Raw genomic sequence first — 57,671 nt, 5'->3', positions numbered from 1 at the left:
TTTGTCAGATAAAAATTTTCAGTATCAATGATAATTTCCGAACGATCAAAGTCTCCTAAGTTAATTGTATCGTTCCGTGTTTTAATCCAAACACCACGTCCGGTTCCTGTTAAAATAATGGTCGGTTTGACTTTTAATCCTTCGACCGTAGGATAAATTTCAATTGGCCGAACTTCTTTGCCTAAATCCCCCATCGTGTAAGCCCGATTTTGAAAGGTAATCATGGTTGATCCCCAATAAGCCCCGCCTTCAATTAAAATTGGAAAATCAACTGCACCTGAGCCTGTATTCCCCATTAAGTAATTTGCTTGAAATGTAATGGTCGGCGAACCCCACATCACACTAGTCGCATCACTCCGTGTGTATTTATACGGATCAGAAAGCAATAAAGTAAAGGTGCCTGTTACTTGGTTAACACCTTCGGGTACATCACTCACTGAAGACTTACTGCCAAACCACAGCATTTCCGGTTCATCGTTAAACCAAATAGAAACGTCTTTTTCCGTAAACAAAGCAACGTTTAAATGATTAAATGCATCTCGAAATGCTTCATTATTCACAGCTGAAAGCCGATATTTGACTGTTAATTCTCGTTCTGGAATCCGCGCATAAACGTGACGTTTACCATCACGAATCCCTAATTGATAGCTTTCAATTTCGCTTGGAACTAATTCTCGTCCTGAAACTGATAATGTTTGATAACCAGGGATGACTTTTTCTAAAAATTGGCCGTTAAAATTCAACGCTTCTGAAGGAAGAGGCGTTGAACGAGTTGCTTGATTGGTATCAACAAATTTATACATGTTATCCTCTCCTTCCTAAGCGGTTATTTTGTTTCACTTGTTGTCGTTGTAACTCTGTTGCTAAATAAGGCGCCGTAGTTGCTGCGACAACTTTTCCATCTAACGTTGACTCTACTGTCACAAATAATGGTCGATTGTATGCATCATTTTCTAAACGATGGTCAATCGTTGCTGTGAAGTTTCCTCGACCAGCTAAGTCCAAGGCAAAATCATTTAACAGCGGTAAGTCTAAAATAGAAGCCATTGCTCTACTAACGGCTGTTTCGCCTGCATAAATCCCCGTGGCAATCGTGCCGCCGAAATTCAATTTATGCAAATCAGATAAGGGACCTTCTTTTGCTGGTGAAAATGGTAAAAAGTTACGAATTTTACTGACGACCCCATCGATTGCTTCTTTGGCTTTTCCAATTGCGCCTGTAATTCCATCAGCAATCATACCGACAATATTCGCACCGGCATCGGTGAATTTTGAAAACCAACCTTGGATTGCTTGCCAAGCACCTTCAATTACAGAACCAATGGCAGTTTTTACCTGATCGGCTGCATTGGTAACCCCATTTTTGATATTTTCAACTAACTGTCCGCCCGAAGCTAACAGTTGACCAAAATAAGAACCAATCTTCGTGATCATTTGTGAGATTAATGTTCCTGCTGCGGACAGCAAGGCACCCAATAGACTGAGTACACCATTAATTAAGGCTTGAATCAGTTGAATCCCAGCACTTAACAACTGTGGCAACGCATTGATTAACGCACCCATTAAAGCGGTAATTAGCGTAATTGTTGCAGTAACCAGTTGCGGTAAAATTGAAATAATCCCTTGGATCAAAGCCATTAGCAATTTGACGCCTGCGCTGATGATTTGTGGTAACGCACCAATTAAGGCATTTACCAATGTCAAAATCAAGGTAATAGCTGCCGCAACTAAGGTTGGTAAAATCGAAATAATTCCTTGAATTAACGCCATTAACAATTTGACACCTGCGCTGATAATCTGTGGTAAGGCACCTACCAACGCAGTCACTAACGCTAGAATAATCGTCAGCGCTGATTGAATTAACTGAGGTAAAATCGTCATAATCCCAGTGATTAATGCCATCAAAATTTGTAAACCAGCAGTCAAAATCAACGGTAACATAGTAACAAATGCATTGACTAAGGCCGTGATAATTGAAACACCTGCTGTAACTAGCATTGGTAACGCTGTGACAAAAGCTGTCACTAATGTAGTGATGATATTAATCGCTGCAGTTGTAATTGTTGGCAAGGCGGTGACAATCGCATTAACTAAAGTCATTAATAAGCTCAAACCAACTTCTATCAACATTGGTAAGACTGTTGTAATCCCCTGAATCAACGTAGTAATAATTTGTGTTGCCGCTTCAATTAAGACTGGCAAATTGGCAACGATCGCACCAACAATTAACATAATTAAACTAGATAACGCGGTTACGATGCTTGGAATAGCTTCTGTTATTTTCCCGAGAATACTGGTTAAGACTGTTGTAAAAAGTTGTATAACTTTCGGTAGATTAGCTGCCAGCATTGTTGTAACCGATGTAATCGTGTTACCTAAATTATCAAAGACTTGGGTAATACCACCCGCACTCAAATCACCGGTTTTCATCCAGGCCGTCACGAATGAAACAATCAAGGAAATAATTAGACCAAACGGCCCAGAAATTCCTAATGCAGCCAGTGCAACCTTTGTCAGAACTTTTACCAAAAGACCAACCGCTAAACCAGCTTTGTCAAAGGTGCCACCAAATTGCCCTAATAAGTTACTACCTAATTGCAAACCGCTGGCAAAAACGCCTGCTAGCACACGACCAATTGTTGAAAAAATAGTCGCCATTTTCTCTAAGCCTACTGCAAAAAATTGTTTAAAAACTGCCATTACTTGCTGAAAGGCCGGCTGGATCTGTTGTAGCAATCCTACCAATTTGCCAAACGCCGCTGAAACAGCTCCTTGAATGGCACTAGCTAAGCTATTGATACTATTTCTAAATGTTTCATTGGTTTTATAGAAATAAACAAACGCTGCTACCGCTGCTAAAACGGCTGCTACAATTAAAATTAATGGTCCTCCACTTAAGGCACTAAAACTAGCACTTAGTTTTGATAAGCCACCACCTAACTTCCCAATGTTTCCTTTTATAAGAACCAAACCATCACTAAACTGTTGAAATTTTTGCTGAGCCATCGTTACCATAATCAACATGGGCCCAATGGCGGCTAAAATGCCCATAATGGCAACAATAAAAACTTGGACGGGTTTTGGTAATTTGATAAATAAATTCACCAAAGCTGTAATGCCTTTGACGACTGTGATAACCACTTGAACCAAAATTTCCATTCCTGGAGCCATCACGCTTTGAATCACTTGTGCCGCCGCTTCAAATGATTGATTCATCTGAGTCAATGCCCCTTGCAACTCGCCCTGCAATGAATCAGAAATCCCTCCTGCACTAGCCATAATCAGTCCTTGCATTCCTTGAAATTCGCCACTGACCCCAGCACCGACGCCCATAGCTGTTTTTAAAACATTCAGCATAGGTAAGGAAACGGCACTAGTCATGGCCGTCCCAAAGCTCAGCATATTATTTTGTGCATTAGTAAAGCCATCAGAGGTTTCTTTCCCCGCTTTTTTAGCTGCTTCACCGGTTTGTTCAGCAGAATCTGTTAACGCTGTGTTCATTTGATCTGCTGCCTTTGCTGTTTCGTCTCCTGTTTTTTTCACTGTTTCTCCAGATTGTTGCATGACGGTTTTAAATGTGTTCATGACCGTGGCTGACTGATTGACACCCGCACTAATTTTCCCTAAATATCCACTTAATAAGGCATACTCACCGCTCATACTTTTTAATGCTTGTTGGACGCCTGCAAGGCTTTTCTTTGCCTCCGATAACGGCGTTTTTTCTTTGTCATTCTCCATCTACTCTCCTCCCTTCTCGATAGCGGCGTAGACGCTCTGCCACAGTAGCAAGTTGCGTTTTTTTCCGCTCATTTAATTTCGTTCGTTGTGGCTGGTTAGCTGCCAGAACTTCAGCAACTCGTTTTTCATAATCATAAAAACTTTTAAAGCTTTCAAAAACGGGTTTTCCTTTTTTGTTTGTCGCTTGCGCTTTAACATTTAAGTAGGCAAGCTCGTGCCTTTTCCGCTCTTCATCTACTTCTGCTAAATTAAAAGCAATCATTCGTAATTCAAATTCAGACATGGTCATCCGATCCACTTCTTCAAATGAACGACAGCCTAAGTAGCGAAAAGCAGAAAGAGCGATGTCGTGATACACGTCATCGCTCGTTTTAATTAGTTGGTCGCTTGCGCTTCTGCTTTCTTCGCTTCTTTGCTGAACTGATCGATCATTGGTTTTGTAAGAGGTTGCTTTCCCATTTCTTTAAGCAAATCATCTGAAAGTTTTTTGACATCTTGGGTCATTAACCATGCTTCAATTTCCGACTTACCTATTTTTAATTGCCCACTTTGTAAAGCTTCCATGATGTCAACTAAGATTACTGGATTGTATTGGCGTAAATAAATCATTGCTGAACTGATGCCCATGCCGAATTTGGCAGCGCCATTTTCAATTTGGTAACGTTTATCTAATTCGCGAATCGCGCCAATCGTAAATTTCACTTCAATTGTTTTTCCGTTAATCTCTAAATTCATTTTTTATCCTCCTAAAATTCAACACTTTTTGATTATTCGCCAGGTTGTGGTGCTTTCTCTGGAACGGTATCTTGGAACGCATATTGTGCTTCTGCAATAATATCTGCTTCTACTGTTGCAAAACCATCTTGTGGTTTGCCATTAATAGAGGCTTCTGTTTCAATTTCTACTAATTCTTCTACATTGGCTGGTAAACTCCATGAATTTACATAACCTTGGGCATAAATTGCTGGATATTTACCTTCCGCATTTTTTTCACCTTTTAAATCAACGTCCCAAAATTCCATTAAGATGCCATCTTCAACTGCGTCTTTCATGTATAAATTTTCATCATCTCGAGAGGCTAAACCGCTTAACGATAACGTAACTTCTAAACCAGAAACAGCATTCGCAACGCCATCTTTTGTTTGCGTACCGCTCGATTCACGTGAGAATTCCCATTCATGTTCAATTTGAAATAAGGGTTTCATTGCTTTCTTTGTCGCTGCTTCATCCAAGCGACGAACTAATAAAATACGGTCTTTTCCTTGCATAACTTCTCCCATTGATAATTCCTCCTAGTAAAATTGCATGTGTAATGGTAGTACAGCATGCCAAATTGTTTTTTTCATTTGTTTGGTATCTTTTACCATTTGTGCTTTGACTTCTTGATGTTTGATACCCCAATTAAAATGAGCCGTTCGTTTTAAGTTACTGGTTGCCTGCCGTAAAATCGTTCCTTTAATTGTAGAAATTTGTTGTCGTTCAGATAACGCACCATAAACATGCATTATTAATTCAATTTCTCCCAAAATAGCTGATTTAGTTGGCTTAGGTAATTCTTTACTATCACCTAAATAAACAAATGGCTGATCTGGTAAATCTGTCGGCAGTTCCTCTAGCAACAAAAATCCTGACGTCTGGCAGATTGCAACAAGGGCTTCATATAACTCTTGTTCCGCTTCATTCATTTTTAGCGCCACCTTTCCATTCAAAAAATTCAGGATTGGTTAACAAATTGGCTCTCTTCTAGTCAAAATGAAGGATTTTGAAAGTAGCCGGCATTTTCTGCTCCTTCATAGCTGACACAAGAAAGCAGTCAAAATTATAGAATTCCGTGTCTTCATTTTTTGGTTGCCTCACGTTTATCTATCTCTTTCGACACTATTAATTTACCATGTTGACACCTGAAAAAATTCCACGCTTTTTCCATGTTTACATCCCTAGTTCATCCGCCACTGCTTCAAAGAAATGATTTCTTAATTTATAGGCTTGGCTTTTACTAATAAATAATTGCTGGGCAAGTCCAATTAATGTTAAAGAGGGCCGTTTTTTCATATATAGTTCTTCAATAATCACGCGCGTTTGTTCATCCGCTTCAGCTAAACAATTTTTGATAATGTCTCGATTTCTCTCTAAGTTCCACAAACGACGATCCATAGCTATCGTAATCGCCATTCGTTCGGTCACTACAGAGTGAAGTCCTTGTCCTCTAATACCAGCATTTAAATCTGCTTCTTGATAAGGGTGCCGTAATTCTTCTTCCCGTTGCCGGATATACTCATCTGTTTTATAAAAGTCTGCTAAAATATCTTTGATATAATTAAATGTTGACGTACGCATTGGTTAATCTCCTTTACTTTTATTCATTTAAAAGTGTTAATCGATAAATAAAATAACACTCTTTCGACATTTCTAAGCCGTGACGAATCGCTTCATCTGAATAACCGAGCCAAATTAAATAGAGATACTCGCTTTTTGTAAACGATGCGGCCTTGATGGATTGGATGGGTCTTGATTGATCCATCGACCAATTACCGATTGCTTGTCCTAATTCTTGAATTTCCTGCATAATAAGTTTATTTTTTTGACTTGCCCAATCGGGATATTGATTCATTAGTTGTAAGAGTCGTTTTCTTTTTTGTGCTTTTTCGCTTTGTTGCTTTGAAATATCTTTAAATACAACGCTTTTCATTTCAAATAAATCTTTTTTACGTTTTGTTAAATTACTCATGTTTACGGCCTTCTCTTTCACCAATTAGATAACCTAACATTAGTGTCATTGTCCAAAAGATAAACCCAATAATAATTGTTAACATATTTATTTCACACTCCTCATTCGTTTGTCTGTTGTGTCTTTATATTGGAAAACATAGCCACTGGCGTGCTTCATTAGACGAGAAATAATGCGTGTTCCATAGGCCTCCACCAGTTGTTTTCCAGAAAAATTAGTAGTAAAAATAGTTGCTTTATTCTGTCTAGCTTCTAAAATTCGGTTTAAGATGTCATTATTAAAATCCGTACTAACTTTATTTTTAATTCCTAATTCAGCACCTAAATCATCTAAGACCAAAACGTCTGCTTTTTTCATTCTAGTAATATACGCTTGAGCCTTTGCTTGGCTTTTGGTCGACTCATTCATGGACATTTTTAGTTTTTCTAATAACTCAGAGTAGCTGACAAATAAACAATACTTTTGATATGCAGAGCGTTCTAAGACTTCAACTAAAATACTGATAGCCAAATGACTTTTACCGACACCAGGTTTCCCTGAAAAAATAACGTGGATTGGCTTTCCTTCAACAATCGCTGAAACTGCTGCTAAGGCCCGTTCTTTTGCTTGTCTTGTTTCTAATTCAGTGGTTTGGTAATTGGTTAAACGACATTGCCGTAGCGCATCATCAGCAATTAAGGACCCTTGATGAAAAAATTTTTGTGTACGTGCCATAAAACTCTCTTGAGAACGTTGTTGAGTGGCTTCTTGTTCATGTTTTTTTAGCATTTTATACCCACACGACCAACAAGTTGGGGCACAACGTTCTGTGCCATCTTTATTTTTTTGTTGCCAAACATATTGTTCACTGCCACATTCCGGACAACGGTCTTCAACTTTTTCTAACAATTGACTCAATAGTATTTGAAAAGTTTGATCTGTCGCATGCATACTGATTTCCTTCTTTCTTTAAAAACCTAACTCTTGATATTCTTCTGTCATTTGCAGCGTATGCTCCAACACTTGTTTTTTATCATTTACCAGAACTTCATGTACGGATAAATAATTTTGCTGCTCCCAACTTTTCAAAATAGCATTTACATAGCCGTAATTCCGTTTATTTCGATCGACGGCAATTCCTAAAGCATGCAAGATTAATTGGCATGCTTCCTCTTGGCTAGCCCCTTTTTGCATAAAATCTTGCAACCAATACTTAAAATCTTGGCTTGTTTTTGAGGCCAGTGTACCAAAGCCGTTTTCCTCATAAAAATGATAAATCATCTTTAAACAATCGTTTTCTGAACTACTACCTTTACTCTGACCTAACTTAGACTGGACTATGCTTTCCTGTGGTAACCGTTGGTAGTCAGCTGGTTGACCACTGACAGACGATTCTGCTTTAAACGTATAAGCTTTGCTATTTTTTTCAACAATCTGATTTTTCTCTTCTTGATACAAGGTTGGTTTGTAACGATCACTGCGAATATAATTATGAATTTTCCAATGTTTGATAACGATCACACCACTTTCAAATACTAGAATAAATTTTTTAACCATTAGCAATTTTAGATCGTCTTCCCCACAACCAACCATTCGCTGCAATTTTTTGGGATTATTGATAAATCCATCATCATCGGCACGCATCGCTAAATGAAAATACAGGGCCTGACTTGATAAGGGCATATCTAAAAACGCATCACTATCAATAATCGTTTTTGCAAACATGCGTCGTTCTGCCAATCCGCTTCTCTCCTTTTGACTAAATTATTGTTACTCTGTTAGTAATTCCATGAGACCAATCATACCAATCACGATGGCCCCAATTTTTATTGAGATACTGCTTATTAATAAAATAATTGCTAAAAGTAACATATCCGACAACGTTTTTTTATAATTCCGACTCATTTCTTCACCCTTTCTACCAAAATACGGTTTTCCGAACAAAGTGTTCAAAAAAATAGTTCAGTTAACCGAACATTTGAATGGCTCTATCTTAGCACCAAATATTTTCACTGTCAACTCGTAAGTTCGGTTTTATGAACCGGTGATTTTAATTGCAATTGTTACTTGCCTTCTCTAAACAGGTATAGTATACTTTGAGGCAATAGGAGGTTCGGAAATATGAACATTTTTGCTATCCGTTTAAAAGAGGCTTTAACAGCCAAGAACATCAAACCTAGTGATTTAGCGAAAAAAACTGGCATCGGTAAATCTTCAATCAGCGATTGGCTAGCTGGTCGTTACGAAGCAAAACAAGACAAAGTTTATCGCATTGCAGATGCATTAGACATTAATGAGGCCTGGTTGATGGGGCAAGAAGTTCCCATGGAAAAAAATGCCTCAACTATCGACCGCATTTATAAAAAATTAGAGCCCCAACGACAAGCCATCGTTTATCAATTTGCCGAACAACAATTACACGAACAACAAACGCAAGCAGAAATTCTCTCATTCCCTCGCCGTGACGAAATGACACTGGCTGCCCACGCTGGGGATCCAGAAAAGATATTTTCAAAAGAAGAAATCGAGAAAATTCACGATTACTTGGATGAAATTGATGCCAAATATCAACAATCGATTTCTTCTGACAAAAAAGAGGATTAACTTCCCATCTACTCTTTTTATTAAGTAATGGCAGGTGAATGGTAAAGTGAATGATTATGAAAAACTCGTCAGTTCCATTCAAAAGGATGTGACGGTTTTAGAAATTGATTTATACAATCAAACAGGTTGTTATGGGTTGTATCGAAATGGCAAAATTTATATTGAAAAAACATTGAGTACCCGTCAAAAGAAGAACATTTTAGCCGAGGAATACGGGCATTATCAAACATCCGTTGGCACTATTTTAAATCAAAATTGTACAGAAAATCGGAAGCAAGAGTTGAAAGCTCGCAATGTGGCCTTAGAGCAATTAGTTACATTAGACGATTTAATTCGTTGCTCTGAAGCTGGCTTAAGTAACCATTATTCTTGTGCTGAATTTTTGGAAATCGATGTTGAAACATTAAAAAATGTGATTACGTACTATCGACAAAAGTATGGCGCCACTTATCTTTATAAAGGACGGATTTTTGAATTTAGGGATTATTCTGTGATGGTATTAAATACTGGGTTAACTTAAAAAGCATGGAACAAAATCAATAAGGATTTTGTTCCATGCTTAAAAGTATTCTGGAAAATTCAAGAGCGGTTTTTGTACCAATGGTTAATATGTCCGACGCCAAGCATAAGATTTGGGACAAGTATGAGGACGAATATAAATGACGGCCAAAATCCGATGAACTGAATAATATGTTCCCGCATACTATGTAGTACAAAGAAGAAAAGAAAAAAGTACAGGGAACTCTTGCCTGAACCCATTTCTTTTAAATAACGATCTCCATTTTTATAGAAAACAACAATTCTTTTCATCTTTGCACCTCCATGACTATTTTATCAAGAAATCATGAAAAGAAAAAGCACACCATTCGTCTGGTGTGCTTTTTCTTTTTAATTATTCACCTTGATTCAACTTGCGAATCAACTCATCAATGTGATTTCCGTATTGGACAGATTCGTCTCTTTCAAAAATCAACTCTGGTGTTTTATACAAGGTTAACCGTTGTCCTAATTCTTTACGAATCAGTCCTTTAGCTTTGTCTAAGCCTTGTTGAGCTTTTTGTTGTTCGGAAGCTAAATCAGATAACAAGCTGTAATAAATGGTTGCTTGTTGTAAATCACCGGTCACACGAACATCTGTAATAGTGATGCCTTGGACGCGTGGATCTCTGATGCGTTTGTTCAAGATATCATTCACTTCACGCATGATTTCTTGACCTACACGACGGTCACGATAATTTGCCATAGTGTCTTCCTCCAATTACTAAAATTATTGTTTGATTTCTTCCATAATGAAGCCTTCAATCGCATCATCTACACGTAAATCATTGAAGTTTTCAATCATAGCACCACATTCAAAACCAAGTTTGACTTCTTTCACGTCATCTTTAAAGCGTTTCAAGCTTGCTAATTTACCTTCATAAATAACAATACCATCACGAATGACACGAACGCCACTATCGCGGCGAATAAAGCCTTCTGTAACATAACAGCCAGCGATTGTGCCAACTTTAGATACTTTGTACAATTCACGAACCGTCATTTGACCCGTAATTTTTTCTTCAAATTCTGGATCTAATAACCCTTTCATCGCTGTTTCGATTTCTTCTAGGGCTTTATAGATAATACGGTGTAAACGAATATCAACTTCTTCTTGTTCTGCTTGTTGTTTCGCTTGTGGTGTTGGGCGAACGTTAAAGCCGATAATAATCGCATTACTTGCTGCGGCTAAAGTTACGTCGCTTTCATTGATGGCCCCAACTGCCGCGTGAACAATTTTCACACGAACGCCTTCTACATCAATTTTTTGTAAACTTGCTGAAACGGCTTCGGCAGATCCTTGTACGTCTGCTTTGACAATGATATTAACTTCTTTTAATTCGCCTTCTTTTAGGCTTTCAAATAAGTTATCCAATGTCACACGGCTACTTGCTGAACGTTGTTCAAGCAACGCACGTTTAGCCCGTTCTTCCCCTGCTTGACGTGCTGTTTTTTCATCTTCAAAGACCACAAAACGATCACCCGCTTGAGGAACATCATTTAATCCGGTAATTTCTACAGGAGTTGCGGGTCCTGCTTCTTTATCACGGCGGCCCATGTCATTGGTCATCACACGAACACGTCCGTAAGTATTACCAACAACGATTGGATCACCAACATGTAAAGTCCCTTGTTGAACGAGTAATGTCGCAACCGGACCTTTACCTTTATCTAAGCGCGCTTCAATCACTGTTCCAATTGCTTTTTGCGTTGGATCAGCTTTTAAGTCTTCTACTTCAGCAATCAATAAAATATTTTCCAATAGCTCATCAATGTTTTGATTGAATTTCGCTGAAATATTGACGAAAATCGTATCTCCGCCCCACTCTTCAGGAATTAATTCATGTTCACTTAATTCTTGTTTCACATGATCAGGGTTCGCACCAGGCTTATCAATTTTGTTAACTGCTACAATAATTGGCACTTTTGCCGCTTTGGCATGGTTAATCGCCTCGATTGTTTGTGGCATTACTCCATCGTCCGCTGCAACAACTAAGATGGTAATATCAGTGATGCTGGCACCACGCGCGCGCATACTAGTAAAGGCCGCATGTCCTGGTGTATCTAAGAACGTAATTGGTTTGCCATCAATATCTAACTGATAGGCACCAATATGCTGCGTGATTCCGCCCGCTTCACCTGAAGTCACACGAGAATGGCGCAATGTATCTAATAATGTTGTTTTCCCGTGGTCTACGTGTCCCATGATTGTGACAACAGGGGGACGTGTAGTTAAGTTTTCTTCAACAACTGCTTCCGGTTCGAAGAATTTATCAATGTCCGCAATATCAACTTGGACTTTTTCTTGCGGTTCCATGCCATAGTCCACAGCTAATAATTCAATTGTATCTTTATCTAAGGCTTGGTTTTGGTTAACCATGACACCCATCATAAATAATTTTTTGATGATTTCCGCTGGTTCGCGGTGGATTTTTTTCGCAATATCCGCCACGTTCATACCTTCTGTATATTCTAAAACATCTGGTAATTCACGGAATTTACGTGCTGGTACTGCTGGCTTCGCTGATTCTTGTTGATGTTTGCCTTTTTTCCCTTTTTTGTTGAAACGATTGCGGTTTTGGTTATTAAAGTTATTCCGGTTATTACGATTTTGACCGCCACCAAAATTGTTGTTACGGTTTTGGCCGCCACGATTTTGGTTGTTCCCGCCATTGTTATTTTGGCTTGTCCGATTTTGATTCGTTGTAGAACCGTTATTGTTTTGGGTATTGCGGTTTTGATTGTTTGTATTTGTTTGATTGCTACGGTTTTGTGTGTTGCTTTGGCCGTGACGATTTTGGTTGTTGTTGTTTCTTTGTTGTCCATTCGTTGATTGGTTTTTTGGACGATTTTGGTTATTTCTTTGTTCACCAGGTTTATTGTTCATTGGTTTCTTATTGGCTGGTTTATTTTGTGTTGTTTGTTGCTTTTGGTTGTTTGTTGCTTTTGATTGAGTATTTACGGTACTTCCTCCTCCGAATGCTTGACGAAGCTTTGTTTCTTGCTCGGAACTAATTGCGCCCATATGGTTTTTAACATCCATACCTAATTGATGCGCTTTATCGACAACGTCTTTGCTTGCTTTATTCATTTCTTTTGCTAGTTCATAAATTCTTTTTTTTCCCATGCAATCACCTTCCTAACCTTTTAGTAATTCCTTGATTTTGGTGGCAAATCCTGCATCAGTTACTCCGATAACCATTCGTGGTCGCCCAATCGCTTGGCTGAGCTCGAATTGACTGAACAGTTCGCTAACAGGAACATTATAATAAGAACTTTTGTCCTTGATTTTCTTTCTAGTATTCTCACTGGCATCTTGTGCAACAAACACAAATTTCGCTTTGTTTGCACGAATATCTTTAAGGGTTAATTCCTCACCTGTGACTAATTTACCGGCGCGCATTGCTAAACCTAAAAGGTTCAAAATTTTGGTTTTATTTTCCATCGCCAAACAACTCTTTGCGGGCTTTTTGATGTGTTACATAATCCAATAGTTCTTGATAAAATTCATCACTTAATTTTGTTTCTAAGACACGATCAAGAATTTTTTTATCCCAAGCTTTTTGGACTTCCGCAGGATCCAAATCAACGTAAGCGCCACGTCCAGGTAATTTACCAGTTGGATCTAAGGCCACTTCACCTTCTTTGGAGCGAGTAATTCTGACTAATTCTTTTTTCGGTTTCATTTCGCCTGAAACAACCGATTTACGCATTGGAATTTTTCTCTTTTTCATTTTTTCACCCTCCAAAAACGTTATTCTTGTTCAGGTAATTCTTCTGTAATTTCTGCTTCAACAACTGCTTCTTCAGTAGCCAAGTTTTCGTAATCATCTGCCGTCATATCTGAATGGATAATTGCTTCATCCATTTCTTCTGCCACTTCGGCAACTTCTTGATTGGCTTGTTGTTCATAAAATTCAGCCATATCAGATTCTGATTTGATATCAATTTTATGGCCCGTTAATTTAGCAGCTAAGCGCGCATTTTGACCACGTTTACCAATTGCTAATGACAATTGATAATCAGGTACAACGACTGTACATGCTTTGCTATTTTCTGGATCAAAAATAACATCTAATACTTGAGCTGGATTCAAGGCATTACTAATATAAATAGCTGGATCTTCGTTCCATTCCACAATATCCATATTTTCGCCTTTTAATTCATTCACAATCGCTTGGACACGTTGGCCTTTTGGACCGACACAGGTACCCACTGGATCAATATTAGGATCTGTTGAACGAACAGCTACTTTTGAACGATCGCCAGCTTCACGAGCGACACTTACGATTTCAACAATTCCATCATAAACTTCTGGAATTTCTTGTTCAAAAAGACGTTTTAATAAATCTGGGTGACTACGGCTTACAAAAACTTGTGGGCCTTTTGATGTGTTTTCAACACGTGATACGTAAACTTTAATCCGATCATGCGGTTGGTAAAATTCATTTGGCATTTGATCTTGTTTTGATAAGACTGCTTCGATTTTACCCAAGTTTACATAAATATAACGACGATCTTGACGTTCAACAATTCCTTGCATGATGTCATTTTCGTATTCGCTAAATTCATTATAAATAATTGTTCTTTCTGCTTCACGGACACGTTGTAAAATTACTTGCTTTGCTGTTTGGGCAGCAATGCGGCCAAAGTCTTTTGGCGTAACTTCAAAACGAATTTTGTCGCCGATTTCATATGCACCATTTAATGCAACGGCATCTTTTAATGAAACTTCCAATTGTGAATCAAATACTTCTTCTGTTACTTCTTTGACAGCATACACGTGAATATTGCCTTTTTTTGGTTCAAATTCAACTTCGACGTTGCTTGCTTGTCCATAATGTCTTTTATATGCAGAAACTAAAGCTGCTTGTAACGCTTCAATCACCGTATCTTTAGGAATCCCTTTTTCAGCTTCTAATACGTCTAATGCATTTAACATTTCTTTGCTCATTGTTTTTCTTTTCCTCCTATGGATTCGTTAAAGCTGAACGAGTGGTTCTTCTTCCAAGGGAAAAACTTCTCGTTAAAACTTGTCACAGGCCCGGCTAAAAGTAAAACTTTTAGTGGCCCCTTTTTTACATTCGAGTCTGTTGATTAAAATTGAATGGCTAAACGAGCTTTTGCGATATTTTTACGTTCAAAAGTCATTTCCTTCACTCTGGTTTTAATTTTTACACTTAATGTTAATTGTTCTGAATCAAGATGGACTAAGGTACCCTCAATCTGTTTTTCTCCATCAACTGCTTGATAAAGAGAAATATGAATGTACTTACCTACCGCTTGTTCATAATCGCTTTCTTTCTTTAACGGACGTTCTGCTCCCGGAGAAGAAACTTCCAGAAAGTACGCTTGCGGAATTGGATCTGGATCCATTGCATCTAGTTTTTCACTTAATTTTTCGCTGACAAAGGCACATTCCTCAATATCAATGCCACCTTCTTTATCGATAAATACTCGTAAAAACCAATTTTTTCCTTCCTTAACAAACTCTACTTCCACAAGTTCAAAATTTTGTTCTTCTAAGATTGGTGTGACTAACTTTGTTACAGTTTCCACAGCACTACTCAAAATTTTCGCCTCCTTCGAGATTGATGTAACGAACCGTGTCCTGATGACTTTTCCATCAAAAAGAGTGAGCAGAAATCCGCTCACTCCCAACTAGTATCATTACGCTAAAGATAGTATAGCACAGAACCACTCCAAACTCAAATGAACAAGCTGAATCTCTCGAAATTTGCACATTTTGTCTCGATTACTGAAACTATCTAAACGATTATTTTTTCGTTTTAAAATAGATAAATACTCCTTGAATCAAAAGAAGGCTACCTAAGAAAAGAAACGCGTTTTCTTTTGTTTCTCCTGTTTTTGGCAATTCCTTATTACGAATCGCCTGTTTTTCAATGGTTATTGAAGTAGTTTCTGTGGTTGAATTCGTGGTAGTATCTGTTGTCCCACTCGTTGGTGGCGTGGTACTTTCTATAGGTTTTTCTGGCGTATAGTGATTAGTAAATACTTGACCTCCATCATACTGAATAGTCGCCACGAGATTTCCTAAAAGCGCCTCGACGGTTACTTGAACTTGAAGGTTGTGCGTATCGTAGGAAACACCTGCCTGTTGCGTGTTTACTTCCCGAATGGTGTATTGATAGTTTCCGGGAGTTTCAAAGGTTAATGGTGAAAATTGAATTTTCCCTAAAATATCGTTACTAACCGTTTCTAGTACTGTACCTTTCTCATCTAACAATTCAAATTGAAATTCAGCATCCTTCAGTGGTTTTCCTAAAAGAACTTTTCCAGCTAAAAATGAAGCAGCGACTGGTTGATATGAAATCTTATGATTCACAACAGTTTTCAGTGCAACTAAGTTTTTACCAAAGTCTTCAGGTGTTATTGAAATCTTGTTTTGCGAAAGCTGGTAACCGGTAGGTGCTTTGGTTTCTTCTAAAGTATAGTTATCTTTTAACAAGCCTTTAACAATCGCTGTTCCGTTTTGATCTGTTGTGATTTTGGCCACTGTTTGATTGGTTGAGTTACGAATGAGTTTAAACTCTGCACCTGCTAAACGCTGGCCTGCTTCATCTTCTTTATGAATTTCAACAACATATTGTTCACCATTAGCTTCTCCACCACCCGTTTGTGAGACACGACTCACTTCGACTTCTTCCACCACCGTTTGATTTTCTGTTAATTTTGCATAATTTGTGAAGGTTTCACCTTTTTCGGGAAGATGATCGATTTTGGTTTTATAGGTGATACGATATTCGTTAGTCCCAATATTACCAAAATGCACCGAAAAATTGCGGTCACCAGGACCATACTGGACAGCCAACTGATCAGTTATATCTTCCTCTGGCGTGAACTGCCAAATAGCATTTCCATCCAGTGTCCATTGTCCTCGTTCAATTTTCATAGTGTCTTTCATATAACTTAAACTTTCTGTTTTTAGCACATCTTCTACTTCTAAATCAGTATACGTTTGCCCTGTTGGATTAATCCGTAGCACATTGTAAATTTCGGTTGGATCGTCTTCGATAAACCATGAATACTTGCTAAATTTTTCGTTAACATCATCGCCTTCACCTTGGTAATCAAGATCGCCAGCAAATATTTTTTCCCCTTCAACCGTGACGTAAATAGGAATCTTGGATTCATTTTCGACATTTTCGAAATCAATCAAACTTGTAAAATATAAAGACCCACTAATATTGGCATGGTTTTCTACGTAATCTGTATACGTTAACGTGACCGTTTTATTTGCTACATCGGTCTGTGCGATTGCAACCACAGCACCTGTATCATCTACTACATTAAAGGTCATATTTTTCTCGAGACGTAGCTCTTCGGGTAAAGTAATCACACTAGTATCCCCACTATTAACGGTATTATCCGGTAAGTTGAACTCAATTCGGAGGTAGATGTCTGTATATTGATTAATGGTCCCAAGTGGGTTTCCCTCTTTATCCGTTAGCTGAATCGCTGTCACAATGTTGCCCACTTGCTTACGCGGCACTACGTTTGGCGTAGCAGAAATTTGATTGGTTTCACTGGTACTAGTTGGTTCCGTTTGCGCATATCCTGTTTCAAGTTTCAGAAAAGGCGTTATCAGCATCGACAAAAGAATGAAAAACATTCCCCAATAGACAAAACTTCTTTTTTTCATTTTTATTCAATCCTTCCTATCTAAAATAATTGGTTAGGTTTATACTATCAAGGATTAACTAGGTACAAGTGTTTTTATTTTTCCCAACAATAAAAAACAAAAAACACCGAACCAAAATAATTTTGGCTCGGTGTTTTGCTCCTAATGTCTTTTCTTATAAAACCATAATTGAACTTTTTCAGAAATGGTTGATAAATGTTGGAAAGTTGAGTCTGCTGCAAAGAAAAGAATGGCTAAAAGTAACAAGGCTGTTGGCGATACCGAAGTTAACGAGAACAAGTTTTTCATGGAAATACTTGTAATAACCATTCCGATTAAACAACCAATCATTACGCGCTTGCGGTAACGATTCATTGGTGAACTAATTTTATAAAGAACCATAAAACCGACTGAAACTAGCAACAATGTTGCAGTCGTTGAAATGTCCGTTTTTTGAAGTGCAAGAATATCACCACAAATTAGTAAAGCACCGACTACTAACATATCCGTTAACCCACCAGGAATTGCTTTTGATAACACATTGAAAAGAAATTTCCCTTCAATGCGACGATGATTTGGTTCCAAAGCTAGAAATGTCGAAGGAATCCCAATTGTAAATAAACTAATCAATGTGACTTGTGTCGGTTGTAAAGGATATGTCACGGCAAAAATCATAGCAAAGACAGACATCAGCAAGGAGAAAATATTTTTTACAAGGAATAAACTTGAAGAGCGTTCAATGTTATTAACTACTTGGCGGCCTTCAAAGACAACCTCCGGCATCGTTGAAAAATCAGAATCTAACAACACAACTTGCGAGGCTTGTGCTGTAGCTTGATTTCCTGAAGCCATGGCAATACTACAATCTGCTTCTTTCATGGCTAAAATATCATTGACTCCATCCCCTGTCATCGCCACTGTATGATCTAATTTTTTCAACAATAGTACAAATTGTTTCTTTTGTTCTGGCGTGACACGACCAAAAACGGTGTATTTTTCTAACGCTTCTGTCTGGGCTTCCATTGTAGTTAATGTTCGCGCGTCCACATAATTTTCAGCACCAATAATGCCTGCCGCTTGTGCTACATTGGATACTGTTAAAGGATTATCACCAGAAATGACCTTAATAGCCACATTTTGTTCAGCGAAATATTCAAAAGTTGCTTTGGCTTCTTTACGAATCGGATTCCAAAGAAGAATGTAGCCTAGAGGTTGAACCTCTGCTGCCAACGTTTCCTGAAATTCTCCTAAATACTTTCCGAACACCAATAAGCGATAGCCTTGACTTGTATAATGTTCCACTTCAGATTGATACATTTCATAATTGTCTCTCAAAATCATCTCTGGCGCCCCAAGAATATACGTCGCTTCCGGGAAAGTCACGCTACTAAATTTTTCGACAGACGAAAACGAGGTGTAGCTAACGGCTTCCCTTTGATTATTAGTAACAAAAAATTCTTTCATCGCTTTCATCGTATCATTGTCAGCTGACATTGTTCGGCAAAAATCGCCAATTAATTTTTCGACATTGGTTAAGTCTGTACCATCATTTTCGATACTCACCACAGGAACCAACTCTTGGACTTCCATCGTGTTTTCAGTAATTGTTCCTGTTTTATCTACACATAACACATCAACACGTGCTAAGGATTCGATACTTTTCATGTTGTGCAATAAAACGCCGCGCTTCGCTAAGCGCATTGTGCTGGCAGCTAATGCAACGGTTGTTAAAAGGTACAACCCTTCCGGAATCATCCCAATCAAGGCAGCTTCCATGGAGACAATGCTGTCATGAAGCCCTTGATGGTTGATGAAATAACTTTGGAAAAATAGAACACAGCCGATCGGGATAATAATAATCCCTACCCATTTCACCAAACGGTTAATGGAACCGACCATCTCTGATTGTTCCCCTTTTTTAATTGATTTGGCTTCAAGCGTTAATTGATGAACATAGGCCTCAGCGCCAATTTTATCAATTCTTGCATAACAAGAACCTGACACAATAAAGCTACCTGACAAAAGTTGACTATCTGCTACTTTGGTAATCTCATCAGATTCCCCAGTTAACAAGGATTCATTCACACGGACTTCACCAGATAAGACAATTGCATCCCCAGAAATCTGTTCACCCGATTTAAAGAGCACCACATCATCCAAAACCAGTTCATCTGGCGAAATTTCTTGTTCTTGGCCATCCCTCACAACGGTTACTTTTGTAGCGTTTAGAATATTTAAGCTATCTAATACTTTCTTCGACTTAATTTCTTGGTAAATTCCAATGACCGTATTAATGATTACTACTGGCAAAAAGGTCATATTTTTATAAGATTGTACCAGCATTAATAACACACCTAGTACCACAAAAATTAAGTTGAAATACGTAAATACGTTATTAATAACAATCTGTTTCGTTGTGATAAACTCTGTGTCGACGGCGGCATTGACTAAGCCTTTTCGCTGTCTTTCTTCAACTTGTGCGGCCGTCAAGCCTTGTTTATCTTCTGGATAATAGCGTTCCGCGTTAGCAGTCACTGCTATTGGTTCATTTTCTTGCATTTCTTTTTTTCTTCTCAAACACATCACCCCTTGTTCTAGTCGACTCTTTCATCGTCTCCTTCTCTCCCACAGTATAGCACTGAATAAAAATTTAGATAACAACTAGCGTCCAACTATAGAAAAAAATTATACATTTCCTAAACATTGTCATTTTCAGGAACAAGCTAACGCAAAACCTTTTCATTTACTTGTTTTTCCTTTACTATAGTAAAGAAGAAATATCAAGAAATGAGGAACAATTGATGGCACAGAATCACGTAATTAAAGTTAGTAAAAAAACATTAGCAGAGATGACCACTGTTTATCAACCCAATCGTTTAAATAAAATGGTCCCTTATACTGTCTTCGTGGCCAAGGTTGGCACCACTACCATCACTGCTTATCAATCAGGTAAAGTCATGTTTCAGGGACCTCAAGCTGAAAAAGAGGCCGCTCGTTGGGAAGGAACGAGTACCACACCACAGAAAAAAGTGTCCCCCCAGACTACAACGCTGCCTGCTGATTTTGGCAACTGGTCTGTGATAGGTTCCGATGAAGTCGGTAATGGCAGCTATTTTGGTCCAGTAACTGTCTGTGCTGCCTATGTTGACAAAAGCATGATTAGCAAACTAAAAGCATTGGGTGTTCGTGATTCCAAAGAATTAACCGACCCACAAATTATTCAATTGTCACATGTCATTAAAGAACTGATTCCTTACAAGTTATTAATCGTTGAACCAAAAAAATACAATGAGATCCAACCAAACTACAATGCTGTACACATGAAAGTCGCTTTGCATAACCAAGCGATTTATCTGTTGCTGCAAGAGTTGGCTCCCACAAAGCCAGAAGGGATTTTGATTGACCAATTCACCCCTGAAAATAACTATCGGAAATATGTTCGTAATGAAAAAAATCAAGTCACTGAAAAATTGTTCTTCGTCACTAAAGGAGAGCAGTATCATGTTGCTGTTGCTGCCGCCTCTATTATTAGCCGCGCTGCTTTTTTAGAAGAGTTAGACAAAGAATCTGCAGAATTGGGTTTCTCTGTGCCCTCTGGTGCCGGCAGCAAATCAGACCAAGTAGCCGCCCGTATTTTGAAAAAAGGCGGCCTAGACTTATTAGCGAATTACGCGAAGCTGCATTTTGCAAACACCCAAAAAGCCCAAAAGTTACTATAAAATAAACACCAAGCAAAAGTCCCAATGCCGATTAGCGGCGCTGGGACTTTTGCTTGGTGTAAAAAATTATTTTTCAATTTCGATAAACAGGACTTTTAAGTAATTACCTTCTGGAAAATTAGGATTCACTTGAAAGTCTGCCGGTAATTGATACGTGTCCGTAATCTTGTAACGAACATTTTTCTCTTGCAAGGCAGTAATCACCATTTTTTTATATTTGGCTAAGGATAAATTTGCCGCATTGGTTGAGGCAATAAGCGTTCCCTTATCCGTTAAAATATCAATAGAATCTTTCACTAGCTCCCCATAATTTTTAGCAACGGAAAAAACTTTCTTTTTGTTGCGAGCAAAACTCGGCGGATCCAAAATGATCATGTCATAACTCAAGCCTTTACGTGAAGCATATTTAAAGTAGTCAAAAACATCCATGACAATAATCTTTTGCGGGGCAAGATTTAAATGATTGACTTCAAATTGCTCAGTCGTTTTCGGTAAGCTTCGTTTAGCTAAATCCACACTAGTGGTGGCCACGGCCCCCCCCATAGCGGCAGCTACTGAAAAAGCACCTGTATAACTAAACATATTTAAGACTGTTTTACCTACTGCAAAACCATCTACTAATCGACCACGAACTTCTTTTTGATCTAAAAAGATGCCTGTCATTAATCCTTCGTTTAAATAGGTAGCAAATTGAACGCCATTTTCAGTGACAAGTAATGGCTCGGGTGCTTGTTCGCCATACAAAAACTGTGATTCGGGTAAATTTTTTGTGGAAAAGCGAATCTTTTCGTAGGCACCAATAATGTCAGGGTAAACTGTGCGAAACGCCGTCAAAAGTTCGGCTTTTTTCTGATAAAGGGTTTCATTATACCATGAAAAAACGGCGTAATCTGCATAGCGATCGATGATCACTCCCCCAATGCCATCCCCTTCTCCATTAAATAATCGATACGCGGTTGTCAGCGAATCCTTTTCAAAAGACGTCCGCTTCTCACGACTTATTTCAAAGAGTTGTTGAAAAAAAGATTGATTAATTGGTCCATGCCATGACAGCAACCAACCAATGCCTTTATTTTGTTCGCCTAAATATCCTTCAGCTAAGCGCTGGCCTTTACTATCAATCAAAGTAAGCCAATCTGTTGGCAACGGCGCCGGCACTTGTTGCAAATCTTCTTTCTGAATTAAAGGATATCCTTTTTTAAATTTATGTTCTGCTTTTTTAGTTACTTGAAGTTTCATTCTGTACACCTACTTTTCAAAGTCCTATCTAGTATAGCAAAAAAAGGCCCATCTGTCTTTAAAGGATTCAAGCTTCACGTCATTTAACGAACTAAAAAGTTTAAGGAAATAGTAAGTTTTCTTTAACATCATCATTCCTCACTTCGGTAAGAATTGACATAAAATTTGTGAAAGAGTAAAATTAAAGTGATATTGTAAAATACGAAATTTACCTAATTTTACTTTTATAGAATCATCGTTTAGAAAGGACGTTTATTTTGAAAAAATTATTTAAAACAAATATTTTGAACACGCGACTGGGGTTATTCTCGCTAATCGCCATCTTACTGTGGCTAAAAAACCTCTTTGCGTACGCCGTTGATTTCCATTTACGTTTGGAAAATATTAACGAGTATTTCATACTCTTAATTAATCCAATTGCCACAACGGTCTTTTTATTAGCCATCGCTTTGTATGTTCGCCGTAAAAAAGCTTCTTATATTACAATGATGATTATTTACTTCTTGATGAGTTTACTGCTCTTCTCAAATGTCGTGTATTATCGAGAATTTACTGACTTCATCACAGTTAATACGATGCTTGGTGCTGGCAAAGTAGCTAGCGGTCTTGGCGAAAGTGCCTTACGTCTCTTTAGACCTTATGACGTCATTTATTTCTTAGACTTCATTATTATTGGCGTATTATTATTAACGAAAAAAATTAAAACAGATGCGCGTCCAGTCCGCGCACGTGTAGCAGTCTCTGTCACACTCCTTTCTGTTGTCTTTTTCTTATTCAATCTATTTATGGCTGAAACAGAACGTCCCCAATTATTAGGACGTCAATTCTCTCGTGACTATATCGTGAAATTCTTAGGCTTAAATGCCTTTACCGTATACGATGGCATTACAACTTACCAAACAAACCAAGTCCGTGCCGAAGCCAGTGCTAACGATATGAAACAAGTTGAAGATTACGTGAAACAACAATATGCGGCACCCGATGATAGTAAGTTTGGTATTGCAAAAGGCAAAAATGTAATTTATATCCATTTAGAAAGTTTCCAACAATTTTTAGTTAATTACAAATTAAAAGATGAAAATGGCGTAGAACACGAAGTCACACCATTTATCAATAGTCTTTACAATAGTAAAAGTACCTTTAGCTTTGATAACTTCTTCCACCAAGTTGGTCAAGGAAAAACAAGTGATGCCGAAACGTTACTTGAAAATTCACTATTTGGTTTAGACCAAGGTTCACTTTTTACACAAGTTGGTGGGAAAAATACGTTTGAAGCAGCACCCGATATTTTAAAACAAACGCAAGGTTACACTAGCGCTGCTTTCCACGGAAATGCCGGTAACTTCTGGAATCGGAATGAAACCTATAAACGTTTAGGCTATGACTATTTCTTTGATGCTAGTTATTATGATGTTAATTCAGATAACTCATTCCAATATGGGTTACACGATAAACCATTCTTTAATCAATCCGTTCAATATTTAGAACATTTACAACAACCCTTCTATTCTAAATTTATTGCTGTATCCAATCATTATCCTTATTCTCAATTTACAAACGATGAAGCAGGATTCCCAATTGCAAAAACCTCTGACGAAACAATTAATGGTTATTTCGCAACAGCGAATTATTTAGACAAAGCGGTAGAAGAATTCTTTAACTACTTGAAATCTTCAGGTCTCTATGAAAACTCAGTCATTGTTCTTTATGGCGATCACTATGGGGTTTCTAATTCAAGAAACCAAAACTTAGCAGAATTAGTAGGTAAAACCAAAGCAGATTGGAACGATTTTGACAACGCCAATATGCAACGTGTTCCTTATATGATTCACGTTCCTGGTCAAGAAAATGGCGGTGTGAACCATACGTATGGCGGCCAAGTTGATGCCTTACCAACCCTTCTACACTTGCTTGGTGTCGATACGAAAAACTACATTCAGTTAGGCCAAGATTTATTCTCTAAACAACACAATCAAATCGTTGCTTTCCGCAACGGCAATGTTGTAACACCTAAATATACTATTTTAGGTTCTAGCATTTACGATACTAAAACAGGCACTTTAATTACAGAGCCAACCGAAGAAGTTAAGAAAGAAGTCGCTGATTTAAAAGCCAAAGCGACGAAACAATTAGAAACGTCTGACCAAATTACTAACGGTGACTTGCTTCGTTTCTATACCAATAGCGGCTTAAAACCAGTTAACCCAGAAGACTATGATTACAAGAACCAATTGCAACAACTGGAAGCAATTGAAAAAGAAAAAGGTGAAAAATCAACGAGTGTTTACAGTAAAAACAATAATAAATCAACCGTTGATGAATATCACACTGACAGTTATCAAGGCTATCAAAAAACTGGTAAATAAATCTTCAAAAAGCTTGAGCAATTTGCTCAAGCTTTTTTGCTACTTTTTCATAATTAATTCATATTATTTCACTATACTAAAGATAGTTTAGAGAGGTGAAAGTTGATGAGAAGTGTCCGTTACGCTACAGCTAGTAGTTTTTATCATAAAAAAATCACGTTAATCACTGCACTCTTCTTCTTCCTGTTCTCTTTCTTATTGACTGGGCTGTTTAACTTGATTGATTTTGAAAAAGAGTTTTTACGAACGATGCCAGACTTTGTCGATATTGAAAAACAAACTAGTTACCATTACCAACTGATTCAATACTATTGGCACCTCTATCTAGGTAGTGTCATTTTCTTTGGTGTTACTTTTCTTCTGTTGATGTATGTGACATTACGCATAAAAAAGGAAGAAATACATACATGGTATCACATGCACTTTTCAAATATGTATGTCACCAAACAGCTCTTACTAGAGTTATGTTTACCGGCTCTATTAGGAATTTTCAGTTTTTTACTTTTCACTTTAATGTTTCAAGAAACGTATAATACTGTTCTTTGGGCTGCTCGTGATGCTATTTTACAGTGGTCTCATTTGGAAACTCCAGCATTTTTAGCTAAAAGTACCGACCAGGATGTCACGATTACAAATATCCAGCATTTAGGGATTCAAACGATCCAAGCATTTTCTTTTGATTTTAAAAGTATGCAGTCGCTTTATACAATCCGTAATTGCTTTGTTAACTGCTTAATCTTGCTTGGCATTCCTCTTGTTTGCGGGACTCCTTTCACGTTGATTTATTTACGCACACATAAGAAATAAGGGAGGGATTTTCTATGAATGTCACACCATCATTCAAAAAAATAACCGAAAAAAAATCCTCATTCGACGCGTTAGCTTTGCGAGAAGTTTATGGAATCATTTATTCTGCTCCAGAACAAGAACTCGCATTGGCCGATTTTTTTCAAACAAATCAACTAACCATTACTAGGCTTTCTTCTAGTGAAACCTTTCTGCCCTACTTGCCATTAGAAGAAAATTTATTTATCGCTAGTACAATCAAAGAACGGGATCGAAAAGTAGTTCTAGCCGAAGCTTTCCAGATGTTCCAATTAGAACCTGCCTTACTTGGTCGTTCCTTTACTTCTTTTACGACTTTTGAAAAAATTAAAATGCGGATAATACAACTTTTGCTTTCAAAAACAAGTACGTTAGTGATTGATGACATCTTTTCTTCATTAACGATTGGACAACGTCAAGAAATTTTACCTCAATTAAAAATAGCAGTTCAAAAAAGAAACAAGCGCTTGCTATTTCTGACAAAAGATCCACAAATTATTGATAGTCCCTATGTGCACCCCCTGTCTCTACATGCGTTATTAAATTAAAGAAAACGTCTGGCACTGATTGTGACCAGACGTTTTCTTTAGTTTTCAGTAATTTCAACATCAGGAAATGAAATAATAAACGTGGTGCCTTTACCAGGTTCACTCTCAACATTGATTTTCCCTTTATGCAAGCGGACCAATTGTTGAACGATTGGTAAGCCTAATCCTGATTCTCCATATTTAGTATTTTTACGGGATGGATCTACTTTGTAATAACGATCCCAGATATTCAAAATTTGTTCTTCCGTCATGCCGATTCCTGTATCAGAAATACGGACAATAGTTTCTAAATAGCCTTTTTCTAAAGCAATATGAATTTCGCCATTTTCAGTAAATTGGATAGCATTTTGAACAATATTGACAACTACTTGAACGAAACGATCATAATCGGCATACACATCAATTGGTTCGGTGGTGTCTAAATACAATTGATTACCGGCGGCTTCAGCTTTGGCCGTTAGTTGAGTCACAATATTTTCTAAAGCTTCTGTTCCGTTGAACTTCTTCACAACAATTTGAATCTGGTTGGTCCGAATTTTTTCATAATCAAGATTTTCATTGACTAAGCGAATCAAGCGAGCGGTCTCATTTTGCATCAGTTTAATCGCATTCTCTTTTTGATTTTCAGGAATAGCATTATACTGCAATCCCTCTAACAAGCCATTAATAGTTGTTAAAGGCGTCCGCATTTCATGAGAGGCATCCGCCATAAATTGACGACGGCGCTCTTCTTGACGATTGATTTCTTCTTGTGATTCTTTTAAAGACGCGGCCATTTTATTAAAATCTTCTGCTAGGTCATCAAATTCATCTTTGTCATGGACTGGTAATTGAATATCAAAATTTCCACTAGTAATTTCTTTGGTGGCTTTACGCATCCGATTAATTCGTTTCACTTGGAAAGTCGCAAATAGATAACTTAGTAACAAGGCAATCACACCAGAAAAAATAAAGCCTTTAATCAAGTTTTGTGTCACGGACTGGACACTTCGGTCAACGTTTTTGGCAGGTTGTGTAATAACTATTGCACCAAGCAGATTATTAGTATTTTTATCACGCACAGGCAGCATCACATAAGCTGAAGTATTCTTTTCCCCATAGATATCAATATTTTCTGTTGCATAAACACGATTACCTTTCATGATTTGATCCCAATTTTTATCGATTAAGGAAAAGTCTAATTTTTTTGTGCTATCAACTGGTGGGTACTGCACTACGCGGTCCTTGTTAATAAACACAAATTGCACATCTTGCTTCTGGAGTACGCGCTCAGTCAACTGAAATGAATAGGATAAAACATCTCGATCTGAAACACCTGCAACATTAATAAAAAAGTCACGTGTTTCTAAAGCCGATTCTGCATAACCATACAGCTGTTCATAGTTATTTTCTTGCATTGTGCGCTTGGTCAATTGTGTGAAAGACGTTCCGACAATGAGAATAATCAGAGCGATCACACCTATAAAAGCAAGTAATTGTTGATACAAATACTTCATTAAGCAACACCTGAATCGTCGAATTTATACCCTACGCCCCAAACCGTTTGGATGACTTGAGGACCCACTTTTTCAATTTTTTGTCGTAATTTTTTGATATGGGCATCAACTGTCCGTTCATCGCCAAAGTATTGATAGTCCCAAACCAATTCTAGTAGTTGTTCGCGTGAAAAGACTTGGCGTGGTTTTTTTGCTAAAGTGTATAGCAAATCAAATTCTTTAGGTGTTAAGCCTTCGATTAATTGATTATCTAAATATGTTTCTCGTGTTTTCGTATTCATTTTAAAATGATCCGTAATCACATCAAACGTTTCATCTGTATTCTCAGACGTATCATGCGCAGCCTCTGCCACCTCGGCACGACGATGTAGAGCTTTCATCCGTGCAATCAAAGTTAATGGACTAAATGGTTTTGTCACATAATCATCCGCACCCATTTCAAGGCCAATTACTTGGTCACTTTCAGAATCACGAGCGGTCAACATAATAATGGGAACATTGGCTGAAACTTTGCGAATTTCACGACAAACAGCCATCCCATCCATACTAGGTAAGTTTAAGTCTAACGTAATCATGTCCCATTTTTCTGGCGAAGCAAGAAAAGTCGCCAATCCTTCTTTGCCATCATCTTTAAAGGTAGCTTCCCACCCTTCATTTAAGAAAAACATTTGCATCATTTCTGAGACGGATTCATTGTCTTCAATCATTAATATATTCATTTCATTCACTCCTTATTCACTTTTCATAAAACTGCTCTATTGTAGTATACTCTAAAATTGAATTTGTACCAACCGATTCTATATTTCTTCAAAAATCCTTTACAGAACCATCAAAAATCACTTTTTTTCCTGCTCTTTTAAAGAAAACGAAGGGAACCCATTGTCTTTTCAGAAAAGTTTGTTAAAATAACAAGCGTAGAGAGGATGTTAGGGTATGGATAAAATGAAAGCTATTACTTTTTTTGATTTAGATGGAACTTTGTTAGATGGAACATCGCAAATTACTCCTGAGATTACCGCAGCAGTGGCGGCCTTGAAAGACAATCAAATTTTACCTTTAATTGCGACAGGACGGACCTTGTGTGAGATTCAGCCAATCATGAAAGCCAGTGGTATTGATTCTGCGATTGTAATGAACGGGCAATTTATTCATTATGAAGGAAAAACGATTTATTCAGATGAATTTACAACAGAGGAATGTGTTTCACTGCATGAACATGTCAAACATCGTGGTCATGAATTGGCTTTTTACAATGAGCGCCGTATTTTTTGTACAGGGCATACTGGCACAGTGAAACAAGCCTATGATTATATTCATTCAGCTGTTCCAGAAATTGATCCCACAGGTTATGAGAATGATGCCGTCAACATGATGTTGGTCTTAAGTCAACATGGCGATGATGATGAATATTACTATGAGCGGTTTCCTGAATTGACCTTTTATCGCAATGGTCCTTTTTCAATTGATATTGTTCGTAAAGGGGTCTCTAAAGGCTCTGGTGTCAAAAATCTTTTTAACACCTTGGGATTAAACGGCATTCCCACTTATGCCTTTGGTGATGGCATCAATGATTTGGCGCTGTTTGAGGCCTGTGATTATGGAATTGCCATGGGTAATGCGCGAGAAGAACTAAAAGAAAAAGCCACCTTTATTTCAACTAAAAATACTGAGAATGGCATTGTTAATGGCTTGAAAAAATTTGATTTACTATAAGAGAAAACTACCTTCTTCTATTGATGTACTTTAGAAGAAGGTAGTTCTTTTGTATGTTCATTTTTCTTTTTCTGCTGAGCACAGAGAGCTACTCCCACTACTTGAATCAGCAAAATCGCTCCCAACAAACAACTTAATACGATGTTTCCTGATAGGATTGTTCTTCTGATTAAAATAATTAATACGACACTGCTAATTCCGTAGAGTAACCATTGGTTGTCCATTTTTATTGACCCCTTTGTTTTTCTATGTTTAGGATAGGATGTTTCCTACTAAAATGCAAGGAAAGATCCTAGATTCTTACAACTAACCCATAATTTTTACTAATTCCTTATTTGTTTTCATTTATTCTTAAGATTCGTTTCATTTTTGTAAAAAATCACACTTTTTTTCTATCTCTGTTTTAAATTGCGTACAGTTCTTAAAAAAAATGATACACTAAAAGTGAACTCGAAATGAAAGGAGCCATTCCTTTGGTTAATAGCGAAAAAAGAAAACAATTAATTATTGATACATGCATTTTAGCTGGAAAAATTATGCTGGAAAGCGGATCTGAAGTATATAGAACCGAAGATACAATTACTCGGATTGCAGCAAATGCTGGTGAGCCAGAGAGCGTTTGTTACACGACGGCTACAGGGATTTTCGTGGGTTTTCGTTCCAGTAATTATACGCAATTAGAAAACATCCCCCAGCGCTCGATTAATTTGGAAAAAGTTAGCCTTGTCAATCAGTTATCAAGAGAATTTGCGCAAAAAGAGATTACTCTACCAGAGCTTTATCAGCGCTTAACTCTATTAGAAACAGATACCCCCACTTTTTCAATTTCGTTACGCTTGTTAGCAGCCGGAATTGTTAGTTGTACGTTAATGTACATTTTTGGTGGCACTTGGCAAGATTTTATTGCAACTTTTTTTGTTGGCGGGATTGGCTATGCCAGTTATCTTTTTACCCAAAAGTTATTCCAAGTTCCTTACCTCGATTCATTCGCAGCCGCTTTTGTCATTGGTTTGTTGGCCTATTTGGCTGTGCATTTTCGCTTAGCAGTCAACATCGATAATATTATTATTGGTGCGGTGATGCCGTTAGTTCCAGGTGTGGCGATTACGAACTCTTTTCGCGACATTTTAGCCGGCCACCTCATCAGCGGGACGGCGCGAGGGACAGAAGCTATTTTTATTGCTGGGTCTGTTGGCCTGGGAATTGCCTTGATTTTTAAATTATTTATGTAAGGAGTGTTCAAATGGAACTAATTTTTCATCTTCTCTTTAGTTTTTTAGCGACTGTGACGTTTGGTATTATCACGAACATTCCTCGTAAAGCACTGGTGGCTTGTGGCATTACTGGCATGACAGGCTGGATGATTTATTATCTCTTAACGCAAACTTTTGATGCTAGTCAAACCTTTGCAAACTTTTTAGGAACGGTCGGATTAGGAATCGCTAGTATCTTTTTTTCCCGTTACAAAAAAATGCCGATGATTATTTTTTATATTCCAAGTTTGGTTCCTTTAGTGCCAGGAGGCCCTGCCTATCAAGCGGTTCGGAGCATTTTATTAGGAAATATTGATGACGGTTTGCAGTTGATTTTAAAAGTTGTCTTTACTGCTGCAGCTATCGCAGCGGGCTTTATGGTGACCTCGCTACTGGAACGAATTGTCAAACGTTTTTTCCCCAAGCGACTCTTCCGATTGGTCAAAAAATAAAAAAACAAGCTCATTTTCTGAGCTTGTTTTTTTATTCTACTTCTTCAAAGAACAGCAACAAATCTTGTAGCGTTAATTGTGCTTTTTCAGCAGCGTTTAAATCTTGAACAATTTTACCTTTTTGTAAAACAATTAAACGATTGCCATATCGTAAAGCATCTTCCATTCGATGGGTAATCATTAAACAAGTTAAGTGCCCTTCTTCAATCCGTTGTTCCGTTAAGTGCATCAACTGCTTGGATGTTTTGGGATCTAAGGCAGCAGTATGTTCATCTAAAAGTAATAATTCTGGTTTTGTGATAGTGGCCATTAATAAACTTAAGGCTTGGCGTTGACCGCCAGAAAGGTTACCTGTCGGTGTATCCAGATGATTTTCCAAGCCATTGCCAACTTCTTGACAGATTTTTGTAAACAAGGCGCGTTGCTCATTTATCTTCCGTAATGTTAAGGGACGTTTTTGTCCGCGTTTCATGGCAAGCAATAAATTTTCTGCCACAGTCATTCTTGGTGCTGTCCCCATTTTAGGATCTTGAAAAACACGCGCTAGAGATTTGGCCCGTTTGACTTCAGAAAGATTGGTGCGATTGACTCCTTCAATTAAAAATTGTCCTTCTGTTAGTGTCAAAGTTCCTGCTAAACTATTGAATAGCGTACTCTTGCCTGCGCCATTTCCACCTAAAACAGTAATGAAGTCCCCAGGATAAATGGCTAAGTTCACATGATCCAAAATCACTTTTTTTTCATTCATCCCATTATCAATGATTTTTGTCGCATTTTTTAATTCAACAACTGGTTTCATTTCGTTTCCCCCTTATCAGAAAAGCCGTGTAGTCGTAATGCTTTTTTTAATTGCGGGATCATTAAACAGATTGCTAAAATCACTGCTGAGAAGATTTTCAAATACGTTGTATCAAAGCCTAATTTAATCACTAATAAAATCAATAGTTGATAAATAATACTGCCTACAACAATCGCCATCAACCGTTCACCAAACGTTAATTCTCCAAACAGTACTTCACCAATAATGAGTGAAGCTAAGCCAATTACAATGACACCGGTTCCTTTACTTACATCCGCATATCCATCATTTTGGGCAATCAAAGCGCCAGATAAGCCAATCAAGCCATTTGATAAAACCAATCCTAAAATTTTCATGCGATCCGTTTGAATGCCAATCGAGCGAGCCATTTCTTCATTGTCGCCTGTCGCAATATAGGCTTGTCCTAAACTAGTATTAAAGAAAAATAACAGTAAAATCATTACCACAGCCAAAACACTAATCCCTAAAAAAATAGTATCATAATAATCTGGTAAGGCCATTTTTTGAAAAACATCTTGAATCTTCGGTTGGTTTAGTAAAGACTTATTTGGCGATTTCATCACAAATAAAATCACGGAATTTAAACCAGACATCACTAAAATTCCTGCTAAAATAATTGGAATTTTTCCTTTTGTAAATAGTAAACCAGTCACTAAACCGGCAAGCATTCCTGCGCCGACCCCTAAAAGAGTCGCTACAAATGGTGAAACCCCTGTTGTAATGGCAGTTACACAAACCGCCCCTCCTAACGGAAATGAACCTTCTGTGGTCATATCTGGAAAATTTAAAATACGATAAGTCATAAAGATACCTAGACCTAACAAGGCCCATAACATTCCTTGTCCAATTGCTGAAACAATCATCGCTTCTCCTACTTTCTTTGATAATTAGTTAATCAATTTCGATTTTTTTGCTAACTCTGCGGGAATCGTAATTCCTAACTTTTGCGCTTGTTTTTCATTGATAATTGTGTCGCCTGTATTAAAGGTATAAATGGGTGTAGTTGCTGGTTGACTTTTTCCAGACAGAACCTCTGCTGCCATTTTGCCGGCTTGTACCCCCAACGCATGTTGATTAATCCCAACAGTTGCTAAACCGCCTTGTTCTACCATTGTATCCACCGAAGGAATAATCGGCGTCTTAGTTCGATTTGCTTCTCCGACTACCGTTTGCATGGCATTAGCAATCGTATTATCAGTTGGTATATAAATCACATCTGTTTCCTTAGTCATCACTTGAACCGTTTGTGCAATTTCATTACTTGATGGCACAGCATATGTTTTCACTGTCAATCCTTTGGCTTCAGCTGCTTTCTGCGCTTCAGCTACTTGGTATCGAGAGTTTTCTTCTGAGGAAGCATAGAGAATACCTATTTTTTTGGCAGCTGGTATCAATTCTTTTAGTAAATCCATCTGGGCTGACAAAGGAGATTGATCACTAACACCCGTAATATTACCGCCTGGCTTTTGATTGTCTTTCACCAATCCTGCACTAACAGGGTCCGTAATGGCGCCTAAAATGATCGGGATTTCTTGGGTAGTGTTGGCTAACGCTTGCGCAGCTGGCGTGGCGATGCCAATTAAAACGTCTGCCTTTTTTTGTACTAATTGTTGACTCATGATTGCTAACTTACTCTGGTCGGCTTGACCATTTTGAAAAATAATTTCTAAGTTTTTGCCTTTGTCATAGCCATTTTCCTTTAACCCTTCCTCAACACCTTTATAAATTTCATCCAATGCGGGGTGACTGACAAACTGCAAAACCCCTACAGTAACTATGTCTTTCTTTGAATTCGTCACTTTTTGATTCACAAAAAAAGCACCAATTAAATAAATAGCTAATAAAGACACGACAAACGTTAAACGTTTATTTTTCATTTTGCATTCTCCTAACTGCCCTTTTGTTTGGCAACTTTTTCTTTTTAATAATAAAACCATTATCTATAGGGCGTTTCTTCCGTTGAAAGTGAAACTGAGATTCATAATCCTCTGCTTAGTCAAAATCCTAGGAACACTTTTTTACAAATGTCAGGATTTAGCTGCGACGAGGATCGCAATTTTGGTGAGAATCGCAGGAGCACTTTTCTACGATTGTGACAACGTTCTCTTCGCTCACCTTGTACTACTCATCACTCTTGAAGGCCAAACTGCGGCGAGTATACGCAGCCTGCATCTACTCTGTCACTTCGTGTCAATCGTAGTGCTTGTCAGGATTTAACTGCGACGAGGATCGCAGGAGCACTTTTTCTACGATTGGGACAACGTTCTCTTCGCTCACCTTGTACTACTCATCATCTACTCTGTCACTTCGTGCCAATCGTAGTGATTCGTAGCAAAAAAACAACGACTTATCCTAAGTGTTTAGGAGTGGTCGTTGTTTTTTTGCAAAACAAAAACCACATAGATGGGTCCTCTATGTGGTCGTTTTTTCTTCTTGAATATAACCAGCATAGATACACTTTTTAGAATAAGTCTTCTAAAGTTGTATCTATGAAAGAATCATACATACAACTATCTACGCCAGTTTTGCCATGATTGGTGCATTTCTTTTACGTTAGATAATTGTGTCATGTATTTTCCCTCCTAGTTATGTTGTTAAAGGTAGTCTACACTATATTGATTTTGTTCGTCAAGAAAAAGTTTTTATTTTCTTGCATTTCTTTTACTTCTAAAAAACGAGCCACTCTTATGAGAGGCTCGTTTTTCTTTATTTCAGCATATTTACCACTTAATTGTTTCGGTTTCTTTCAATTTTCACGGGAACTTTAACTGCTTGTTTTTGCGATTGAATCAGCCATAAACTTACTAAAATCGTCATTGAAATTACTAATGCCATCGAAAATCCCCTCTTTCTAATTCCTTAAAACTTTCTACAATCTAAGTTTAACATAGCTAGCTATTATTCACCAGTTTCTGGTACTGTATCAGTGCTTTCTGTCGTCGTTTCAGTAGATTGAGCAACGCCAGTCGTGCTGGTCGTCGTCTGTGTTTCAGCGGTCTTTGCTGCTTCTTTTTCAGCTTCTTGCGCCGCTTTTTGCTGGTCTTTCAAAACGCCAGCCATTGGTAATCGATTTAATTCTGGTATTAATTGTGTTTTTAAATCCATAGATTTTTCGACAACCGTCCGTGTCTTTTCTTTGCCATTTTCAAAGAAAACAAGCGTAATCTCATCGCTGCTAACATTGTATTGCTCTTGTGCTTTGCCAGCATTATAAATTAACGGATAGATATACAGCGAACGATGAAATTCATTCATTTTATCTGAATTAAACAGCTTCACCATTTGATCGTATTGCTTGCCAGATGGTTTAGCAAACATGACTGACATGGCTCCTGTTTCTTGGATTTTCTTGTCTGCTGTTTTGTAATCTAAGACACTGACTTTCTCTGATTTGATGGGTCCTGCGACTAACGATTCAACTTGAGCAGCTCGAATATTTTTTTGCATCGTTGGAATAAAAATGATTGAGCCAATTATTAATACTAATGCTACAATAGCGGTAATCATTAACAGTTTTCTTTGTCTTAATTCATAAAGTGCCTCTTTTAGTTCTTCCATAAAATTATTCAACTTCTAATCGCTCCTCGCTTTTAGTTCTTATCTATTATACTAATCATTTTCTTTCTTGCCTACCCTTGCGCTTTAATTACTAAAAAAACCAGCAAACTTCCCCAGCTTTCTAAGGAAAACCCAACTCCTTTTTAACAAGCTTCTTTCTTAAATTCAAAAACTCCGCTATAATAAAGCTATTAGTCGGAAAGAAACGAGGGATTTATTATGTCATTTGATGGCGTATTTACTCATAGCATGGTTCATGAGTTGACAGAAACACTCGTAAGTGGCCGGATTTCAAAAATCCATCAGCCTTATGAAAACGAAGTCGTTTTAGTCATTCGTGCGAAAGGTAAAAACCATAAATTATTATTATCAGCACATCCTAGTTATGCGCGCATACAACTATCTACAATTACCTATAGCAATCCAGAAACACCTCCTAATTTTGTGATGATGTTACGAAAATTTCTAGACGGTGCCATTTTAGAAACGATTCAACAAATAGAAAATGATCGCGTGATTCACTTCACCTTTTCAAAAAGAGATGAACTAGGTGACTTACAAAATATTGTTTTGATTGTTGAATTAATGGGACGTCACAGTACTATCGTTTTAGTTAACCAATCTTCTGGAAAAATCTTAGATGCGATAAAACACATTGGAATGAGCCAAAATAGTTATCGTTCGTTGCTTCCTGGAGCAACTTATATTGAACCGCCAAAACCAATGGGACTTAATCCGCTCACGGCCTCAAAAGAAGAAGTCTTTGCGCTTCTTTCTACAGCTCCTGAATTAAACGGACACTATTTACAACAACATTTCCAAGGTCTAGGCAAAGATACAGCAGACGAATTAAGTGCCCGTTTACTTGCACAACCAAATGAAAAAATGGCCATCTGGACGGAATTTTGGTCCTCAGTCACTGAAGCTGTTGTACCGACATTAACAGTTACTGAAAAAAAAGAATATTTTACGCCCATTCCTTATCAATCATTAGTTGGTGAACAAACAACGTATGCGACACTCAGTGAATTACTAGATGCCTTTTATTCTGGTAAAGCAGAGAAAGACCGTGTCAAACAACAAGGCGGCGAACTAATTCGCAAAATTGAAAATGAACTAAAAAGAAATCAAAAGAAACTTAAAAAATTACAACAAACCTTAGCCGATACAGAAAACGCTGAAAATTACCGTCGCGACGGAGAACTATTAACAACCTTCATGGCACAAGTCCCAAAAGGAGCCACCGAGGTGGAATTACCAAATTATTATGAAGAAAATGCACCGTTGCGTATCTCGCTAAATCCTGCACTTTCACCTAATCAAAATGCACAAAAATATTTTCAAAAATACCAAAAATTGAAAAATGCTGTCCGAGTTGTTAAGACACAAATTCAGCAAACACAACAAGAAATTTCTTATTTAGAGTCAGTTGTGGCACAACTTGAAATTGCGACACCAATGGACATTGAAGTGATTCGTGAAGAACTGATTGAACAAGGCTATTTAAAACGTAAAAAAAATAAAAAACAAAAACAGCCGAAAAAAAGCCAACCCGATCTTTTTTATGCCACAGATGGCACACCTATTCTCGTTGGAAAAAACAATTTGCAAAATGATCAATTGACTTTACGAACCGCTAAAAAAACTGATTATTGGCTCCATGCCAAAGATATTCCTGGATCTCATGTAATTATTCGTGACGCACATCCTAGCGAAGAAACCCTTACTGAAGCCGCACTTCTAGCAGCTTATTTTTCAAAATATCGACTTTCTTCACAAGTGCCTGTTGACTATGTCCAAGTAAAACATGTGCATAAACCCAATGGAGCAAAACCAGGTTATGTGATTTATGAAAACCAACGAACGTTATATGTGACGCCAACAGAAGAATCGATCAAAAAAATCCAGCAAAATAAGGTTTCTGCTTCCTAATTATATTAAACTAAAAAACAACGTACTGCCGATTGATCGTACGTTGTTTTTTTGCATTGGTAAAAACATTTATCAAGTGATAAATAACACAAGTAAGCTCAATTAGTTTACAAACTAGCTATTTCTCTCTATACTGACTGTTGGAGGTGAAATTCATGGTCTTTTTACACATTATTTTTGGGATGTTTGCCTTTATTGGCGCTTTAGGTTTAGGTGTCGCCTTCCGCGATAGCTTTACAGAACTTTCAACACCAAAGAAAGCAGCGATTATTTTATCTTACGTAGGTGCGATTGGTTCAACAGTCCTAGGGTTCACATCAGCAACAAAAAATCCATTTGTTTTAGCTGCAACAGTTGTCTTAGTTGTCGCCTTTTCTATTGCTCTTTTCAAAAAAAGCAGTAAAGAAACAAGCAAATAACAAAACCTTTGAAGAGCGGCATAGCGACAAGCTACCCTCTTCCTTTTACATACTATTTAAAGGAGTGAGGCAAATGTCTCTGACTATTTCTGAAGAAGTAAAACAACGTTTAGCCCCTTTCTTAACTGAAACGAACACCTTCTTGTTGGTAGCAAATGACGGCTCTAATCCTTATTCTTCCGCAGAAGGTTGTTGTATGATTGGCGATCGTTTCATTATCGTTCCTGTTGATCAAGCAGAAGCGCCTTATACTGAAACAATTGCTAATGATTCTTTTCACGTCTATACTTCGACGTATGACCAAATGTTTTTAACAGGGCATTTACAGCTAGTGATTCATCCGAATGCGGGAACCATTACTTTAAAAAATGAAAGTGGCATATTAGATAGTAATGTGGACATTTATCAACACTAAAAAAGCAAACAAAACGTTTACGCGTTTTGTTTGCTTTTTTAGTGTTGAAAGGCTTGAAAGGTAGTAATGATTACGTACATCATCCCCGATGCAATAATCGGACCAGCTGCAATTCCTTTTAAAAAAACGACGCCAAGAATCGTTCCAAAAACTAAGGCCACCGTAATCTCAGGCGATTGATTAATTAAACCTACTCCTTTTGAGGATAAAACAGCTACCAGAATTCCACAAAGTATCCCCAGCCATCCCATCGGTGTTTTGAATGATTGGATTAAATCCTTTAAGCCAATTTGTCCTGTAGCAATCGGGACTAAAATGGTAATTGAAATAATTGTGACACCTAAATTAATGCCTTTATCTGACAACCACGACATGATTTTCGCACTATTTGGTAAAGCTTTTAAAGCAAGCACAACAACTGACGCAATTAATAAACTTTGATTTTTTGCAACAAACGCAATCAAGGCAATCAGTAGTAAAAAAAGCCAACTTTCCACTGGTTGTCCTCCTTTCTGATTTGGTTCTTTCGTTAACCAAACTTTCTTGTCTTTCCTATTTTAGCAAAGAACCTCTTTAATTACCATTCAGCTTCAGTAATTATTGTCTTTTTCACCCGAATCTTGCTTAGAAAAAACGAGTTAAAAATTAATTTTTTCTCATAACAAGCCTTTTTCTCTTTGAAAAATTATTTTATGAAGTATACTAATATTAACTATAAAGTAGTTTACTTGCATTTATACTGGATATTCGATATCCTATTTAAGGCTCTTCAATTGAGCGAGCATCACAAAAGACATTTTAGTAGCAATTCTTGGGGAAGTAGTGCTACTAAGATGTCTTTCCTTTTTTTATTTTTACTAACAATATACGTTTCTTATATTAAAATTCACAATTCTTTATAAATAAAAGCGCCTGCCCCACAGTTGTCTGGACTGTGGGTCAGGCGCTTTTCAAGTCATTTAAATACGCTTTAGTTTTCTTTCAAACGATAAACACTTGGACTTGGGTTAAGGAAACCAGCTTCTAAAATTTCGATGTTAGTTAATGCTTGCTCTTTAGTTACTAGTTGCGGTGCACCATTTTTCAACGTTTCATAGACGGCATCATAATAACGACCGTAATCACCTACAGGCGTTTTAATTTGTTTTTTAATCCAGTCGCCATTGCCATTACGGTAAGTCACTTCTCCATAATACATTGGTGAATCTTCTCCAAAGCCTGGTGCATCCGGCATGATTCCGGCTTTTAAATCATTTTCTTGTTGATCTTCGCCATATTTGATGAACGAGCCATTGCTACCATGAACAATAAAACGTGGATACGGACTAGCGACAGAATGATTCGTTTTAACTTTTACTTTTAATTTTGAACCATAATGTAAATCGACGTCAAAATAATTATCGACTGCCTCACTCACTTCATTATTACGAATATCATAAGTGACTTGATCTGGACGCCCGAAAAGAGCAATCATGCGATCCATTAAATGAATGCCTAGTCCGTAAAACGAACCATTTTCTTTAGGTCCTTGTTCCGTGATACTTCCTGGTCGATAATAATCAATATGTGTTTCCACTTCATTGATTTCTCCTAAAAAGCCTTGCTCTACTACTTGCTTCATCGCTAGGTAATCGCCGTCGAAACGTCGATTTTGATAAGGCATCACTACTACCCCTTTTTCTTGCCCTAAAGCAAATAATTCCTCTGCGTGTTCTAACGTATCACAAAATGGTTTTTCCACAATCACTGATTTACCAGCTAAAATGGCTTGTTTGGCTAAATCATAATGTGTATGCGCAGGCGTACAGATTGTGATCAATTCAATTTCTGGATCCGTTAATAATTCATTAAGGTCAGTGGTAAAATTTACGCCTTTTTCTTTAAAGGGCGCTGCTGCTTTTTCATTAACATGTAAATCGAAAATTGTTTTCACTTCTAGTGTTTCTCGAATCATTACGTAAGGTAAATGGTAGCGGTTGGCACTTTTACCAAATCCAATAAACCCCATTTTTACTGTCATATTTTCCACACTCTTTTCTTATAATTAGATAAGTCCATTTGTTTCAATGACTTTTTGATACCAATAATAACTGTCTTTCGGGATTCTTTCTAAGGAACCTTTTTGTGTTTCATCTTGATCCACATAGACAAAACCATAACGCTTTTGATAGCCGTTGAGCCACGACAGTAAATCGGTGTAACTCCATGTACAATAACCAATAACTGAAACACCATCCGTAATCGCCTCTTGAATCGCTTGGATATGGCTTCGTAAATAATCAATGCGATACGTATCATGAATTTGTTTATCTTCTGTTAAGGTATCATATTCGCCTAACCCATTTTCAGTAATTAAAATAGGCACTTGATAGCGACTAGCTAATCGTCGTAAGGCAATTCTCAAACCTTGCGGGTCAATGGCCCAATCCCAGTTCGTCCGTTCAACATATGGATTATTTACTTTTTTAAATAAACCCGGTACCCCAGATTCCGTTTCAGAACCCTTTTCACCCGTTGTGTTCATCTTCCCTATTCCGACGCCATCTAATGGATTAGCAGCAACCGTATCCGTCCGATAATAATTAATACCTAGAAAATCAGGTTTGGCTGAACGTAGTAACGCTAAATCGCCCTCTTTTATCGTTGGGGCCACACCTTGCTCCTGTAAGTAATTTAATGCGGCAATTGGGTATTCTCCCCAAAGATAGACATCTAACCAAAAATGCGACAACAAATCTTCTGCATTTTCAGCCGCTAAAACATTGGCAGGATGCGCATCAACGGCATAAACAGGCGTATAAGCAAAGCTAGGGCCAATTTTGCCAGGCATTTCTAATTCATGAAACGCATTAATCACTGCTGCATTGGCTAAATTAGCAATATGATTGGCCTCATACATCCGTTTATTATCTGTTACGCCGGGAGGATGCACGGCTAATTGATAACCTAACGAAGTAAACACATTTTGTTCGTTTAAACTAATCCAATAGCGAACTTTGCCACGGAAAGCGTCAAATAAAATTTTCGCATAGGCCACAAAATCAGCAATAATTTTTCTTGATTCCCAGCCACCATATTCTTTTTGCAAAACAGCTGGCAAATCCCAATGATATAAAGTTACCATTGGTTCAATTCCTGCCGCTAACAACTCATCAATTAAATCTGAATAAAATTTCAGTCCCGCTTGATTTACTTGACCACGTCCTTCAGGTAAAATTCGTGTCCATGCTATCGAGAAACGATATGCTTTTAAACCTTGTTGTTTCATTAAAGCCACATCTTCTTTGAAACGATGATAATGATCGACGGCTAAATCACCAGTTGTCTCTTTGAACGTTTTTCCTGGTAGCCGAACAAATTCATCCCAAACAGATGCGCCTTTGCCGTCTTCACTCCAAGCACCTTCTACTTGATAAGCTGCCGAAGCAGAGCCCCATAAAAAATCTTGCGGAAATGCTTTTAGTTGATGATGTTCCATTGTCATACCTCCCTCTTTTCTGTGCTGCCCTTTTATTGTAAAAGGTTTTCACAAAAAGTACCAATCAGATCAATAAGTTCTTCTGTTTACTTTTAAAACTATATAGTTTTAAAAAGAATAAGTCAACTACTTTTATTTAAGTACTTGATTATTAAGTGGTTACGTTAAAAATAAATATATAGTTTTAACATGTTAAATTCATGGTATAATGAGAGAAATACTGGTGATAAAGGAGGACTCTGATGCGGACAAATACACGTTATAAAGAAATTTATGCAGCTATAAAACAGGATATCGAAGCAGGTGTTTATCCCATTAATCAAAAGTTACCCCAAGGTCGTCTTCTTGCAGAAAAATATCAGGTCAGCGAACTAACCATTACAAAAGCCTTACATTTGCTTGTGCAAGAAGGTTATGTTGTCAGACGACGTGGCTCGGGCAGCTTTGTTCAAGACTTTCAAAATCGAACCATTACTAAATTTTCTCCGTTAACCGGCACTTACTCAACCTACGATGGAAAAGTTGAATCCGTGGTTTTAGGCTTTGCAACAGAAGTACCTGAGCCTTGGGTGACTGAAAAATTAAGTATCACAGAAGAAGAGTTAGTCTACAAAATTATTCGTTTACGGATTATCGAAGATGTGCCCTCAATTATTGAATACACTTGGATGCCCGTTGCTTTAATTCCGAACTTGACAATGAAAGAATTGAAAGTCTCCATTTATCAATATATTTCGGAACAATTGCATCAAAAAATTCAAAGTGCGCGGGTCAGCATTTCTGGGATCCGTCCTTCTGCGTTGGAAAAAAAATATTTAAACTTAACCGATAATGATTTCCTGATGCGTGCAGAACAAATTGCTTACCTAGGCAATGGACATATTTTTGAATACTCAATTGCGAATCATATTCCTAGTGAATTCACTTTTGAAACTGTCTTAATTGCAGAAAAATAGAAAACTTTTATGTTGCCATTTCTCATTTCTAACAAAACGATCTCTTTACTTTGAGCCAATACTTTTTGTTAGAAATGTTTTTCTGCTAGTTAAAAATATTTTTCAAATTATATTTCCAAACATGAATTTTGATAAAAGTATTGCTATTTACTAGAACTACGATTAAAATATTGCTTGTAGCACTCTTTTTTATATAGATACAAGCAATTTGTTTTTTACATAGTCAATCAACCAAAGTGAGGACTTTATATGAGGAAACCCTACATTTTAATGAGCTTACTCGTTCTAAGTACCTTATTAAGTGCTTGTTCAACTGTAAGTGGCAGCCCAGCAAGTCAAAGTGCGCCCGCACCTGATGAAGTCTTGGCGACAAGTATTGGGACGTATGAAAATCGAACATTGTTGGTTCCAGATGGGCGTTTATCCTTAACTACCTTGCATAAAGGAAAAGATTATCAAGGCAAACCCATGTTTTATGTCCTGTTTGAATTAACCAATACAACCGAAAAAACACAAAATATTCAGCTAATGATTCAAAGTTTTATGGAAGTTAGTCAAACTGTCCACGGAAAAGCCCAAAATTTACAATATGCAGTCTTAACAGATTCACCTTTCCAAGACAAACTAGATCGTTTAGCAGATGAAATCAATCCTGGTGAAACAATCCAAGGTGCTTACCCGTATGAATTTATTAATGAGAACAAGCCGGTCCATTTTAAATTTAGAGATCGCCTTCTCAGTCTGGATGAACCCATTGCATCAGAAGAAATTACCATTACAGAAAAAAGTTTGGTCCGCTAGCTTAGCTAGCATTGGACCAAACTTTTTATTTATTATTCAGATGGAAAAGATTCTCCTTCTATAAAACGTGTGTAAATGTGTTCGCTCTCAGCAGCTTCTCCCCGCATTAAATGAATAATTTTCTCTGCAGCCACCATGCCCCATCGATGTTTAGAATAGGCAATTGTTGCTAATCGCGGTTGCACAAACGCACCTAGTTCAGAATTATCAAAACCAATCATCCGAATGTCTTTCCCCATTTGGTAATTTGTTTCTGCAACATATTTATAGACACCGATCGCCATTTCATCATTAAAAGCAAAAACATCGACTGGTTCTGTCTGTGGTTGACTCAAAATTTTTTTAGCAGCCGCATAGCCAGAAGGTTCGGTAAAATCGCCTTGGATAATTTCATAAGGTATCCCAAAACGAGTTAATTCTCGTGTACTAACAGCCAATCGTTCTTGGCTATCATAACCTTTTTCTGGTCCAGAAAGCAGAAGAACCTTTTTTGAACCCACATTGACAAATTGCTCAATTGCCTGCGTGGCACCGCCACGATTATCCAAGAGAACTTGCCGAATATTCCTATGCTCAGTGGTTCGATCAAGGACAACGATCGAATGGCCTCGTTCAGCAAATTTTTCAATTTCTTTTGTTGGAAATGTCCAATCTAAAATAATTGCCCCATCCACCATTTTTTCAGGAATGAAAAGATGTGACTTTTTACCGCTGCAGACAATCATCTCATAATCAAACAGTGCTAAGCCTTTCTTAATCCCCTCCAACAATTCACCATAAAAACTACCGCCATAATCGGCCAAATAGACACCAATAATATTAGTTTGACGACGTTTTAATGTGCGAGCGGCCATGTTAGGAACATAGTTTAGCTCTTCAGCAATTGCTTGGATGCGCGTTCGTGTTTCTTCAGTTACCTTTGAACTACCATTCAATGCGTAAGAAACGGTCGAGATTGATACGCCTGCTTTTTTTGCAATATCTTTAATTCCTACCATGGACTACTCTCCTTTCTAATGGTAAATTTCAATAACACTTGCTTCATTTAATAATGAAAGCACCTCGTCTTTTTGAACTTCCATTCCCCCTTCTCGATAAGGGTTTTCTTCAAATTTAAACGGAACTTCTTGACCATCGATAACTATTTTCGCTGACTGATTTGGATAAAATTTATATGTGACAGGTTTATCAAACAATTGGTAAGTTAGTGCTAAACCAGACAATTTTTCTGGTAACACGGGATCAAAAACCACACTTTGGGCCTTTTGCCGAATCCCTAAAACAGCTGTAATTAATTGATTTAAATAAATTCCCGGCCCGCTTGAATAAATTCGCCAACCACCTTTTACCCCAATACTTCCATCTTTTAGTTTACCAAAATTTTCTTGTGATTCATACCTTGTTTTAAAATCGCCATCGGAACTACTAAAATAGGCATTGGCTTGACGTAACTCTGCATTGTGAACCACTTCTTTTAATTGAACTGGATTGATTTGCATTAATGCTTGCCAGGTTTTGTCTCGCTGACCAATTTTCGCCATCGCTTCTGTATAGCGAATGTGCGCATGAACATACTGTAAGCCAATTTCGCGACCAAAATTAGCCGCCTGTTCTGCTCGTTTAAAATTAGTGCTCACACCGCCTCGATAGTTCGCTGGTTTGTTCATTAAACGCACGCCATCAGGAAACGTTAATTCTTTTTCAATAATTTCTAAATGATGACTTACTTGTTCCGGTGTTAATAATTCAGCTAACATACTACGAGTCATTGGCAATAATCGATATTGAATCCCTGTTTTTTGGTCATTTGGGTGAATCATTTGTTCAAAAGTTTCTGGCGTTTCCATATAAATAAACCCTGGAATCGTTTCATCCGCCAACATATATTTTTGAAAATCGTTCTTTATTCCTGCGACTAAAATTGCTAAGTGCTGACTATAAGTAGCATCGATTTCCGTAATTAAAGCCGCAAATTTTTTCAATACTTGATACGTTAAGGCAACGGTCCAACTACTAGCCATTTGCTCTTTAAGACGATTATCATAAGGTTGTAACGTGTCATCCCAATCGCCGTCACCGTAACAGGATAGAAAAGTTTCTGGTAAAAAATGTTGTTCAATATAATTTATTTCTTTTTTCAAATGTTCAAATAAAGATGCTGTTTCTTTTGTTTTGTGATTATCTTTGCGACTTGTATAAGGGATTTCCGTAGCTAAGATTGAATAATCTGCGGTTTGTTCCAAATAATCAGTCACTACTTTCAATGGCCAGACGATAATATCGCCATGGCTTTCACTGGCTTTTTGTTCTTCGTATCGGTCAAACATAAACCATTGCGGCCAGTTGCCATCGTCCTCAAATTGATTTTCAAATAGATGCTGAATAATGGAGGCCACGATCTTAGGCTGTTGCGTCGCAAAGAAAAATTCTGTCGGTCCTTGCGACACATCTCGTGTGCCCCAAGCTGCTCCACCATACTGTTCTAAGCCATGTGGCGACAAATAATGAACGAGCATATTATGAGTATACCAACGAGTTAATTGATTCATTTGCTGCACACTTGAGTCTGTGTGTGTTAACTCAAAATGATGTAACAAGCCATTAATGAATGCTAAATATTGACTTTCTGCTTTTTCAAAATCTAATGGTGTATTGACTAATGCTTGGTCCTCTATACTGCCCGTAATAAGTAGTGAAAATTTTTGGGTCTTTTCGATTGCCAAGACTAATAAGTCCGCTTCAGCTCCACCAAATAATGTGCTATCGGTTACTTGAAATGATTTATCAACTGTCAATGCATAGGTTAGTTCTGGGTAATAATTTTCTGTAGCAGAATGATTTCCCGTCACTCGAAGCATTTTGCCAGTTTGTTCTAATTGATAGGTTGGTACTTCTTCAGGTCCTAATAACAAATGGTTAGAAACAGCCCACATATACGCATCCTTTTGACTGGTCACTTCCAATTGAATCACTCTTGAATCAGGCGAAGTGAAGGTGCGTACACGAATTGTATCCTTTGGCAACTTATAATACCACGTAGCAGAGTTCAACCCCATTTCAAAAGCAGAAGGCATTGTTAGTAAGCGCCATAAGCCATTCTCTAAAATGTAGATTCGTTGACCAGAGCGTTTCATAACGTTTAAAGCGTTTCGGCTATTACTCATTAATTTGTTCATGGTTGTATTTCCTAAAACCACTTGTGAATTGAAAATGCCATACATATACACTGTCGTACTAAGCAAAGGTTCGTCAACCGTTAAGTCTTTACCACTTAATAAAATGTGGCCATGCGCTCTTTCCATGGCAATTTCTTTTTCTTGAAGAACAACATGATGGTAATTTTCCGTGAAAAAGGAATACGTCCGACCTGCTACTTTTTCAATTTGTGTCTGAAGGGGATAAAGTGCGGCCAACTCTTCTTCTGTTAATGGATTTCCTGTGATAGGTTCTCCTAAAAGTTTTGGAGGAAAGTCCTGTGTTTCTTTTAATGAATCGAATGTCACAGTTTCATAAATAGCTTGTAAGTCTTCTTTCGATAAAAAAGGTTCAGCTAATGCTTGCGGATGTGTTTCTGTTACCGCACCATAAAAAACAAATTCCTTACTTTCATTCGTTAATTGGACGGTTTCCGTTTGTAAAGCGGTGTAAGCAAATTCATATTGATAGACTTCATTTGCTAAATATCTTTTCCCCAATGCATCTGGTGTGTTTGTTTGTTTAAATGAACGGCCAAAAAATTGATAGCCATCCGTTGAGTAGCCTACTAATTTTTGAAAACTCCCTTGAATAAGGGCTGGAAACTTCTCATTTTGCGGTTGATTTTGTCTCGATAAAACAACAAGCTCTTCGCCCTCTTGCCAAATGTGATGATCAAGATACTGCGACACATACGCTTCATTTGACTGAACGGTTCCTTTTGTCGCTAAGCCAATATCTTGACCATAAACAATATCTACTAAGCCAGTTCCAGTGACATTAACCCGCCAGAACCATTGATTGCTTGGCCCCAAACGAAAGTCAACTTGGTAACGAACCGCTTCAAATTCACCCCGCCATGTCAATTGGTTATCTGAAAGATAAAAATCACTTTGACTGTTGGAACCAATCATTGGTCGATAATTAATTGTGTCCCCTGTAATTATCCGCAAATAGAGTTGGTTCATACTCCCGTCTAAAGGATTGCCTTCTAATTGATTAATCATCATGCCACAGCTATTCAATTCTTTTAAATCACCTGTCTCTAGAAATGTAGCGACTGTGTCTGCTTGCTTAAGCTTCTTTATCTGCATAACTTATCCTTCCCATCTTATTCATTTAACGTGACTGTTGTGGTTTGTACATCGCGACTATTTCCACCAATCATTACGATAAATTCACCTGCATCACTGGTTACCTGATTATCTGAATGAACATAGCGCACCATATCCTCTGAAAGAAGAAACTGAACTTCTTTTTCTTCCTTTGGTTCCAGCCAAACTTTTTGGAAATCTTTTAACTCTTTAATTGGGCGAACCACTTGTCCCACCAAATCACGTACATAAAATTGCACGGTTTCCTCTCCAGCGATTGGACTGTCATTTTTTACTAAAACAGAGACCGTGACTGGTTGTTCTTTGGTAAATGTTAATGCACTTAGTTGAATTGGTTGATAAGAGAAATGACTATAACTTAAGCCAAATCCAAAGGGATATTTAGCGTAATTAGAGACATCTAAATATTTAGAAACATATTTTTCTTCTGGTGCTGACTCATAAGGACGCCCAGTATTGTCGACATTGTAAAAAATTGGCACTTGACCAACCGTTTCTGGGAACGACATACTTAAACGACCACTTGGATTGTACTCTCCCCACAAAATTTCTGCTAGCGCATTGCCCCCTTCTGTTCCAGGTTGCCAAGCTTGCACAATTCCTTTTGCAACATCTATCCCTTGTAAATCTAAGGGCCGGCCACTGTAGACCGTGACAACAACATTGGGATTTTTCTCAATAATTTGTGCCACTACTGCTAATTGTTTTTCGGGTAGACGAATATCACTGCGACTGGCAGCTTCCCCACTCATCCAATCTGTTTCGCCTAGTGCCACTACTACTTTATCTGCTTGACTAGCTAACGTTAAAGCCTCTTCAATGGCCGCCGCGGTCGGTTCAAAGTAATCAAAAGGTTCTTGGGCAACTAGGAGATTTGTGGTTAATTTTTGGGCCCCAGCCACGAGGGAAATGGCTTCTTCTTTCTTTCCTTGCCATGACCAAGCCCCTAAAATATCTTGTGATTTGGCCCCTGGGCCGACAAGCGCGATTTTTTCTTGCGGTGTAAAAGGCAAAATATTTTCATTTTTTAAAAGAACCATTGATTTTTGAGCAATCTTTTTAGCTATTTCTCGATGTTCTTTGCTTAAAATCACTTCTGCTTCCGCTTGTTCATCCGCACCACGATAGGGATTTTCAAATAAGCCTAGCTCATTTTTTAGTTTTAAAATTCGCATAACTGCTTCATCAATAAGTGTTTCAGCAATCCGGCCTTCTTCAAGTAATTCTTTTAAATAATCTGGATAACACGTGGTCATCATTTCAATATCTACACCAGCTTTGATAGCCAATTCTGCTGCCTGTTTTTCATCTTTGGCAACGCCATGAGGAATTAATTCTTTAATCGCTCCCCAGTCTGAAATCACAACTCCTTCAAAGCCAAATTCATTTCGTAATACGTCTCTAAACAGCCATTGGTTGCCTGTAGCAGGAATCCCATCCACTGTATTGAAGGACGTCATGACAAGTTTTGCACCCGCATCTAATCCAGCTTTATAGCCAGGTAAATACATTTCTCTTAGCTGCCGTTCAGACATATCTACCGTATTATAATCCCGACCAGCTAAGGCACCACCATATGCCGCAAAGTGCTTCACGCACGCGGCTACTCGCCAATTGTCTTCTTTTAAATTTTCTCCTTGGTAACCTCTAACCATTGCAGCAGCTAAGCGGCTGTTGAGTAATGGATCTTCACCTGTTGACTCCATGACACGTCCCCAACGTGGATCGCGCACTAAATCAACCATTGGCGAAAAGGTTACATGTAATCCTGAAACAGCAGCTTCTTTTGCTGAAATCTCCGCCATTTTTTCAACTGCTGCTTCATCCCAAGTGCTTCCTAAAGCCAAAGGAATCGGAAAGATGGTTCTGAAACCATGAATAATATCCGCCATTAAAAGTGTTGGAATATTTAAGCGATGATTTTGCATATATTCTTTTTGAACACGTTTCGCTTCATTTGCACCGGAAACACCCAGTGTTGTCCCCGCCGTATCAATCGTTTCTTGACTTAGTCCTAGCTCTGACATAGGGCCGGTCTTTTCTTCTGCTTTATCTGAATAAAACGCTGCTGCTAATTGTAATAATTGATTAATTTTCTCATCAATTGTCATTTCTTCGACTAATTGAATCAGTTGATTTTCTTTCATACTCTCACCTTTCTTCAATACATACTTCTGCTTCTAAAGGAAAATGGTCGGAGGGAAAACGTCCATCGATACTATCTGTTAAACTTGCGGTTTGCTGTACTTGCCAACCTTTTACATAAATATAATCAATTTCTTCTAATTCCGCCCAAGGTTTTGTGTAAGTAAAATTTTGAAATGTTCCTCTTGGGCCATAATGAGTAGCTAAATTTTTGCTATCTTGAAATTTTTTTTGAACAAGTTGATGAACTGCTTCCTCCGACTCTGCATTAAAATCGCCCATTAATAAAGTTGGATACTGTGCAATTTTGTCATGTAACTCCTCTAAGATAACGGTCATTCCTGCTAAACGAGCATGAGCTGAAATATGATCCAAATGAACATTGATGACTAAAAAAGGCGTATTTTGAGTCGTTTCCTTAAATAGTCCCCACAAAGCAATTCTTGGACAGCCAGCTTCAGGATGGATACTTGGCTGCTGAGGTGTTTCAGATAACCAAAAATACCCTGTATCAATAGCCTGAACTTTTTGTTCGTTATAGAGAATCGCTAGTCCTTCTCCTTGACCATCCCCTTCTCTTTCCGCAGAAAGACAGGTGAATGTTGTATACGCCTTTAAATCCCTGACTTGATTCGGTCGTACTTCTTGAATACAACAAAGGCTCCAATCATGAAAATTGATTAACTGACAAACAGCCTCTTTACGAAAAGACCATTGCCAATCTTGGTCATACTCTGTATCTACCCGGACATTATACGTAGCTATTTTCATTTTTAACCTCCTGCAATAGTTGTTGAATTTGACGCATCTCACGACGGATCTGGGTTGTTTCACCGCCACCATGGCCTTTTTTCCAATACACTCTGACTGCTTTTCTTGCCTTTATCTGATGATAAGAAGGGAAAAAATCTTTCATTGGACATATCGGATCGTGACTCCCAACAGAAGCAAAGACTGGATTTTTAATTTGCGAAACAAAGTGGCGACTATCAAAATAAGGAAGAACCGCGGCAATTTTTTCATGCGCTTGAGGATGCTCTTGTAAGTACTGATGAATAATTTGATACGAACCTGTTCCTTCTGCTACTCGATTTTCTAAACAAGAATGACTTGGAACATCTGCAAAAGTAGCTAAAATCGGGAAGTCGACTAAACTGTTCACCATTAACACTACGCCACCCCCTTGGGAACCACCACGAAGAATGATTTGGTCCTGATTAATTTCAGTAAAGGTCCGTACCACTTCTATGCTACGTAAATGGTCGGCAAACAAGCGGCGTTGGTACCAATCTTCTTTGTCTAGAAATCCTCGTCCCATTGGTGCTTCATGCCAAATTGTTTGATATGGCACGCGATCTTTGGTTAATCCCCCTTGACCTCGATTATCAATGACAAAACAAGCACAACCAATTTGTGTCCAATGAGCAAATTGCCAAGGTTCTTGAATATGATTCATATAGCCTAAACAGTCAATCACTATTGGCTGTTTCCCCGCCGTTTTAGGAAGTAACAAATAGCCAAAGATGCGCTCACCTAGGAAACTTAAAAAGTCGACCTGTTCCACTTGAACATTTTCCAATGGATAGTCAATGACCCGCCGATGGATATCTAGCGGTATTTTTTGAAGTTCTTCCTTAGTCTTTTCCCAAAACTCAAAATACTCATTCATGTTCCACACCTAACACTTTCTGAAAAAACGCAACTTGAAGAAAAGCCGTTGTCCCGAATCCTAACGCAATATATAAAAACAAATTAAGCTTATAGAAAAAAACAAACGTTAAAAGAGGTAAAATAAACAAAATAATCGCATTGGCACTATTACTTAAGACCACATAAACCGTCTCACCTAGTGTCTTTTTAGCGGACCAATTAAAAACGGAAAAGAGAAAAAGAAAACTCGTCAAAAATAATGCAACAAAACTTAATAGAAAAATAGCTAAGAAACCTAAACTAGTGGCTATTTTAAATAAACTTGTTACGACAATACCGCCCAGTAAAAAAGCAACGAACAAGACACCTGTTAAAATAAAACCTCGCATGATATTATTTTTTAACGCTGTCCAAAACGTTCGCAAAACAGGAATATCTTTTTCACGATACAAACGATAGATCGTTCGATACAACGCAATTAAGCCGACACCGCTAAAGATGCCTGTTATACAGGTAATTAAAAAGAGAAAATTAATAATGATCAAGTTGGCAATAAAAGAAAAAATCCGATAATACCAACCTTCATATGCAAATAGCTTATTCATATTAAAAGAGAAAAGCGGATTTCTCGTTGCTTTATCCGCTTTTCTCTCCTCCTCTCTTACTTAAGTTTGTCTCTGTTTTCTGCCATTTTCTCAGATTTTATTTTTTCAATTGCATCCCATTTATTTGATTTTAAGAATGCTTTGTAGTCTTCTAAAGATTTGTCAAAGGCTTTATCATCTTTCGCACGAATCATTGAAATAACGGTTGTATTTAGTTTGGTTTCAATCGCTTCATTCGCCCGAGCTTCCGGCGTTCCCGCATCTGGATTAATATTTTCAATTACGAAATGTGGGACTAATTTTCCTTTGCCCCATTCTTGCATTTGCGTTAAAGCACTTTCCATTGGCACTTTTAGTTTATTAACACGGTCATTGTTAAAGTATAGGAAACGACTAATGCCATATTTTTTGTTGTAGGCATCATTGTCTGTTTGTTCTAATTTTTTCACTTCTGGTAAATAATCAATTTTCCCTTGATCATTGTACGCATAAGTAACTCCTTCAACGCCATATTTTGTTAAAATTTGTCCCGGTTCATCAATTAAATATGTGAATAGTTGAGTGACTTTCGCTGGATCTTTCGCATCTTTCGTAATGTAATTACTTAACCAACCTGAAATGCCGGTTTGATTTAATGTTGGTTTTCGGCCAGAAGTACTACTTGGTCCATCAATGGCTATATAACGTGTGCCAGATTTTTTCATAAATTCTGTAAAGTTTCCACCTTGACCACTAGTTCCAGCAACGAGCATGGTTGCATAATTTCCTTGTTTCACTTTTTCATCAAACGTTGCTCCATCATCTGTGAAGCTATCATCACTAATATTGCCTGCTCGGTAAACATCATTAAATGTTTTTAACCATTCTAAGTATTCTTTATCTAAATTTCGATCATAGTATTTACCATTTTTATCCTCTAAAGGAACACCTAAGAAGTCTTGTAATTTGTCTAAAAATGGTCCTGCACCATCGCCCACTGTGGTGAAGCCCATTGGGGTCATCTCAGGATATTTTTCTTTAATCTGTTGCATGACTTTTTCAAAATTTTCTGGTGTTGAAACGTCTGGCTTGCCTAATGCATTATAGACATCTTCACGAATAACAAAATTATCATTTACTGGGATATTTCCACTTTCATAATCCGCTTTTGTATTAGAGTAATTAGGATAACCATATGTTTTTCCATCCTCTAAGGCATACCATTTAAACGTATCTTGGTTAACAACTTTCATTAAATAGGGGTCATATTTTTTAGCTAAATCGTTTAAAGAATAGGCCCAAGAATCTGCTTTCAATGCTGCTTGTCCAGTTTTTTCAGTTAATGTCACGATATCAGGCATATCTCCACTTGAAATCATGGCATTTAATTTTGAATCATCGCCGGAAATAAATTCAATATCCACATTTAAATCTTTTTTAATCTGCGCAGTGGTCACATCTTTTCCAAAAGGCAATGCCGTCCAATCTGAGTTAATATACCATTTAATCTTGGTCGGTTCTTTCTTCTTATCTAACTTCCAAGCAGGCGTCTTTTCATCTAATTCATACCGATCCTTAATTGAGACATCTGAGCTAGCTTTCTTTTCCCCACCGCTACAGGCCGCTAAACTAACGACCGCCGTTGCCACCAATAAACCGCCTAAAACTTTTTTCATATTGTTCCCTACTTTCTTTATTCTTTTACTGCACCGGCCATCATACCGCCGATAAAGTGTTTTTGTAGTAATGGATAAATGATTAAAATTGGTATCGTTGTAATGACAATTGTTGCCAGCTGAACACCACGTGTCGTTGCCTGCACCACCATATCTGTACTGCCGCTCTCTGTCATGGTACTCAAGTTTGATTGAACAATAATTTCATAAATTTTCATCTGCAATGGATACAGATATTCTTTGGTAATATATAATTTCGTGGTCATAAAGTCATTCCATTGACCTACCCCATTAAATAAAATAATGGTGGCTAATGCCGGTTTTGTTAAAGGTAAAAAGATTTTATAAAAAATTTGAAACTCACTGGCGCCGTCTATTTTGGCGGATTCTTCTAAAGATGGTGGAATTTCTCGGAAAAAGTTCATTAAGATAACTACATCATAATAGCTAAATAAAGCTGGAATGATATATACCCAGAAGGTATCTAAGAGTCCTAATGACTTAATCAAAAGATACGTGGGAATCATGCCCCCACCAAAGTACATTGTAATGACACCCATCGTTGTATAAATGTTACGCCCGACTAGTCTAGATTTACTAAGTCCATAGGCGACAATTGCACAGAACAGCGTATGCGTCGACGCACCGATGACTGTTTTTAAAACAGAAATCAAAAACGCTCGCGGAATGCTACTATCCGAAAAAACTTTCCGATAATTTTCTAGCGTAAATCCTTTCGGCCATAAAACCAAGCCTTTACCGGCTAAACCCGAACTTGACGAAACTGAGGAAACTAAAATATTCCAAATTGGCACGATAATTAATAAAGAAAACAACACAAGAATTAACGTATTGAAAAAGTAAAACCATTTGTTTTCTTTTGATTTTCTTTTAATCACAGCTGTTGCCTCCTTTATAAAATAACCGACCGACCATTGTTCATTTTTCTAGTAATGCGATCTGTAATGACTAATAAAACAATTGAAATAACAGAAATCCCTAAACCAACTGCCGTCGCATAAGAAAAGTCCCCTTGCGTTAGCCCCATACGATAAACAAATGAATTAATTACTTCTGATTTGTTTTGGTTTTGAGCATTCATTAAAACCAACGTTTGATCTAAGTTCGATCCCAATAAACCGCTAACATTTAGAATTAAGTTCAACGAAATAATCGGCGCTAATAAGGGCAAAGTAATCGTTCGGATTTGTGTTAATTTTGAAGCACCATCAATTCTCGCGGCTTCATAAAACGTTGGATCAATGCGAGACATGCCAGCAAGATAGAGAATCGTTCCCCAACCTACTTCTTTCCACAAATCAGAAAGAACAGCAATCCACCAATACTTATCAGGATCTAACAAATGATTGACGCCCTGATTCATTAAGCCTAACGACATCATGACTTGGTTGATAAAGCCATTTGTTGAAAGCCACGAAATCAACATCCCACCTAAAACGATCCAAGAAAAAAAGTGCGGAATATAAGAAATCGTCTGAATCACTTTTTTCAAATGTCCATCTCTCATTTCAAAAATCATTACCGCTAAGATAATCGGAATAGCGAATCCTAAAAAAAGTTTCATTAAACTAATCGCTAAGGTATTACGAACTGCTTCCCAAAAAAAACTATCTTCCATAATGATTCGAAAATTTTCAAGTCCAACCCATGGTGCAGAAGAAACCGTATCAACAATCGTATAATTTTTAAAAGCAATGATAATTCCATAAATTGGAATGTAGTTAAAGACAATCATGAATGCTACACCCGGAAGTACCATCCAATGCAATTGCCGCTGATCATAAAACTTTTTTAGTTTTTTCATAAGCAGGGTTCCTTTCTTTTTAGTGAAACGTTTCTACAAACAGATTATACATTCACTTCAAACGGTTGTAAACCCTTACATTATGGTTTTGTTTAAAAATAACAGCATTAAAAAGCGCTATAGACCATTTATAAAGAAATTATTTTCCCTGCTTCTTTTTCCATAAAAATACTCTTTTCTAGATATTTTAAAGCATTTTATAGAAACGTTTCACCAAAATATGAGCATCTTTTTCTTAAAAATAATTCTGTTAAATAACAGAAAAAAGTCTGGTCGGATTGACCAGACTTTTTAAATATAGATAGTAAAATGTGTAATTTCAGGGATCACCCCAAAACGGGCATGAATGGCGGTCGTTCCTAAGCCTGTATTAACATATAGTTGCGTTTCTTGGTCCAACTGATACAATCCTCTGGTATATTTTTCTGCTAAAACATTTGTGATTGGATAAAAAGGAATCCAAATTTGTCCGCCATGGCTATGTCCTGCTAAAACTAACTGTGTACCCGTACCAACAAATGCATCCGCGACATCTGGTTCATGGGTCATTAATAACGCATAGTCATACGTTTCTCGATAGGACAATGTTTCTGAAACGGAAGGATTTCCTAATAACGAGTCATCTAAACCACCAATAAAAAGACGGCGTCCATCTGCTAAGGTTACTGTTTCTCCTTGGTTTTTCATAACGGTAAAGCCACTGGCCTCCATGACTTCATCATACACCGCAGAAGCACCGCCACCGTAATCATGATTTCCCCAAACTGCATATTTTCCAATTGTCGCTTGCAACTGTTTTAATTTTTCAATCATCGGTTCTTTTTGTTGCGGATTTTTGGCATAATTGTCAAATAAATCACCTGTAAAAACGATAATATCTGGTTTTTCACGATTGACTTTTTTTATGACTTTATCTAACCGCTTCGTCTCATAAAATTCTGAAACTTGTATATCCGAAAGTTGCACAACATTCAATGGTTCTCGTTGATTTTTCTTTCCCAAAGTCACCTGATTAACGTGAACTAAATTCGGCTCAATCTTCCACGCATAGATTGGGAGTGCGATAATTAAGAAAAAAAATAAGAGCATTATACTTAAACCAATTTTTTTAACCACATCACTCGCTCCTTTCTTTTCTTTGATTTCCGAAAACTTAGTATAGAGAAAAATCTTCTTAACCACAATCTAAAACAAAGGAAATTAAGGCTTTGTTAAACAACCTAAAGAATTTCCACAATCTCTTATCCTTTTCTTAGCTTTTTTATAAAAAAAAGCTAGATAATTTCATCTGTCGATGAAATTATCTAGCTAGAACATTCTTCTCTTAATGATGATGTTTTCGAAACGTTTGATAACCAATTAAGCAAAATAAAATCCCCAATAAAATCATTCCAGTTACTGAAAATAAGCCTGCTAACATCTTTCGCATCCTCTCTGTTGCTAAACTTCCTTATTTGTAGTCACTATTTCTTGTTTTAAAATTGGTTGAAATAGACGACGTTCTGCTAATTTTCTTGCTAAAATTGCTTCACTTTTTTCCGTAAAGATACCTAAGTTATGGCGCTTGCCTTTCAAAGAGATATAAGCCAGCCATTTCCCAGAAGCGGTCTGGCTCACTCCTTTGTGTCCGCTGCTATTATTTTTAGGGCGTTTACTTTGCAACTTCCCTGGAATTACGCCAGCAACTCTTTGTCGGTAATCCTTCTTTTTACGATGACCGCAACTTTTGGTATGACCATTCAACAAATTTTCACAGCGAACCCAGCAAGATTGTCCGCATGAACACAGACAATACGCTTTCATTGTCTGATGAATACTTTCGATCCGTACCACGACTAATTCATGATAGTTTTTTTTCAACATTGTTTGATAGCGATGGTGCGCACATTTGGTTCGATATCCACGAATTAGTTGTCTTCTTGAAGCTTCTGTATAGCTCCCACAAGAACAGCGACAGGCCCAAACAATTAGCCCTTCTTTTCTTTTTGCCGTTGGTGCTACTACTGTCAACTCACCAAACTTTTGACCAGTTAAGTCTTTATAGTTACCTGCTTGTCTCAATTGACTATCCTTCGTATTCTTGTTCTCGCCACATCTCGATTGGGTTTCTCTCATAGTGCTCATTTTTCTGAGTCTCTCCCTTTCTTAGTTCTCTGACCACCTCAGCAAATACTTGCCAATCTTTTGTTTCCGGCAAATGACGCCATGTCAATTGACGACACCGTACTTTCGAACTATAAAAATCGGACAAATACAAATCGGT

56 protein-coding genes (2 of these 56 cut by a window edge) are annotated in these 57,671 nt (G+C 37.6%); 14 read left to right on the top strand and 42 right to left on the bottom strand.

Annotated elements, in window-relative coordinates:
* From IGL90_RS05220 to IGL90_RS05170, 11 genes are all read right to left on the bottom strand, one after another.
* On the bottom strand, positions 1 to 803 hold the 5' portion of the coding sequence (locus tag IGL90_RS05220; RefSeq protein WP_010777582.1) for a distal tail protein Dit. It extends 124 nt beyond the left edge of the window; 803 of the gene's 927 nt are visible here — the first part of the coding sequence; it begins with the start codon at positions 801 to 803; the stop codon falls past the left edge of the window.
* 1 nt (position 804) lies between these two features.
* A complete protein-coding gene (locus IGL90_RS05215) occupies positions 805 to 3,738 on the bottom strand; it encodes a phage tail protein (RefSeq protein WP_048737814.1) in 2,934 nt (977 codons plus the stop codon).
* The gene (locus IGL90_RS05210) at positions 3,728 to 4,096 is read right to left on the bottom strand and encodes a hypothetical protein (protein WP_002361692.1); all 369 of its coding nucleotides are present in this window, start codon (positions 4,094 to 4,096) and stop codon (positions 3,728 to 3,730) included. The genes IGL90_RS05215 and IGL90_RS05210 overlap by 11 nt, the downstream gene beginning before the upstream one ends.
* A gap of 17 nt (positions 4,097 to 4,113) precedes the next feature.
* Positions 4,114 to 4,473: a tail assembly chaperone gene (locus tag IGL90_RS05205; protein ID WP_002357848.1), complete on the bottom strand. Its 360-nt coding sequence runs from the start codon at positions 4,471 to 4,473 to the stop codon at positions 4,114 to 4,116.
* A gap of 32 nt (positions 4,474 to 4,505) precedes the next feature.
* A complete protein-coding gene (locus IGL90_RS05200) occupies positions 4,506 to 5,018 on the bottom strand; it encodes a phage major tail protein, TP901-1 family (RefSeq protein WP_002369526.1) in 513 nt (170 codons plus the stop codon).
* A 12-nt stretch (positions 5,019 to 5,030) separates the two neighbouring features.
* Positions 5,031 to 5,447: a hypothetical protein gene (locus IGL90_RS05195; protein ID WP_002382237.1), complete on the bottom strand. Its 417-nt coding sequence runs from the start codon at positions 5,445 to 5,447 to the stop codon at positions 5,031 to 5,033.
* A gap of 220 nt (positions 5,448 to 5,667) precedes the next feature.
* A complete protein-coding gene (locus tag IGL90_RS05190; protein ID WP_002360491.1) occupies positions 5,668 to 6,075 on the bottom strand; it encodes a RinA family phage transcriptional activator in 408 nt (135 codons plus the stop codon).
* Between the two features lie 19 nt (positions 6,076 to 6,094).
* Positions 6,095 to 6,487, bottom strand: a complete 393-nt coding sequence (locus IGL90_RS05185) for a hypothetical protein (protein ID WP_016614156.1) — start codon at positions 6,485 to 6,487, stop codon at positions 6,095 to 6,097.
* Positions 6,488 to 6,553: 66 nt separating this feature from the next.
* Entirely contained in the window at positions 6,554 to 7,396 is an 843-nt protein-coding gene (locus tag IGL90_RS05180; RefSeq protein ID WP_002375035.1) for an ATP-binding protein, read from the bottom strand.
* A gap of 18 nt (positions 7,397 to 7,414) precedes the next feature.
* Positions 7,415 to 8,170 (bottom strand): DnaD domain protein, encoded by a 756-nt coding sequence (locus tag IGL90_RS05175; protein ID WP_002395080.1) that lies wholly within the window; start codon positions 8,168 to 8,170, stop codon positions 7,415 to 7,417.
* A gap of 45 nt (positions 8,171 to 8,215) precedes the next feature.
* Entirely contained in the window at positions 8,216 to 8,398 is a 183-nt protein-coding gene (locus IGL90_RS05170) for a hypothetical protein (RefSeq protein ID WP_082153366.1), read from the bottom strand.
* A gap of 168 nt (positions 8,399 to 8,566) precedes the next feature.
* On the opposite strand from IGL90_RS05170, the gene IGL90_RS05165 reads away from it, so the two are divergent.
* Together IGL90_RS05165 and IGL90_RS05160 are read left to right on the top strand one after the other, a co-directional pair.
* Positions 8,567 to 9,049: a helix-turn-helix domain-containing protein gene (locus IGL90_RS05165; RefSeq protein ID WP_002371257.1), complete on the top strand. Its 483-nt coding sequence runs from the start codon at positions 8,567 to 8,569 to the stop codon at positions 9,047 to 9,049.
* A 34-nt stretch (positions 9,050 to 9,083) separates the two neighbouring features.
* A complete protein-coding gene (locus IGL90_RS05160) occupies positions 9,084 to 9,569 on the top strand; it encodes a toxin (RefSeq protein WP_002382232.1) in 486 nt (161 codons plus the stop codon).
* Positions 9,570 to 9,941: 372 nt separating this feature from the next.
* On the opposite strand, the gene rbfA is transcribed toward IGL90_RS05160, so the two are convergent.
* The 8 genes from rbfA to IGL90_RS05120 all read right to left on the bottom strand — a co-directional run bounded on the left by rbfA (position 9,942) and on the right by IGL90_RS05120 (position 19,811).
* The gene (rbfA, locus tag IGL90_RS05155; RefSeq protein ID WP_002360497.1) at positions 9,942 to 10,292 is read right to left on the bottom strand and encodes a 30S ribosome-binding factor RbfA; all 351 of its coding nucleotides are present in this window, start codon (positions 10,290 to 10,292) and stop codon (positions 9,942 to 9,944) included.
* A gap of 24 nt (positions 10,293 to 10,316) precedes the next feature.
* A complete protein-coding gene (gene infB, locus IGL90_RS05150) occupies positions 10,317 to 12,713 on the bottom strand; it encodes a translation initiation factor IF-2 (RefSeq protein ID WP_002419823.1) in 2,397 nt (798 codons plus the stop codon).
* 12 nt (positions 12,714 to 12,725) lie between these two features.
* Complete coding sequence (locus IGL90_RS05145) at positions 12,726 to 13,031, bottom strand: YlxQ-related RNA-binding protein (protein ID WP_002357860.1); 306 nt, start codon at positions 13,029 to 13,031, stop codon at positions 12,726 to 12,728.
* Positions 13,021 to 13,320 (bottom strand): RNase P modulator RnpM, encoded by a 300-nt coding sequence (gene rnpM / locus IGL90_RS05140; protein ID WP_002363794.1) that lies wholly within the window; start codon positions 13,318 to 13,320, stop codon positions 13,021 to 13,023. The genes IGL90_RS05145 and rnpM overlap by 11 nt, the downstream gene beginning before the upstream one ends.
* 20 nt (positions 13,321 to 13,340) lie before the next feature.
* Positions 13,341 to 14,540, bottom strand: coding sequence for a transcription termination factor NusA (gene nusA, locus IGL90_RS05135; RefSeq protein WP_002360499.1), 1,200 nt, complete (start codon positions 14,538 to 14,540; stop codon positions 13,341 to 13,343).
* A 143-nt stretch (positions 14,541 to 14,683) separates the two neighbouring features.
* Positions 14,684 to 15,157, bottom strand: coding sequence for a ribosome maturation factor RimP (gene rimP / locus IGL90_RS05130; RefSeq protein ID WP_002357863.1), 474 nt, complete (start codon positions 15,155 to 15,157; stop codon positions 14,684 to 14,686).
* Positions 15,158 to 15,362: 205 nt separating this feature from the next.
* A complete protein-coding gene (locus IGL90_RS05125; protein ID WP_048737811.1) occupies positions 15,363 to 17,249 on the bottom strand; it encodes an Ig-like domain-containing protein in 1,887 nt (628 codons plus the stop codon).
* A 141-nt stretch (positions 17,250 to 17,390) separates the two neighbouring features.
* The gene (locus tag IGL90_RS05120; RefSeq protein ID WP_002384650.1) at positions 17,391 to 19,811 is read right to left on the bottom strand and encodes a cation-translocating P-type ATPase; all 2,421 of its coding nucleotides are present in this window, start codon (positions 19,809 to 19,811) and stop codon (positions 17,391 to 17,393) included.
* A gap of 218 nt (positions 19,812 to 20,029) precedes the next feature.
* Here IGL90_RS05120 and rnhC point away from each other — a divergent pair, with 218 nt between their 5' ends.
* Complete coding sequence (gene rnhC / locus IGL90_RS05115) at positions 20,030 to 20,947, top strand: ribonuclease HIII (protein WP_048737810.1); 918 nt, start codon at positions 20,030 to 20,032, stop codon at positions 20,945 to 20,947.
* Between the two features lie 66 nt (positions 20,948 to 21,013).
* On the opposite strand, the gene IGL90_RS05110 is transcribed toward rnhC, so the two are convergent.
* Positions 21,014 to 22,186, bottom strand: a complete 1,173-nt coding sequence (locus IGL90_RS05110; protein WP_048737808.1) for a class I SAM-dependent rRNA methyltransferase — start codon at positions 22,184 to 22,186, stop codon at positions 21,014 to 21,016.
* Between the two features lie 257 nt (positions 22,187 to 22,443).
* Between IGL90_RS05110 and IGL90_RS05105 the strand changes: the two genes are divergently transcribed.
* The 3 genes from IGL90_RS05105 to IGL90_RS05095 all read left to right on the top strand — a co-directional run bounded on the left by IGL90_RS05105 (position 22,444) and on the right by IGL90_RS05095 (position 25,925).
* A complete protein-coding gene (locus IGL90_RS05105) occupies positions 22,444 to 24,552 on the top strand; it encodes an LTA synthase family protein (protein WP_002357869.1) in 2,109 nt (702 codons plus the stop codon).
* Between the two features lie 105 nt (positions 24,553 to 24,657).
* Positions 24,658 to 25,359 carry a hypothetical protein gene (locus tag IGL90_RS05100; RefSeq protein ID WP_002360505.1) on the top strand — a complete coding sequence of 234 codons (702 nt, stop codon included), beginning with the start codon at positions 24,658 to 24,660 and terminating at the stop codon, positions 25,357 to 25,359.
* Between the two features lie 14 nt (positions 25,360 to 25,373).
* Positions 25,374 to 25,925, top strand: a complete 552-nt coding sequence (locus IGL90_RS05095; protein ID WP_033594967.1) for a hypothetical protein — start codon at positions 25,374 to 25,376, stop codon at positions 25,923 to 25,925.
* Positions 25,926 to 25,963: 38 nt separating this feature from the next.
* Here the strand turns inward: IGL90_RS05095 and IGL90_RS05090 are convergent, their stop codons facing one another.
* Both IGL90_RS05090 and IGL90_RS05085 read right to left on the bottom strand, forming a co-directional pair.
* On the bottom strand, positions 25,964 to 27,421 hold the full coding sequence (locus IGL90_RS05090; RefSeq protein ID WP_002377728.1) for a sensor histidine kinase: 1,458 nt from the start codon (positions 27,419 to 27,421) through the stop codon (positions 25,964 to 25,966).
* A complete protein-coding gene (locus IGL90_RS05085) occupies positions 27,421 to 28,140 on the bottom strand; it encodes a response regulator transcription factor (protein WP_002381953.1) in 720 nt (239 codons plus the stop codon). Before IGL90_RS05085 ends, IGL90_RS05090 begins: the two co-directional genes overlap by 1 nt.
* Before the next feature lie 214 nt (positions 28,141 to 28,354).
* Between IGL90_RS05085 and IGL90_RS05080 the strand changes: the two genes are divergently transcribed.
* Entirely contained in the window at positions 28,355 to 29,134 is a 780-nt protein-coding gene (locus tag IGL90_RS05080; RefSeq protein WP_002369540.1) for a Cof-type HAD-IIB family hydrolase, read from the top strand.
* 17 nt (positions 29,135 to 29,151) lie between these two features.
* Here the strand turns inward: IGL90_RS05080 and IGL90_RS05075 are convergent, their stop codons facing one another.
* Positions 29,152 to 29,358: a hypothetical protein gene (locus IGL90_RS05075; protein ID WP_002357875.1), complete on the bottom strand. Its 207-nt coding sequence runs from the start codon at positions 29,356 to 29,358 to the stop codon at positions 29,152 to 29,154.
* A 231-nt stretch (positions 29,359 to 29,589) separates the two neighbouring features.
* Between IGL90_RS05075 and IGL90_RS05070 the strand changes: the two genes are divergently transcribed.
* Positions 29,590 to 30,366 (top strand): threonine/serine exporter family protein, encoded by a 777-nt coding sequence (locus IGL90_RS05070; protein ID WP_025187328.1) that lies wholly within the window; start codon positions 29,590 to 29,592, stop codon positions 30,364 to 30,366.
* A gap of 11 nt (positions 30,367 to 30,377) precedes the next feature.
* Positions 30,378 to 30,839: a threonine/serine exporter family protein gene (locus IGL90_RS05065; RefSeq protein ID WP_002377734.1), complete on the top strand. Its 462-nt coding sequence runs from the start codon at positions 30,378 to 30,380 to the stop codon at positions 30,837 to 30,839.
* A gap of 31 nt (positions 30,840 to 30,870) precedes the next feature.
* Here the strand turns inward: IGL90_RS05065 and IGL90_RS05060 are convergent, their stop codons facing one another.
* The 4 genes from IGL90_RS05060 to IGL90_RS05045 form a co-directional block, all read right to left on the bottom strand.
* Positions 30,871 to 31,638, bottom strand: a complete 768-nt coding sequence (locus IGL90_RS05060; protein WP_048737804.1) for an ABC transporter ATP-binding protein — start codon at positions 31,636 to 31,638, stop codon at positions 30,871 to 30,873.
* Complete coding sequence (locus IGL90_RS05055) at positions 31,635 to 32,522, bottom strand: ABC transporter permease (protein WP_002357879.1); 888 nt, start codon at positions 32,520 to 32,522, stop codon at positions 31,635 to 31,637. The genes IGL90_RS05060 and IGL90_RS05055 overlap by 4 nt, the downstream gene beginning before the upstream one ends.
* Before the next feature lie 24 nt (positions 32,523 to 32,546).
* Positions 32,547 to 33,536, bottom strand: a complete 990-nt coding sequence (trpX, locus tag IGL90_RS05050) for a tryptophan ABC transporter substrate-binding protein (RefSeq protein ID WP_010712341.1) — start codon at positions 33,534 to 33,536, stop codon at positions 32,547 to 32,549.
* Between the two features lie 1,021 nt (positions 33,537 to 34,557).
* Positions 34,558 to 35,217: a hypothetical protein gene (locus IGL90_RS05045; protein ID WP_048737831.1), complete on the bottom strand. Its 660-nt coding sequence runs from the start codon at positions 35,215 to 35,217 to the stop codon at positions 34,558 to 34,560.
* Between the two features lie 219 nt (positions 35,218 to 35,436).
* Between IGL90_RS05045 and efbA the strand changes: the two genes are divergently transcribed.
* The 3 genes from efbA to IGL90_RS05030 all read left to right on the top strand — a co-directional run bounded on the left by efbA (position 35,437) and on the right by IGL90_RS05030 (position 37,983).
* The gene (efbA, locus tag IGL90_RS05040; RefSeq protein WP_048737802.1) at positions 35,437 to 37,149 is read left to right on the top strand and encodes a fibronectin-binding protein EfbA; all 1,713 of its coding nucleotides are present in this window, start codon (positions 35,437 to 35,439) and stop codon (positions 37,147 to 37,149) included.
* Between the two features lie 155 nt (positions 37,150 to 37,304).
* Positions 37,305 to 37,568: a hypothetical protein gene (locus IGL90_RS05035; protein ID WP_002381957.1), complete on the top strand. Its 264-nt coding sequence runs from the start codon at positions 37,305 to 37,307 to the stop codon at positions 37,566 to 37,568.
* A 73-nt stretch (positions 37,569 to 37,641) separates the two neighbouring features.
* On the top strand, positions 37,642 to 37,983 hold the full coding sequence (locus tag IGL90_RS05030; RefSeq protein ID WP_002391631.1) for an iron-sulfur cluster biosynthesis family protein: 342 nt from the start codon (positions 37,642 to 37,644) through the stop codon (positions 37,981 to 37,983).
* A gap of 38 nt (positions 37,984 to 38,021) precedes the next feature.
* Here IGL90_RS05030 and IGL90_RS05025 read toward each other — a convergent pair whose 3' ends face one another.
* The 3 genes from IGL90_RS05025 to IGL90_RS05015 form a co-directional block, all read right to left on the bottom strand.
* Positions 38,022 to 38,480 (bottom strand): DUF441 domain-containing protein, encoded by a 459-nt coding sequence (locus IGL90_RS05025; protein WP_002357887.1) that lies wholly within the window; start codon positions 38,478 to 38,480, stop codon positions 38,022 to 38,024.
* 473 nt (positions 38,481 to 38,953) lie between these two features.
* The gene (locus IGL90_RS05020) at positions 38,954 to 40,003 is read right to left on the bottom strand and encodes an oxidoreductase (protein ID WP_010712336.1); all 1,050 of its coding nucleotides are present in this window, start codon (positions 40,001 to 40,003) and stop codon (positions 38,954 to 38,956) included.
* Positions 40,004 to 40,027: 24 nt separating this feature from the next.
* Positions 40,028 to 41,461, bottom strand: a complete 1,434-nt coding sequence (locus IGL90_RS05015; protein WP_010825178.1) for a glycoside hydrolase family 1 protein — start codon at positions 41,459 to 41,461, stop codon at positions 40,028 to 40,030.
* A gap of 242 nt (positions 41,462 to 41,703) precedes the next feature.
* Here IGL90_RS05015 and IGL90_RS05010 point away from each other — a divergent pair, with 242 nt between their 5' ends.
* Positions 41,704 to 42,417 (top strand): GntR family transcriptional regulator, encoded by a 714-nt coding sequence (locus tag IGL90_RS05010; protein ID WP_002366529.1) that lies wholly within the window; start codon positions 41,704 to 41,706, stop codon positions 42,415 to 42,417.
* Positions 42,418 to 42,687: 270 nt separating this feature from the next.
* Positions 42,688 to 43,218, top strand: coding sequence for a DUF5067 domain-containing protein (locus IGL90_RS05005; protein ID WP_033595033.1), 531 nt, complete (start codon positions 42,688 to 42,690; stop codon positions 43,216 to 43,218).
* A 32-nt stretch (positions 43,219 to 43,250) separates the two neighbouring features.
* On the opposite strand, the gene IGL90_RS05000 is transcribed toward IGL90_RS05005, so the two are convergent.
* The 12 genes from IGL90_RS05000 to IGL90_RS04945 form a co-directional block, all read right to left on the bottom strand.
* The gene (locus IGL90_RS05000) at positions 43,251 to 44,216 is read right to left on the bottom strand and encodes a LacI family DNA-binding transcriptional regulator (RefSeq protein WP_002382203.1); all 966 of its coding nucleotides are present in this window, start codon (positions 44,214 to 44,216) and stop codon (positions 43,251 to 43,253) included.
* 15 nt (positions 44,217 to 44,231) lie between these two features.
* Positions 44,232 to 47,507, bottom strand: a complete 3,276-nt coding sequence (locus IGL90_RS04995) for a GH36-type glycosyl hydrolase domain-containing protein (protein ID WP_048737800.1) — start codon at positions 47,505 to 47,507, stop codon at positions 44,232 to 44,234.
* Between the two features lie 17 nt (positions 47,508 to 47,524).
* Positions 47,525 to 49,675 (bottom strand): glycoside hydrolase family 3 N-terminal domain-containing protein, encoded by a 2,151-nt coding sequence (locus IGL90_RS04990; protein ID WP_048737798.1) that lies wholly within the window; start codon positions 49,673 to 49,675, stop codon positions 47,525 to 47,527.
* 4 nt (positions 49,676 to 49,679) lie between these two features.
* A complete protein-coding gene (locus IGL90_RS04985) occupies positions 49,680 to 50,444 on the bottom strand; it encodes an endonuclease/exonuclease/phosphatase family protein (protein ID WP_010822724.1) in 765 nt (254 codons plus the stop codon).
* Positions 50,425 to 51,342: an acetylxylan esterase gene (locus IGL90_RS04980; RefSeq protein WP_048737793.1), complete on the bottom strand. Its 918-nt coding sequence runs from the start codon at positions 51,340 to 51,342 to the stop codon at positions 50,425 to 50,427. Before IGL90_RS04980 ends, IGL90_RS04985 begins: the two co-directional genes overlap by 20 nt.
* Positions 51,335 to 51,928: a DUF624 domain-containing protein gene (locus tag IGL90_RS04975; RefSeq protein WP_048737792.1), complete on the bottom strand. Its 594-nt coding sequence runs from the start codon at positions 51,926 to 51,928 to the stop codon at positions 51,335 to 51,337. The genes IGL90_RS04980 and IGL90_RS04975 overlap by 8 nt, the downstream gene beginning before the upstream one ends.
* 56 nt (positions 51,929 to 51,984) lie before the next feature.
* A complete protein-coding gene (locus IGL90_RS04970; protein WP_002357899.1) occupies positions 51,985 to 53,583 on the bottom strand; it encodes an ABC transporter substrate-binding protein in 1,599 nt (532 codons plus the stop codon).
* Between the two features lie 17 nt (positions 53,584 to 53,600).
* Entirely contained in the window at positions 53,601 to 54,482 is an 882-nt protein-coding gene (locus IGL90_RS04965) for a carbohydrate ABC transporter permease (protein WP_002357901.1), read from the bottom strand.
* Between the two features lie 14 nt (positions 54,483 to 54,496).
* Complete coding sequence (locus IGL90_RS04960) at positions 54,497 to 55,408, bottom strand: ABC transporter permease (protein ID WP_002382199.1); 912 nt, start codon at positions 55,406 to 55,408, stop codon at positions 54,497 to 54,499.
* A 291-nt stretch (positions 55,409 to 55,699) separates the two neighbouring features.
* Positions 55,700 to 56,590: a metallophosphoesterase gene (locus IGL90_RS04955; protein WP_025189357.1), complete on the bottom strand. Its 891-nt coding sequence runs from the start codon at positions 56,588 to 56,590 to the stop codon at positions 55,700 to 55,702.
* Between the two features lie 258 nt (positions 56,591 to 56,848).
* The gene (locus tag IGL90_RS04950; RefSeq protein ID WP_029655997.1) at positions 56,849 to 57,523 is read right to left on the bottom strand and encodes an AP2 domain-containing protein; all 675 of its coding nucleotides are present in this window, start codon (positions 57,521 to 57,523) and stop codon (positions 56,849 to 56,851) included.
* Positions 57,474 to 57,671: the end of a helix-turn-helix domain-containing protein gene (locus tag IGL90_RS04945; protein WP_010712333.1), read on the bottom strand. It continues 1,293 nt past the right edge of the window; 198 of the gene's 1,491 nt are visible here — the last part of the coding sequence; the start codon falls outside the window, past its right edge; the stop codon is at positions 57,474 to 57,476. The genes IGL90_RS04950 and IGL90_RS04945 overlap by 50 nt, the downstream gene beginning before the upstream one ends.

The sequence above is a fragment of the Enterococcus sp. DIV1307a genome (assembly GCF_050537425.1).
Lineage (GTDB): Bacteria > Bacillota > Bacilli > Lactobacillales > Enterococcaceae > Enterococcus > Enterococcus faecalis.
The sequence above is the reverse complement of the archived record's forward strand: the minus strand, read 5'-3'. Positions and strand labels throughout refer to the sequence as shown.

Bases quoted from the DNA above. Each gene is read 5' to 3' on its own strand.
- IGL90_RS05215 (WP_048737814.1), bottom strand. From the start codon at position 3,738: ATGGAGAATGACAAAGAAAAAACGCCGTTATCGGAGGCAAAGAAAAGC.
- IGL90_RS05205 (WP_002357848.1), bottom strand. From the start codon at position 4,473: ATGAATTTAGAGATTAACGGAAAAACAATTGAAGTGAAATTTACGATT.
- IGL90_RS05200 (WP_002369526.1), bottom strand. From the start codon at position 5,018: ATGGGAGAAGTTATGCAAGGAAAAGACCGTATTTTATTAGTTCGTCGC.
- IGL90_RS05190 (WP_002360491.1), bottom strand. From the start codon at position 6,075: ATGCGTACGTCAACATTTAATTATATCAAAGATATTTTAGCAGACTTT.
- IGL90_RS05180 (WP_002375035.1), bottom strand. From the start codon at position 7,396: ATGCATGCGACAGATCAAACTTTTCAAATACTATTGAGTCAATTGTTA.
- IGL90_RS05175 (WP_002395080.1), bottom strand. From the start codon at position 8,170: ATGTTTGCAAAAACGATTATTGATAGTGATGCGTTTTTAGATATGCCC.
- IGL90_RS05165 (WP_002371257.1), top strand. From the start codon at position 8,567: ATGAACATTTTTGCTATCCGTTTAAAAGAGGCTTTAACAGCCAAGAAC.
- rbfA (WP_002360497.1), bottom strand. From the start codon at position 10,292: ATGGCAAATTATCGTGACCGTCGTGTAGGTCAAGAAATCATGCGTGAA.
- infB (WP_002419823.1), bottom strand. From the start codon at position 12,713: ATGGGAAAAAAAAGAATTTATGAACTAGCAAAAGAAATGAATAAAGCA.
- IGL90_RS05145 (WP_002357860.1), bottom strand. From the start codon at position 13,031: ATGGAAAATAAAACCAAAATTTTGAACCTTTTAGGTTTAGCAATGCGC.
- rnpM (WP_002363794.1), bottom strand. From the start codon at position 13,320: ATGAAAAAGAGAAAAATTCCAATGCGTAAATCGGTTGTTTCAGGCGAA.
- nusA (WP_002360499.1), bottom strand. From the start codon at position 14,540: ATGAGCAAAGAAATGTTAAATGCATTAGACGTATTAGAAGCTGAAAAA.
- IGL90_RS05125 (WP_048737811.1), bottom strand. From the start codon at position 17,249: ATGAAAAAAAGAAGTTTTGTCTATTGGGGAATGTTTTTCATTCTTTTG.
- IGL90_RS05120 (WP_002384650.1), bottom strand. From the start codon at position 19,811: ATGTGTTTGAGAAGAAAAAAAGAAATGCAAGAAAATGAACCAATAGCA.
- rnhC (WP_048737810.1), top strand. From the start codon at position 20,030: ATGGCACAGAATCACGTAATTAAAGTTAGTAAAAAAACATTAGCAGAG.
- IGL90_RS05110 (WP_048737808.1), bottom strand. From the start codon at position 22,186: ATGAAACTTCAAGTAACTAAAAAAGCAGAACATAAATTTAAAAAAGGA.
- IGL90_RS05100 (WP_002360505.1), top strand. From the start codon at position 24,658: ATGAGAAGTGTCCGTTACGCTACAGCTAGTAGTTTTTATCATAAAAAA.
- IGL90_RS05095 (WP_033594967.1), top strand. From the start codon at position 25,374: ATGAATGTCACACCATCATTCAAAAAAATAACCGAAAAAAAATCCTCA.
- IGL90_RS05090 (WP_002377728.1), bottom strand. From the start codon at position 27,421: ATGAAGTATTTGTATCAACAATTACTTGCTTTTATAGGTGTGATCGCT.
- IGL90_RS05085 (WP_002381953.1), bottom strand. From the start codon at position 28,140: ATGAATATATTAATGATTGAAGACAATGAATCCGTCTCAGAAATGATG.
- IGL90_RS05080 (WP_002369540.1), top strand. From the start codon at position 28,355: ATGGATAAAATGAAAGCTATTACTTTTTTTGATTTAGATGGAACTTTG.
- IGL90_RS05075 (WP_002357875.1), bottom strand. From the start codon at position 29,358: ATGGACAACCAATGGTTACTCTACGGAATTAGCAGTGTCGTATTAATT.
- IGL90_RS05070 (WP_025187328.1), top strand. From the start codon at position 29,590: ATGAAAGGAGCCATTCCTTTGGTTAATAGCGAAAAAAGAAAACAATTA.
- IGL90_RS05065 (WP_002377734.1), top strand. From the start codon at position 30,378: ATGGAACTAATTTTTCATCTTCTCTTTAGTTTTTTAGCGACTGTGACG.
- IGL90_RS05060 (WP_048737804.1), bottom strand. From the start codon at position 31,638: ATGAAACCAGTTGTTGAATTAAAAAATGCGACAAAAATCATTGATAAT.
- IGL90_RS05055 (WP_002357879.1), bottom strand. From the start codon at position 32,522: ATGATTGTTTCAGCAATTGGACAAGGAATGTTATGGGCCTTGTTAGGT.
- trpX (WP_010712341.1), bottom strand. From the start codon at position 33,536: ATGAAAAATAAACGTTTAACGTTTGTCGTGTCTTTATTAGCTATTTAT.
- IGL90_RS05045 (WP_048737831.1), bottom strand. From the start codon at position 35,217: ATGGAAGAACTAAAAGAGGCACTTTATGAATTAAGACAAAGAAAACTG.
- efbA (WP_048737802.1), top strand. From the start codon at position 35,437: ATGTCATTTGATGGCGTATTTACTCATAGCATGGTTCATGAGTTGACA.
- IGL90_RS05035 (WP_002381957.1), top strand. From the start codon at position 37,305: ATGGTCTTTTTACACATTATTTTTGGGATGTTTGCCTTTATTGGCGCT.
- IGL90_RS05030 (WP_002391631.1), top strand. From the start codon at position 37,642: ATGTCTCTGACTATTTCTGAAGAAGTAAAACAACGTTTAGCCCCTTTC.
- IGL90_RS05020 (WP_010712336.1), bottom strand. From the start codon at position 40,003: ATGACAGTAAAAATGGGGTTTATTGGATTTGGTAAAAGTGCCAACCGC.
- IGL90_RS05015 (WP_010825178.1), bottom strand. From the start codon at position 41,461: ATGGAACATCATCAACTAAAAGCATTTCCGCAAGATTTTTTATGGGGC.
- IGL90_RS05010 (WP_002366529.1), top strand. From the start codon at position 41,704: ATGCGGACAAATACACGTTATAAAGAAATTTATGCAGCTATAAAACAG.
- IGL90_RS05005 (WP_033595033.1), top strand. From the start codon at position 42,688: ATGAGCTTACTCGTTCTAAGTACCTTATTAAGTGCTTGTTCAACTGTA.
- IGL90_RS05000 (WP_002382203.1), bottom strand. From the start codon at position 44,216: ATGGTAGGAATTAAAGATATTGCAAAAAAAGCAGGCGTATCAATCTCG.
- IGL90_RS04995 (WP_048737800.1), bottom strand. From the start codon at position 47,507: ATGCAGATAAAGAAGCTTAAGCAAGCAGACACAGTCGCTACATTTCTA.
- IGL90_RS04990 (WP_048737798.1), bottom strand. From the start codon at position 49,675: ATGAAAGAAAATCAACTGATTCAATTAGTCGAAGAAATGACAATTGAT.
- IGL90_RS04985 (WP_010822724.1), bottom strand. From the start codon at position 50,444: ATGAAAATAGCTACGTATAATGTCCGGGTAGATACAGAGTATGACCAA.
- IGL90_RS04980 (WP_048737793.1), bottom strand. From the start codon at position 51,342: ATGAATGAGTATTTTGAGTTTTGGGAAAAGACTAAGGAAGAACTTCAA.
- IGL90_RS04975 (WP_048737792.1), bottom strand. From the start codon at position 51,928: ATGAATAAGCTATTTGCATATGAAGGTTGGTATTATCGGATTTTTTCT.
- IGL90_RS04970 (WP_002357899.1), bottom strand. From the start codon at position 53,583: ATGAAAAAAGTTTTAGGCGGTTTATTGGTGGCAACGGCGGTCGTTAGT.
- IGL90_RS04960 (WP_002382199.1), bottom strand. From the start codon at position 55,408: ATGAAAAAACTAAAAAAGTTTTATGATCAGCGGCAATTGCATTGGATG.
- IGL90_RS04950 (WP_029655997.1), bottom strand. From the start codon at position 57,523: ATGAGAGAAACCCAATCGAGATGTGGCGAGAACAAGAATACGAAGGAT.